The organism is Pseudomonas sp. SWRI18, from assembly GCF_014268345.1.
In the GTDB taxonomy this organism is placed as follows: domain Bacteria; phylum Pseudomonadota; class Gammaproteobacteria; order Pseudomonadales; family Pseudomonadaceae; genus Aquipseudomonas; species Aquipseudomonas cedrina.
The window spans coordinates 1-56,264 of record NZ_JACCQQ010000014.1; the positions used below are offsets into that span (position 1 = coordinate 1).

At 60.5% G+C, this 56,264-nt stretch carries 54 protein-coding genes; 25 read left to right on the forward strand and 29 right to left on the reverse strand.

Features of this window, described 5'->3' with window-relative positions:
* Window positions 1–313: 313 nt before the first annotated feature.
* The 8 genes from H0Z09_RS16310 to H0Z09_RS16345 all read right to left on the reverse strand — a co-directional run bounded on the left by H0Z09_RS16310 (window position 314) and on the right by H0Z09_RS16345 (window position 9,775).
* Window positions 314–1,315: a PleD family two-component system response regulator gene (locus H0Z09_RS16310; RefSeq protein ID WP_186691453.1), complete on the reverse strand. Its 1,002-nt coding sequence runs from the start codon at window positions 1,313–1,315 to the stop codon at window positions 314–316.
* Window positions 1,316–1,366: 51 nt separating this feature from the next.
* Window positions 1,367–2,377 (reverse strand): chemotaxis response regulator protein-glutamate methylesterase, encoded by a 1,011-nt coding sequence (locus H0Z09_RS16315; protein WP_186691454.1) that lies wholly within the window; start codon window positions 2,375–2,377, stop codon window positions 1,367–1,369.
* Window positions 2,374–4,650, reverse strand: coding sequence for a hybrid sensor histidine kinase/response regulator (locus H0Z09_RS16320; protein ID WP_186691455.1), 2,277 nt, complete (start codon window positions 4,648–4,650; stop codon window positions 2,374–2,376). The genes H0Z09_RS16315 and H0Z09_RS16320 overlap by 4 nt, the downstream gene beginning before the upstream one ends.
* Complete coding sequence (locus H0Z09_RS16325; protein WP_186691456.1) at window positions 4,647–5,348, reverse strand: chemotaxis protein CheW; 702 nt, start codon at window positions 5,346–5,348, stop codon at window positions 4,647–4,649. Before H0Z09_RS16325 ends, H0Z09_RS16320 begins: the two co-directional genes overlap by 4 nt.
* Window positions 5,345–6,622, reverse strand: coding sequence for a protein-glutamate O-methyltransferase CheR (locus H0Z09_RS16330; protein WP_186691457.1), 1,278 nt, complete (start codon window positions 6,620–6,622; stop codon window positions 5,345–5,347). The genes H0Z09_RS16325 and H0Z09_RS16330 overlap by 4 nt, the downstream gene beginning before the upstream one ends.
* Window positions 6,619–7,131, reverse strand: coding sequence for a chemotaxis protein CheW (locus tag H0Z09_RS16335; protein WP_186691458.1), 513 nt, complete (start codon window positions 7,129–7,131; stop codon window positions 6,619–6,621). Before H0Z09_RS16335 ends, H0Z09_RS16330 begins: the two co-directional genes overlap by 4 nt.
* A complete protein-coding gene (locus tag H0Z09_RS16340; RefSeq protein WP_186691459.1) occupies window positions 7,131–8,753 on the reverse strand; it encodes a methyl-accepting chemotaxis protein in 1,623 nt (540 codons plus the stop codon). Before H0Z09_RS16340 ends, H0Z09_RS16335 begins: the two co-directional genes overlap by 1 nt.
* Before the next feature lie 317 nt (window positions 8,754–9,070).
* Complete coding sequence (locus H0Z09_RS16345) at window positions 9,071–9,775, reverse strand: tellurite resistance TerB family protein (protein WP_186691460.1); 705 nt, start codon at window positions 9,773–9,775, stop codon at window positions 9,071–9,073.
* Window positions 9,776–9,943: 168 nt separating this feature from the next.
* On the opposite strand from H0Z09_RS16345, the gene H0Z09_RS16350 reads away from it, so the two are divergent.
* The 9 genes from H0Z09_RS16350 (at window position 9,944) to H0Z09_RS16390 (ending at window position 21,971) form a co-directional block, all read left to right on the forward strand.
* Entirely contained in the window at window positions 9,944–10,855 is a 912-nt protein-coding gene (locus tag H0Z09_RS16350; RefSeq protein WP_076951449.1) for a LysR family transcriptional regulator, read from the forward strand.
* 134 nt (window positions 10,856–10,989) lie between these two features.
* Window positions 10,990–12,447, forward strand: coding sequence for a gamma-aminobutyraldehyde dehydrogenase (locus tag H0Z09_RS16355; RefSeq protein WP_186691461.1), 1,458 nt, complete (start codon window positions 10,990–10,992; stop codon window positions 12,445–12,447).
* 70 nt (window positions 12,448–12,517) lie between these two features.
* A complete protein-coding gene (ydcS, locus tag H0Z09_RS16360) occupies window positions 12,518–13,669 on the forward strand; it encodes a putative ABC transporter substrate-binding protein YdcS (RefSeq protein ID WP_186691462.1) in 1,152 nt (383 codons plus the stop codon).
* 217 nt (window positions 13,670–13,886) lie between these two features.
* Complete coding sequence (locus tag H0Z09_RS16365; RefSeq protein WP_186691463.1) at window positions 13,887–14,921, forward strand: ABC transporter ATP-binding protein; 1,035 nt, start codon at window positions 13,887–13,889, stop codon at window positions 14,919–14,921.
* A gap of 1 nt (window position 14,922) precedes the next feature.
* Window positions 14,923–15,852: an ABC transporter permease gene (locus tag H0Z09_RS16370; RefSeq protein ID WP_076951445.1), complete on the forward strand. Its 930-nt coding sequence runs from the start codon at window positions 14,923–14,925 to the stop codon at window positions 15,850–15,852.
* On the forward strand, window positions 15,842–16,651 hold the full coding sequence (locus tag H0Z09_RS16375) for an ABC transporter permease (protein WP_076951444.1): 810 nt from the start codon (window positions 15,842–15,844) through the stop codon (window positions 16,649–16,651). Before H0Z09_RS16370 ends, H0Z09_RS16375 begins: the two co-directional genes overlap by 11 nt.
* 76 nt (window positions 16,652–16,727) lie before the next feature.
* Entirely contained in the window at window positions 16,728–18,152 is a 1,425-nt protein-coding gene (locus H0Z09_RS16380) for a gamma-aminobutyraldehyde dehydrogenase (protein ID WP_076951443.1), read from the forward strand.
* A gap of 77 nt (window positions 18,153–18,229) precedes the next feature.
* Window positions 18,230–20,092, forward strand: coding sequence for an FAD/NAD(P)-binding protein (locus H0Z09_RS16385; RefSeq protein ID WP_186691464.1), 1,863 nt, complete (start codon window positions 18,230–18,232; stop codon window positions 20,090–20,092).
* 253 nt (window positions 20,093–20,345) lie between these two features.
* Complete coding sequence (locus tag H0Z09_RS16390; RefSeq protein ID WP_186691465.1) at window positions 20,346–21,971, forward strand: glucan biosynthesis protein D; 1,626 nt, start codon at window positions 20,346–20,348, stop codon at window positions 21,969–21,971.
* 62 nt (window positions 21,972–22,033) lie between these two features.
* Here the strand turns inward: H0Z09_RS16390 and H0Z09_RS16395 are convergent, their stop codons facing one another.
* From H0Z09_RS16395 to H0Z09_RS16405, 3 genes are all read right to left on the reverse strand, one after another.
* Window positions 22,034–22,219: a hypothetical protein gene (locus H0Z09_RS16395; RefSeq protein ID WP_186691466.1), complete on the reverse strand. Its 186-nt coding sequence runs from the start codon at window positions 22,217–22,219 to the stop codon at window positions 22,034–22,036.
* 275 nt (window positions 22,220–22,494) lie between these two features.
* Entirely contained in the window at window positions 22,495–23,601 is a 1,107-nt protein-coding gene (locus H0Z09_RS16400) for an NADH:flavin oxidoreductase/NADH oxidase (protein ID WP_076951439.1), read from the reverse strand.
* 203 nt (window positions 23,602–23,804) lie between these two features.
* Window positions 23,805–25,706 (reverse strand): potassium transporter Kup, encoded by a 1,902-nt coding sequence (locus tag H0Z09_RS16405; RefSeq protein WP_186691467.1) that lies wholly within the window; start codon window positions 25,704–25,706, stop codon window positions 23,805–23,807.
* Window positions 25,707–26,069: 363 nt separating this feature from the next.
* Here H0Z09_RS16405 and H0Z09_RS16410 point away from each other — a divergent pair, with 363 nt between their 5' ends.
* From H0Z09_RS16410 to tsaA, 7 genes are all read left to right on the forward strand, one after another.
* A complete protein-coding gene (locus H0Z09_RS16410; RefSeq protein WP_186691468.1) occupies window positions 26,070–26,393 on the forward strand; it encodes a type II toxin-antitoxin system RelE/ParE family toxin in 324 nt (107 codons plus the stop codon).
* Window positions 26,390–26,725 carry an addiction module antidote protein gene (locus tag H0Z09_RS16415; protein WP_186691469.1) on the forward strand — a complete coding sequence of 112 codons (336 nt, stop codon included), beginning with the start codon at window positions 26,390–26,392 and terminating at the stop codon, window positions 26,723–26,725. The genes H0Z09_RS16410 and H0Z09_RS16415 overlap by 4 nt, the downstream gene beginning before the upstream one ends.
* Window positions 26,726–26,905: 180 nt before the next feature.
* Window positions 26,906–28,246 carry a 30S ribosomal protein S12 methylthiotransferase RimO gene (gene rimO / locus H0Z09_RS16420; RefSeq protein ID WP_186691470.1) on the forward strand — a complete coding sequence of 447 codons (1,341 nt, stop codon included), beginning with the start codon at window positions 26,906–26,908 and terminating at the stop codon, window positions 28,244–28,246.
* Window positions 28,247–28,343: 97 nt separating this feature from the next.
* Window positions 28,344–28,811 (forward strand): GNAT family N-acetyltransferase, encoded by a 468-nt coding sequence (locus H0Z09_RS16425; RefSeq protein ID WP_186691471.1) that lies wholly within the window; start codon window positions 28,344–28,346, stop codon window positions 28,809–28,811.
* A gap of 185 nt (window positions 28,812–28,996) precedes the next feature.
* Entirely contained in the window at window positions 28,997–29,707 is a 711-nt protein-coding gene (locus H0Z09_RS16430) for an rRNA pseudouridine synthase (protein ID WP_186691472.1), read from the forward strand.
* Between the two features lie 68 nt (window positions 29,708–29,775).
* Window positions 29,776–30,237 (forward strand): DUF1456 family protein, encoded by a 462-nt coding sequence (locus H0Z09_RS16435; protein WP_076951431.1) that lies wholly within the window; start codon window positions 29,776–29,778, stop codon window positions 30,235–30,237.
* A gap of 3 nt (window positions 30,238–30,240) precedes the next feature.
* Complete coding sequence (gene tsaA, locus H0Z09_RS16440) at window positions 30,241–30,936, forward strand: tRNA (N6-threonylcarbamoyladenosine(37)-N6)-methyltransferase TrmO (RefSeq protein WP_186691473.1); 696 nt, start codon at window positions 30,241–30,243, stop codon at window positions 30,934–30,936.
* A 144-nt stretch (window positions 30,937–31,080) separates the two neighbouring features.
* Here the strand turns inward: tsaA and fpr are convergent, their stop codons facing one another.
* The gene (gene fpr / locus H0Z09_RS16445) at window positions 31,081–31,860 is read right to left on the reverse strand and encodes a ferredoxin-NADP reductase (protein ID WP_003172178.1); all 780 of its coding nucleotides are present in this window, start codon (window positions 31,858–31,860) and stop codon (window positions 31,081–31,083) included.
* 123 nt (window positions 31,861–31,983) lie between these two features.
* Between fpr and H0Z09_RS16450 the strand changes: the two genes are divergently transcribed.
* The gene (locus H0Z09_RS16450; protein ID WP_048720074.1) at window positions 31,984–32,910 is read left to right on the forward strand and encodes a LysR family transcriptional regulator; all 927 of its coding nucleotides are present in this window, start codon (window positions 31,984–31,986) and stop codon (window positions 32,908–32,910) included.
* A gap of 3 nt (window positions 32,911–32,913) precedes the next feature.
* Here H0Z09_RS16450 and H0Z09_RS16455 read toward each other — a convergent pair whose 3' ends face one another.
* The 3 genes from H0Z09_RS16455 to H0Z09_RS16465 form a co-directional block, all read right to left on the reverse strand.
* Complete coding sequence (locus tag H0Z09_RS16455; protein ID WP_186691474.1) at window positions 32,914–33,276, reverse strand: diacylglycerol kinase; 363 nt, start codon at window positions 33,274–33,276, stop codon at window positions 32,914–32,916.
* Between the two features lie 75 nt (window positions 33,277–33,351).
* Window positions 33,352–34,002, reverse strand: a complete 651-nt coding sequence (erdR, locus tag H0Z09_RS16460; protein ID WP_003189050.1) for a response regulator transcription factor ErdR — start codon at window positions 34,000–34,002, stop codon at window positions 33,352–33,354.
* Window positions 34,003–34,121: 119 nt separating this feature from the next.
* Window positions 34,122–34,859: a tRNA-uridine aminocarboxypropyltransferase gene (locus H0Z09_RS16465; protein ID WP_186691475.1), complete on the reverse strand. Its 738-nt coding sequence runs from the start codon at window positions 34,857–34,859 to the stop codon at window positions 34,122–34,124.
* Window positions 34,860–35,038: 179 nt separating this feature from the next.
* Here H0Z09_RS16465 and H0Z09_RS16470 point away from each other — a divergent pair, with 179 nt between their 5' ends.
* Window positions 35,039–35,473, forward strand: a complete 435-nt coding sequence (locus H0Z09_RS16470; protein ID WP_169376687.1) for a PA3611 family quorum-sensing-regulated virulence factor — start codon at window positions 35,039–35,041, stop codon at window positions 35,471–35,473.
* Between the two features lie 286 nt (window positions 35,474–35,759).
* Window positions 35,760–36,872, forward strand: coding sequence for a TIGR00730 family Rossman fold protein (locus tag H0Z09_RS16475; protein WP_186691476.1), 1,113 nt, complete (start codon window positions 35,760–35,762; stop codon window positions 36,870–36,872).
* Window positions 36,873–37,038: 166 nt separating this feature from the next.
* Here H0Z09_RS16475 and recX read toward each other — a convergent pair whose 3' ends face one another.
* The 10 genes from recX to H0Z09_RS16525 all read right to left on the reverse strand — a co-directional run bounded on the left by recX (window position 37,039) and on the right by H0Z09_RS16525 (window position 43,509).
* Entirely contained in the window at window positions 37,039–37,506 is a 468-nt protein-coding gene (recX, locus tag H0Z09_RS16480; RefSeq protein WP_186691477.1) for a recombination regulator RecX, read from the reverse strand.
* Window positions 37,507–37,514: 8 nt separating this feature from the next.
* Entirely contained in the window at window positions 37,515–38,573 is a 1,059-nt protein-coding gene (gene recA, locus H0Z09_RS16485) for a recombinase RecA (RefSeq protein ID WP_048720087.1), read from the reverse strand.
* Window positions 38,574–38,658: 85 nt separating this feature from the next.
* Window positions 38,659–39,159, reverse strand: a complete 501-nt coding sequence (locus H0Z09_RS16490; protein WP_186691478.1) for a nicotinamide-nucleotide amidohydrolase family protein — start codon at window positions 39,157–39,159, stop codon at window positions 38,659–38,661.
* An 81-nt stretch (window positions 39,160–39,240) separates the two neighbouring features.
* On the reverse strand, window positions 39,241–39,711 hold the full coding sequence (locus tag H0Z09_RS16495; RefSeq protein ID WP_186691479.1) for a lysis system i-spanin subunit Rz: 471 nt from the start codon (window positions 39,709–39,711) through the stop codon (window positions 39,241–39,243).
* Window positions 39,699–40,256 (reverse strand): glycoside hydrolase family 19 protein, encoded by a 558-nt coding sequence (locus H0Z09_RS16500; protein WP_186691480.1) that lies wholly within the window; start codon window positions 40,254–40,256, stop codon window positions 39,699–39,701. The genes H0Z09_RS16495 and H0Z09_RS16500 overlap by 13 nt, the downstream gene beginning before the upstream one ends.
* 385 nt (window positions 40,257–40,641) lie before the next feature.
* On the reverse strand, window positions 40,642–40,977 hold the full coding sequence (locus tag H0Z09_RS16505) for a 3-methyladenine DNA glycosylase (RefSeq protein ID WP_186691481.1): 336 nt from the start codon (window positions 40,975–40,977) through the stop codon (window positions 40,642–40,644).
* An 8-nt stretch (window positions 40,978–40,985) separates the two neighbouring features.
* Window positions 40,986–41,177 (reverse strand): Com family DNA-binding transcriptional regulator, encoded by a 192-nt coding sequence (locus tag H0Z09_RS16510; protein WP_186691482.1) that lies wholly within the window; start codon window positions 41,175–41,177, stop codon window positions 40,986–40,988.
* Between the two features lie 128 nt (window positions 41,178–41,305).
* Window positions 41,306–41,821 carry a hypothetical protein gene (locus H0Z09_RS16515; protein ID WP_186691483.1) on the reverse strand — a complete coding sequence of 172 codons (516 nt, stop codon included), beginning with the start codon at window positions 41,819–41,821 and terminating at the stop codon, window positions 41,306–41,308.
* A gap of 21 nt (window positions 41,822–41,842) precedes the next feature.
* Window positions 41,843–42,187 (reverse strand): phage holin family protein, encoded by a 345-nt coding sequence (locus tag H0Z09_RS16520; protein ID WP_186691484.1) that lies wholly within the window; start codon window positions 42,185–42,187, stop codon window positions 41,843–41,845.
* A 587-nt stretch (window positions 42,188–42,774) separates the two neighbouring features.
* Complete coding sequence (locus H0Z09_RS16525) at window positions 42,775–43,509, reverse strand: XRE family transcriptional regulator (RefSeq protein WP_186691485.1); 735 nt, start codon at window positions 43,507–43,509, stop codon at window positions 42,775–42,777.
* A gap of 210 nt (window positions 43,510–43,719) precedes the next feature.
* On the opposite strand from H0Z09_RS16525, the gene mutS reads away from it, so the two are divergent.
* Both mutS and fdxA read left to right on the forward strand, forming a co-directional pair.
* A complete protein-coding gene (gene mutS / locus H0Z09_RS16530) occupies window positions 43,720–46,311 on the forward strand; it encodes a DNA mismatch repair protein MutS (RefSeq protein ID WP_186691486.1) in 2,592 nt (863 codons plus the stop codon).
* Between the two features lie 142 nt (window positions 46,312–46,453).
* Window positions 46,454–46,777, forward strand: coding sequence for a ferredoxin FdxA (gene fdxA / locus H0Z09_RS16535; protein WP_169376662.1), 324 nt, complete (start codon window positions 46,454–46,456; stop codon window positions 46,775–46,777).
* A 494-nt stretch (window positions 46,778–47,271) separates the two neighbouring features.
* On the opposite strand, the gene apbC is transcribed toward fdxA, so the two are convergent.
* Complete coding sequence (gene apbC, locus H0Z09_RS16540) at window positions 47,272–48,366, reverse strand: iron-sulfur cluster carrier protein ApbC (protein ID WP_076951416.1); 1,095 nt, start codon at window positions 48,364–48,366, stop codon at window positions 47,272–47,274.
* A gap of 171 nt (window positions 48,367–48,537) precedes the next feature.
* On the opposite strand from apbC, the gene metG reads away from it, so the two are divergent.
* The 4 genes from metG (at window position 48,538) to H0Z09_RS16560 (ending at window position 52,664) form a co-directional block, all read left to right on the forward strand.
* Window positions 48,538–50,589 (forward strand): methionine--tRNA ligase, encoded by a 2,052-nt coding sequence (gene metG / locus H0Z09_RS16545; RefSeq protein WP_186691487.1) that lies wholly within the window; start codon window positions 48,538–48,540, stop codon window positions 50,587–50,589.
* Between the two features lie 121 nt (window positions 50,590–50,710).
* The gene (rsxB, locus tag H0Z09_RS16550) at window positions 50,711–51,691 is read left to right on the forward strand and encodes an electron transport complex subunit RsxB (protein WP_186691488.1); all 981 of its coding nucleotides are present in this window, start codon (window positions 50,711–50,713) and stop codon (window positions 51,689–51,691) included.
* A 44-nt stretch (window positions 51,692–51,735) separates the two neighbouring features.
* The gene (nth, locus tag H0Z09_RS16555; protein ID WP_186691489.1) at window positions 51,736–52,374 is read left to right on the forward strand and encodes an endonuclease III; all 639 of its coding nucleotides are present in this window, start codon (window positions 51,736–51,738) and stop codon (window positions 52,372–52,374) included.
* 107 nt (window positions 52,375–52,481) lie between these two features.
* Window positions 52,482–52,664: a hypothetical protein gene (locus tag H0Z09_RS16560; RefSeq protein ID WP_076951412.1), complete on the forward strand. Its 183-nt coding sequence runs from the start codon at window positions 52,482–52,484 to the stop codon at window positions 52,662–52,664.
* 85 nt (window positions 52,665–52,749) lie between these two features.
* Here the strand turns inward: H0Z09_RS16560 and H0Z09_RS16565 are convergent, their stop codons facing one another.
* From H0Z09_RS16565 to H0Z09_RS16575, 3 genes are all read right to left on the reverse strand, one after another.
* Window positions 52,750–53,382 carry a response regulator transcription factor gene (locus tag H0Z09_RS16565; RefSeq protein ID WP_010212736.1) on the reverse strand — a complete coding sequence of 211 codons (633 nt, stop codon included), beginning with the start codon at window positions 53,380–53,382 and terminating at the stop codon, window positions 52,750–52,752.
* A 617-nt stretch (window positions 53,383–53,999) separates the two neighbouring features.
* Complete coding sequence (locus H0Z09_RS16570) at window positions 54,000–55,217, reverse strand: argininosuccinate synthase (protein WP_012722490.1); 1,218 nt, start codon at window positions 55,215–55,217, stop codon at window positions 54,000–54,002.
* Between the two features lie 129 nt (window positions 55,218–55,346).
* Window positions 55,347–56,255 carry an OmpA family protein gene (locus H0Z09_RS16575; protein WP_186691490.1) on the reverse strand — a complete coding sequence of 303 codons (909 nt, stop codon included), beginning with the start codon at window positions 56,253–56,255 and terminating at the stop codon, window positions 55,347–55,349.
* Window positions 56,256–56,264: the final 9 nt, after the last annotated feature.

Here is a 56,264-nt window from a genome sequence, read left to right on the forward strand (position 1 = left end):
GTGATCGTTTACGGTACGCGGCCGTAGGATGCTTGCTGCCTTTCAATAACATTCAAATTAAAAGCCTTCAAGACAGTTGCTCCCACATTTGATCTTCGTTGCTTTAAGCATTGCGTTCGCTTAACTGATCGGCATTAGGGCTTGCCCCGCGCTGGGCTGCGAAGCAGCCCCAATAAAGACACCGCGCAGTTCCAGATAAAACCAGGTCGCCTGGGTTGGGGCGGCTTCGCCACCCAGCGCGGGACAAGCCCGCTCACTACAGACCGCTATCGCAGGCAAGCCAGCTCCCACATGAGATCCGCGTTGTTCTGGATTACTCGATCCCGACTTGATTGCGCCCATTATGCTTGGCCGTATACAACCCCTTGTCCGCCGCCATGATCAACTGCCGGCAATCGGTGCCCTGCACCGGGGTCATCGTCGACAGGCCGATGCTGATGGTCAGGCTTGCGCCCTCGGCGGGGGCGATGTGCGGGATTTTCAGTGCCGCCACCGCCATGCGCAGTTTCTCGGCCACCAGCCGCGCGCCCCCCGGCGAGGTATTGGGCAGTACCAGGGCAAACTCTTCACCGCCATAACGCGCCGGCAGGTCGGAAGGACGACTGCTGGCTTCACGGATGGTGTCGGCGACTTTGCGCAAGGCTTCGTCACCCTCGACGTGGCCAAAGCTGTCGTTGTAGGTCTTGAAGAAGTCCACGTCGATCATCAACAGCGACAGCTGGGTCTGGTCGCGCATGGCACGGCGCCATTCCAGCTCCAGGTACTCATCGAAGTGCCGACGGTTCGACAGGCCGGTAAGCCCGTCGGAATTCATTAGCCGTTGCAGCACGAGATTGGTGTCCAGCAGTTGCTGCTGGCTGACGCGCAACGCGCGATAAGCCGCATCCCGTTGCAGCAAGGTCATGTAGGAGCGCGAGTGATAGCGAATGCGCGCCACCAGTTCGATGTTGTCCGGCAGCTTGACCAGGTAATCGTTGGCTCCCGCCGAGAACGCCGCGCTTTTGATCAGCGGGTCTTCCTTGGTCGACAGCACGATAATCGGGATATTCGCGGTCGCCGGGTGGTTGCGGTATTCGCGCACCAGGGTCAGGCCGTCAAGACCGGGCATCACCAGGTCTTGCAGAATAACGGTCGGCTTGATGCGGATCGCCTGGGCAATCGCCTGGTGCGGGTCGGCGCAGAAATGAAAGTCGATGTTTTCTTCATGGGCCAGGCCACGCCGCACGGCTTCACCGATCATGGCCTGGTCGTCGACCAGCAACACCATGGCGGCGTTCTCGTCGGTCTTGATGTCGTCGATCTGTAAATCATTCATGTGCAGTCACCTGAATTACTTCCTGCTGGCCAGCACTGCGCAGGGGAGTGATCATATTGCAAACACCTCCAGCAATCGGGGCGCAATCCTGTCCAGTGGGCGAATTTCAACAGCGGCATCAATTGCCGCCGCCGCTTTGGGCATGCCATACACCGCCGAGCTTTGCTGATCCTGGGCGATGGTCAAATAACCTTGTTCACGCAGTAACTTGAGGCCCTGGGCCCCGTCGCGCCCCATGCCGGTCAACAGAACGCCGACGGCATCGCCATTCCAGTGGCTGGCCACGCTTTCGAAAAAAACATCGATCGAAGGCCGGTAGATCTCGTTCACCGGCTCTGCGGTATAGGCTAGCGTGCCATTCTTCAATAGACGAATGTGATGGTTGGTGCCGGCCAGCAGCACCACGCCACTTTGCGGTGGCTCGCCTTCGCGGGCCAGGCGCACCGGCAGGCCAGAGGCGCTGCTCAGCCACTCGGCCATGCCGGCGGCGAACACTTGGTCCACGTGCTGCACCAGCACGATGGCGGCCGCAAAATCCCGAGGCAAACCCTTGAGCAGGACTTCCAGCGCAGCCGGACCACCGGCCGAGGAGCCGATGGCCACCAGGCTCTGGCGTTTGCCGGTGATACGCGGCGCAACGCTTTCAGCCCGCACACGGCTGCCGCGCTGGCCGATCAACCAGCCGATATTGAGGATCTTGCGCAGCAGCGGCGCCGCCGCGTCCTTGGGGTTGCCGACGCCCAGGGGCGGCGTGTCCACCACATCCAGGGCGCCGTGCCCCATGGCCTCGAACACGCGGCTGACATTGGCCTGGCGGTCGACCGTCACAATGACGATCGCGCACGGGGTCTCGGCCATGATCCGCCGGGTGGCCTCAACGCCGTCCATCACCGGCATGATCAGGTCCATCAGGATCAGGTCCGGGGTGAGTTCGGCGCAGCGCTGCACCGCTTCCAGGCCATTGCTGGCCACCCACACCACCTGGTGAGCGGGCTCGAAGCTCAAGGCGCGGCGCAAGGCTTCCACCGCCAGGGGCATGTCATTGACGATTGCAATCCTCATGCCCGCGCGCCTCCGATCAGTTCCACCACGGCGTCCAGCAGGGCATCATCATGAAAACTGGCTTTGGCCAAATAATAGTCGGCGCCGGCGTCCAGTCCCCGACGTCGGTCTTCTTCGCGATCTTTGTAGGACACCACCATCACCGGCAATGATTGCAGGCGACTGTCGCGGCGCAAGAGTGTGACCAATTCGATACCGTCCATACGAGGCATATCAATATCTGTGATCAACAGGTCAAAGTCTTCGGAACGCAAGGCGTTCCAGCCGTCCATGCCATCGACCGCCACGGCCACTTCGTAACCACGATTAAGCAATAATTTGCGCTGCAGCTCACGCACGGTCAGCGAGTCGTCGACCACCAGCACCCGCTTGCGCGGCGCCTCAGTGGTTTGTTGGTTGCGCCGGGCAATACGTTCCAATCGGCCGGTATTAAGCAGTTTATCCACCGAGCGCAGCATGTCCTCCACGTCGACGATCAACACCACCGAACCGTCATCCAGCAGGGCGCCGGCGGAGATATCCTGGACCTTGCCCAGGCGATCATCCAGCGGCAGCACCACCAGCGTACGCTCGCCGACAAAGCGTTCCACGGCAATCCCGTACACCGCATCGCGCTCGCGGATAACCACCACTTTGAGCGTTTCGGACTGACCCTGCCCTGCCGGACGCTGCAACAATTGGCTGGCGGCGACCAGCCCTACATGCCGGCCTTCGTGCCAGAAATGCTGGCGGCCTTCCAATTGCACGATATCGTCCGGCGCCAGGTCGCACATGCGCTCGATATGGGCCAGCGGAAACGCGTAGGCTTCTTCGCCGACTTCCACCACCAGGCTGCGCACCACCGACAGGGTCAGCGGCACTTCAAGATGGAAACGACTGCCCTGCCCGGCCGCCTGCTCCAGCACCACGGCACCACGCAACTGGCGGACCATATGCTGCACCGCATCCAGGCCCACCCCTCGCCCGGACACTTCAGTGACCTTGTCGCGCAGGCTGAAACCCGGCAGGAACAGGAATGTCAGCAGCTCTTCTTCGCTCAAGCGCAGCGCGGTTTCAAGCGGTGACAGATGCCTGTCGACGATGGTGCCGCGCAGGCGCTCCAGGTCGACGCCATTGCCGTCATCGCTCAACTCCAGCACCAGCAAACCGGCCTGGTGAGACGCACGCAGGCGGATCAGGCCCTCAGCCGGCTTGCCCGCCAACAAGCGTTGCTCAGGCATTTCGATGCCGTGGTCGACGGCATTACGCAACAGGTGGGTGAGCGGCGCTTCGAGTTTTTCCAGTACATCGCGGTCGACCTGGGTCTTTTCACCCTCGATTTCCAGGCGCACCTGCTTGCCCAGGCTGCGGCCGAGGTCGCGCACCATGCGCGCTTGGCCGGCCAGCACATCGGCAAACGGACGCATGCGGCAGGCCAGCGCGGTGTCGTAGAGCACTTGGGCGCGCTGCCCGGCCTGCCAGCCGAACTCGTCCAGCTCGGCGGTTTTTTCCGCCAGCAAGGCCTGGGCCTCACTGAGCAGGCGGCGCGTGTCGGCCAGGGCCTCCTGGGCTTCAAGACTCAGATGCTGGGTCTTGAGTTGCCCATCCAGGGCATCCATCGCCCGTACGCTCTGGTTTTGAATGCGCTTGAGGCGCTGCAGGCTGGCCAGGTAAGGCTTGAGCCGCTGGGTTTCCACCAGGGATTTGCTCGACAGGTCCAGCAGGCTGTTCAAGCGCTCGGCGGTCACCCGCAGGACGCGCTCGCCGCCTTCGGTCAGGCGTTTGCCCTGGCGTGGCGGCTCGGCGGCAACCGGCGGCGCGGGTTCGGGTTCCGGTGGCGGCTCTTCAACGACGGGCGCGGGGGCCGGTTCAGTCGGCGTCGGCGGCGTTTGGATCGGTGCCTGTGACGGGTCCAGCAGGCGCTCCATCAATGCAACATAGGCTTGGATATCCGCAGGCCCCACGTCATTGCCCGGCGTGGCGATGCGCATCAGCAGGTCGGTGCCCTGCAGCAGCGCGTCGATGTGTTCGGGTTGCAGGCGCAAGCGGCTTTCCTGGGCGCTGACCAGGCAATCCTCCATGACATGGGACACGCTGACCCCGGCGTCCACCCCGACAATGCGCGCGGCGCCCTTGAGCGAGTGCGCCGCGCGCATGCACGCCTCCAACTGGTCGGCCTGGGTCGGGTTGCGCTCCAGGGCCAGCAGGCCCGCGCTCAGTACCTGGGTCTGCGCATCGGCTTCCAGGCTGAACAGTTCCAGCAGCGAGGCATCGCGCATCTGGTCGGGGGTCATGTGAGGCTCCGGGTCACGGCGGTCAGCAATTGCGCCTCGTCCAGCCACCGCAGGCTGCGGCCTTTCCACTGAAACACGCCCTGGGTGAAGCGCCCGCTGGCCTGGGTACCCGAGGCAGATGCCGCCTTCAAGGTGCGCTCGTCGATGGCATGGATACCGTCGACTTCATCCACCGGCACCACCACCGGGCCATCCTGCGCGGCGATGATCAGCATGCGCGGCATGATGCGCCCACCGCTGGCGCCACGGGTCGTGTCATCCAGCCCCAGCAGGTCCACCAGCGACAGGCACGCCACCAGCGCGCCACGCACATTGGCCACGCCGAGCAAGGCGCGGGAGCGCTGATGCGGCAGGGAATGAATCGGTTGCAGCGGCGCCACTTCCACCAGGCACCGGGTGGCAATGCCCAGCCATTCTTCGCCGAGACGAAACATCAGCAGGGAACGGGTAATCACGTCTTCACCCCGCTCCATGGCGGCGTGCGGGCGATGGGCGTCCTGCTGCAAGGCGTAACGGTCGAGCAAGCGCGTGGCGGCTGCCGAGTACACCGAGCAGTTGCGGCAATGGATATGGTCAGCCAGCAGCGGGCAGGACTTGTCGCCATGGATACCGATGCGGTTCCAGCAGTCGTCGATGGCTTGGGCATCGGCCAGGGTCAAGTCCAGGCCTGCGGTGTCGAGCGCCTCGGTGTTATTCATCGTTTGGACTCACTGTCAGCTCGCTCGCTACGGGCGGCCCGCGCCTGCAAGCGGCGCGCCCCCGCATTGTCGCCCTGGGCCTCAAGCAATGCGGCCAGGTGCATCAAGGCCTGCGGGTGCTGGGGGTCCAGGTACAAGGCTTTTCGATAATAGCCCTGGGCTTCCAGGGCATTGCCGGCCACGTCGCTGAGCAGCCCCAGCCAGTAAAACACCTGGGCGGCCGGCGGATGGTGGTTCAGATAATGCTCGCAAGCGGCGCGGGCATCAAAGCTTTTGCCTTCGTTGGCCAGGGTGGCGATGCGGCTGAGCAGGTCGGCCGCGTCGGAGTGCGGCGCTTTGGCCGGCAGTATTGGGGCGCTGAGCGTGCTGAACGGCCGTGGCCTGGTCGAAATCGACGCTGCGCTGCGCTGCGGCATAGGCGCCGGGATCGGCACCGACATGGACATGAATACCGGCCGTGGTTCCGGCTTGACCGGCTCGGCCTGCCGACTGAACGCGAAGGACTGCGGCACCCCAATCGAACGCATGCCATGGCGCCCCAGCAGACCGCCCTCGGCCGGGCCGATAAACAGCACGCCGTCCATATGCGTCAGGCCCTTGAGCACCTCGAACACCTGCTGTTGGGTCGGCTGGTCGAAGTAGATCAGCAGGTTGCGGCAGAAAACAAAGTCATAGCTCGCCTCATTGACCAACAGCGCAGGATCGAGCAGGTTGCCGACTTGCAGGCGCACTTGTTCGCGCACGCGGTCGGCGATGTGGTAGCCGTCGCCATGCTCGATGAAATGCCGGTCGCGAAAAGCCAGGTCACCGCCGCGAAACGAGTTACGGCCATACACCCCGCGTCGCGCGCGCTCCACCGACAACGGGCTGACATCCAGGCCCTGCACCTTGAACTGATGCGGCGCCAGGCCGGCATCCAGCAGCGCCATGGCAATCGAATAGGGCTCTTCACCCGTAGAACACGGCAAACTGAGGATGCGCAGTGCACGCATCTGCTTGATCTCGGCCAAGCGCGCGACAGCCAGGCGGGCCAAGGTCGCAAAGGATTCGGGGTATCGAAAAAACCAGGTTTCGGGGACGATCACCGCTTCGATCAGCGCTTGCTGTTCATTCTCGGAGCTCTGCAGATGCTGCCAATATTCGCCGGGCGTTTGCGCATTGACCGCCTGGGTACGCTGGCGCACAGCGCGCTCGATGATTGCTTCGCCGACCGACGCAACGTCCAGGCCGATGCGCTCTTTGAGGAAAGCAAAGAAACGCGGGTCGTCGCTCATACGCTCAGCTCGGTAGAAAACAGCACGGCGCGCACATCATCGGTGAGCAATTCATTGACGCTGATCCACTGCATCAAGCCCAGGGCGTCCTCACGCACCGGCCCCAGGTAAGGCGCCTCGCGGTTGTCCAGGCCATAAGGCTTGAACTCGCCAAGGTCGCATCGCAGGGTGTCGGTGGCTTGTTCCAGGATCAGCCCCAGCCAGCGTGGCTGGGCCCAAGGCTGCGGCTGGTAATTGACCAGTACCAGGCGCGTGCTGGTACGGGCCTGGGCCGGTTTGCCGAAGGTCAGGGCGCTGAGGTCGATCACCGGCACCAACGCGCCGCGATGGGCGAAGATGCCCGCCACCCATGCCGGCGCATGGGCGATCGGCTTCAAATGCAGGCGCGGCAGCACCTCGGCCACTTCGGTGGCCTTGAGGGCATAACGCTCGCTGCCGATGTTAAACACCAGGAACAACGCTTTTTTCGCTGCCGGGACGGCGCCGCGTTTAGCCGCGAGGTCGCTCATCAGACTTTGAAACGCGACACGCCGCTGCGCAGACCGACCGCAACCTGGCTCAGTTCATCGATGGCAAAGCTGGCCTGGCGCAGAGACTCTACCGTCTGGCTGCTGGCATCGCCCAGTTGCACCAGCGCGTGGTTGATCTGCTCGGCGCCGGTGGCCTGGGCCTGCATGCCTTCGTTGACCATCAACACCCGCGGCGCCAAGGCTTGGACCTGATGGATGATCTGCGACAGTTGCTCGCCGACTTGCTGCACTTCAAACATGCCGCGACGCACTTCTTCGGAAAACTTGTCCATGCCCATCACGCCGGCGGAAACGGCCGATTGGATCTCTCGCACCATCTGCTCGATATCGTAGGTCGCCACGGCGGTCTGGTCGGCGAGACGGCGTACTTCGGTGGCGACCACGGCAAAACCACGGCCGTACTCACCGGCCTTCTCGGCCTCGATAGCGGCGTTGAGCGACAGCAGGTTGGTCTGGTCGGCGACCTTGACGATGGTGACCACCACCTGGTTGATGTTGCTGGCCTTCTCATTGAGGATCGCCAGCTTGGCGTTGACCAGGTCGGCGGCGCCCATTACCGAGTGCATGGTTTCTTCCATGCGCGCCAGGCCTTGCTGACCGGAACCGGCGGCGACCGAAGCCTGGTCGGCGGCGGTGGAGACCTCGGTCATGGTGCGCACCAGGTCCTTGGACGTGGCCGCGATTTCGCGGGACGTGGCGCCGATCTCGGTGGTGGTCGCGGCCGTTTCAGTCGCGGTCGCCTGTTGCTGCTTGGAGGTGGCGGCAATCTCGGTCACCGAGGTCGTCACCTGCACCGACGAGCGCTGCGCCTGGGACACCAGGGCCGTGAGCTCGGTCATCATGTCGTTGAAGCCGGTTTCCACCGCGTTGAATTCGTCCTTGCGCGCAAGGTTCAAGCGCTTGCTCAGGTCGCCGTCGCGCATGGTTTCGAGGATATCGACGATGCGCTGCATCGGCGCCATGATCGCGCGCATCAGCAGCAGCCCGCACAGGCCGGCGGCGAGGATGGCGATGACCAGCGACACGGCCATGCTGATCTTGGCCGACAGGACTGACTCGTCGATCGCCGCCGTGGCGCGATCAGACACATTCTTGTTCTCAGTGATGATGTCGTTGAGCTTCATGCGCCCTTCGATCCAGATCGGCGTCAACTGCTCCTCGAGCAGCACGTTCGCCGCCGCCAGATCGTTGGCTTCCACCCGTTCCAGCACTTGGGCCAAAACCTTGTTGTAGTTGATATGCGCGGCCTTGAAGTTGTCGAACTCCATGCGGTCGGCCTGGCTATGAACGGTTTTTTCGTAATTGGCCATCTGCTGTTCGATACGCGCTTCGAAGGACTTGTAGTCCGCCCTGTCGGCGCTGGTGAACGCTTTGTCGTCCCGCAGACCGATGATATCGATGGTTTCGAGGTAGCTGTCGACCCACGCGCTGCGGATCATCGAACTGAGATAAACCCCCGGCACCGCGTCGTCGCGTACCGATTCCTGGCTGGTTTCGATCTGCAGCAACCGTGAGTAGGACACCACGACCATCAGCAGCATGATCGCGATAATGACCGCAAAGCTCGCCAGAATCCGTTGGCGCAAGGTCCAATTCTTCACAGTGTTTCCTCGAAGTGCAGATCAAATGCGGGGGAGTATAGCCGAGCATTGGTTGTATTAAATCAATGGTTTCGCGCGTCAATAACGTTCACGCAAAACAAATGTGGGAGCGGGCTTGCTCGCGGCCTGTAGTGAGCGGGCTTGCCCCGCGCTGGGCGGCGAAGCCGCCCCAAACCAGGCGACTCGGTTCTACCTGGAGAGGTCGGCGGTGTTTTTATTGGGGCGGCTTCGCCACCCAGCGCGGGGCAAGCCCGCTCACTACAGGCCGCTTTCGCGAGCAAGCCCGCTCCCACATTTTTATCGGTGTAGGACAGGTATTAACTTAGCCGCACTTGCTTTTCCAGTTCAGCCTTCAACCCTGGCTCGAGTTTCAGTTGGCGGGCCAGTTCGTCCAGGTAGGCCTTCTCCATGAAGTTTTCCTCATCCACCAGCATCACGCTGGCGATGTACATCTCGGCGGCCATTTCAGGCGTGCCCGCGGCCCGCGCGACGTCCGCCGGGTCCAGGGGTTTGTTCAGCTCGGCGTGCAGCCAGCTTTGCAACTCGCGGTCGTTATCCAGCTTGGTGAATTCGCCTTCGATCAGCGCGCGTTCGCGCTCATCCACATGGCCGTCGGCCTTGGCTGCGGCGACCAGCGCCTTGAGGATGCCCTGGCTATGCTGCTCGACCTGGGCCGGCGGCAGGCGGTCGATGGTCTGCGGCTCGCCCTGAGGCGCGCCGGCCTGCTGCGCCTGCCAATTGCCGTAGGCCTTGTAGGTGATGACGCCCAAGGCCGCCAGACCGCCGTAAGTCAGGGCCTTGCCGCCGAATTTGCGCGCTTTTTTATTGCCCATCAGCAAGCCCATGGCGCCGGCCGCCAGGGCGCCACCGCCCGCGCCACCGAGCAAACTGCCCAGGCCTCCGCCACCGAGCAGACCGCCCAGTGCGCCTTTGTCGTCCTGCTTACGTTGGCCGCCAGCCTTGTTTTGCAACATGTCCTGGCCGGACTTGAGCAACTGATCGAGCAATCCACGGGTATTCATTCGCAGCCTCCAGACACTTGGGTTCATAGGACCAATAGGCCGCCAGCGTAAAACTAAGTGCCAAAAAGGCCTTATCTAGAGTGCTTCCAGATGTAACGCGGCTACCCCTCGCTTAAATCGATATACACTCAAGCGCATCTATAAAAACACCTCACTGGTGATTCCAGCATGATGACCTTGCGTCAAATCAGGCACTTTATCGCCGTGGCCGAAACGGGTTCGATCTCCGCCGCCGCGCAAACCGCTTTCATTTCCCAGTCCACCTTGACCCTGGCGATCCAGCAACTGGAACAGGAAATCGGCGTCAACCTGTTCAACCGCCATGCCAAGGGCATGACCCTCACGCATCAGGGCCATCAATTCCTGCGCCAGGCGCACCTGATTCTCGCCACCGTCGACAACGCCAAGCGCAGCCTGCAACAGAGCACCGACCAGGTCGCCGGCCAGTTGATCGTCGGCGTGACCAGCCTGGTCGCCGGCTATTACCTCGCAGACCTGCTGACTCGCTTCCAGCGCGCTTACCCCAACGTCGAAATCCGCGTGATGGAGGATGAACGCCCGTATATCGAGCATCTGCTGGTCAGCGGCGAAATCGACGTGGGCGTGCTGATCCTTTCCAACCTGGAAGACCGCCACGCCCTGCAGACCGAAGTCCTCACTCATTCGCCGCACCGCTTGTGGCTACCGGCGCAGCATCCGTTGCTGGAGCACGACAGCATCAACCTGGCCGATGTGGCGCGCGAGCCGTTGATTCAGTTGAACGTCGACGAAATGGGCCACAACGCCCAGCGCATGTGGACCGGTGCAGGCCTGCAACCGCGCGTAAGCCTGCGTACCGCCTCCACCGAAGCGGTGCGCAGCCTGGTGGCGGCGGGCCTTGGCGTGTCGATCCAGCCGGACATGACCTACCGGCCCTGGTCGCTGGAGGGCGACATCATCGAAGCGCGGCCGATTGCCGACCTCAGCCAGACCCTCGACATCGGCCTGGCGTGGCGTCGGGGCACGGCACGTCCGGCGCTGGTGGATCCGTTCCTGACCGTCGCCCGTGAACAACCGCACCCACGCAAGCCATCTATTTAATCGAATGCTGCTTTCAGTATTTAGTATTTGTTGACCTCGCGTCTGGCCTCTAGTCTCTCTACATCCATAAGAGAGAGGTCGGGGCGACTTGTAAGAGAACGCTCATGGCCCCACAAGAAAAGAGATCGCGAAAAATGTCCGGCGCGCCCACCCCGCTGCTCACCGCGTTGCTGATCGACGGCGAACTGGTCCAGGGCCAGGGCTTCGTCGAGCCGATTCTCAACCCGGCCACCGGCGAAGTGCTCACCCAGATCGCCGAAGCCAGCACCGAGCAAGTGGAAGCCGCGATCCTTGCCGCCCACCGCGCCTTTGCAGGCTGGTCGCGCACCACGCCGCAGCAACGCTCCAATACCCTGCTGGGCATCGCCGACGCCATCGAGAAACAAGCCGACTACCTGGCCCGCCTGGAATCGCTGAACTGCGGCAAGCCGTTGCACCTGGCGCGCCAGGACGACTTGAGCGCCACCGTCGATGTGTTCCGCTTTTTCGCCGGGGCCGTGCGCTGCCAGACCGGGCAACTGAGCGGCGAGTACCTGCCGGGCTACACCAGCATGGTGCGCCGCGATCCCATCGGGGTCGTGGCTTCGATTGCGCCGTGGAATTACCCGCTGATGATGGCCGCCTGGAAGATCGCCCCGGCCCTGGCCGCCGGTAATACGTTGGTGTTCAAGCCGTCGGAACACACGCCGCTGTCGATCCTCGCCCTGGCGCCTGCGCTCAACCAGTTACTGCCGCGCGGCGTGATCAACATTGTGTGTGGCGGCGGCGAAGGCGTCGGCAGCCATCTGGTCAGCCACCCCAAGGTGCGCATGGTTTCGCTGACCGGCGATATCGTCACGGGGCAGAAAATCCTGCAGGCCGCCTCCAAAACCCTCAAGCGCACCCACCTGGAACTGGGCGGCAAAGCCCCGGTGATCGTGTGCGACGACGCCGATCTGGCAGCCGTGGTCGAGGGCGTGCGCGCCTATGGTTACTACAACGCAGGCCAGGACTGCACCGCCGCATGCCGCATCTACGCCCAGGCCGGCATCCACGACAAGCTGGTTGCCGAACTGGGCGCGGCGGTCAGCAGCCTGCGGTTTGCCGGTAAACGCGACGCCGACAATGAACTGGGCCCGCTGATCAGCACGCGCCAGCGCGACCGTGTGGCCAGCTTTGTCGAACGCGCCCTCGGCCAACCGCACATCGAACGCATCACCGGCGCCGCCGTGCATTCCGGGGCGGGCTTCTATTACCAGCCCACCCTGCTCGCCGGCTGTAAACAAAATGATGAAATCGTGCAGCGAGAAGTGTTCGGCCCGGTGGTCACCGTGACCCGCTTCGACACGCTGGAACAGGCGGTGGATTGGGCCAACGACTCCGAATACGGCCTGGCCTCGTCGGTGTGGACCCAGAACCTGGACAAGGCGATGCAGGTGGCGGCGCGCCTGCAATATGGCTGCACCTGGATCAACAGCCATTTCATGCTGGTCAGCGAAATGCCCCATGGCGGCTTGAAGCGCTCGGGGTATGGCAAAGATCTGTCCAGCGATTCGCTACAGGACTACAGCGTGGTGCGCCATATCATGGCGCGCCACGGCCAGCATCTTTAAAACAACAACTAAGCTCATGCATCACCGTTGCACACACTGCCCCGACCATAATTAAAGAAGAGGGAACCCCATGTCCGCGCATAAGACCGCACTGCTCAGTGCCTTGACCACCGCGCTGCTGGCCAGCGCCAGCCTCCAGGCCGCCGAACCGCTCAAGGTGGTTGGCCCTGGCGAAGGCCAGCTGGATATCGTCGCCTGGCCCGGTTATATCGAACGTGGCGAAAGCGACAAGGCCTACGACTGGGTCAGCGGTTTCGAGAAGGAAACCGGCTGCAAGGTCAACGTGAAAACCGCTGCCACCTCTGACGAAATGGTCAGCCTGATGGCCAAGGGTGGGTACGACCTGGTCACCGCGTCGGGCGATGCGTCGCTGCGCTTGATCGTCGGCAAACGCGTGCAACCGATCAATACCGCGCTGATTCCCAACTGGAAGAACATCGACCCGCGTCTCAAGGATGCGCCCTGGTACGTGGTCGGCCAGCAAACCTTTGGCACCCCGTACCAATGGGGCCCGAACGTATTGATGTACAACACCAACGTGTTCAAGACCGCGCCCACCAGTTGGAGCGTGTTGTTCGACACGCAAACCCTGCCGGACGGCAAGCCCAACAAAGGCCGCGTGCAGGCCTACGACGGCCCGATCTACATTGCCGATGCGGCGTTGTACCTCAAGTCGACCAAACCCGAGCTGGGCATCCAGAGCCCTTACGAACTGACCGAAACCCAGTACAAGGCCGTGCTCGAGCTGTTGCGCGCCCAGCAGCCGCTGATCCACCGTTACTGGCACGACACCACTGTGCAAATGAGTGACTTCAAGAACGAAGGCGTGGTGGCCTCCAGCGCCTGGCCATACCAGGTCAACGGCCTGCAGAACGAGAAGCAGCCGATTGCCTCGACCATCCCGAAAGAAGGCGCTACCGGCTGGGCCGACACCACCATGTTGCACACCGAGGCCAAGCACCCGAACTGCGCCTACAAGTGGATGGACTGGTCGCTGCAACCCAAGGTCCAGGGCGATGTCGCCGCCTGGTTCGGCTCGCTGCCGGCCGTGCCTGCGGCCTGCAAGGAAAGTGAACTGCTCGGCGCCGAAGGCTGCAAGACCAACGGGTTCGACCAATTCGAGAAGATCGCTTTCTGGAAAACCCCACAGGCTGAAGGCGGCAAGTTCGTGCCGTACAGCCGCTGGACCCAGGATTACATTGCAATCATGGGCGGGCGCTAAGGCACCCAGTTATGGGGATCTCTTGTGGGAGCCGGGCTTGCCCGCGATAGCGGTGTATCAGTCAGAGATGTGCAAACTGACACACCGCTTTCGCAGGCAAGCCAGCTCCCACATTGGACCGCGCCAGACCTTACGACTGCGCACACCGACTCCTTTGTTTTCCAGAAGTCCAAACCGGGCCGCTGCGACGGCCCATGCTTTTTCGGAGCACCGCACCATGACGCTTGCAGTCCAATTCACCCATGTTTCCCGTCAGTTCGGCGAAGTGAAAGCCGTCGACCGGGTTTCCATCGATATCCAGGACGGCGAGTTCTTTTCCATGCTCGGGCCTTCCGGTTCCGGCAAGACCACTTGCCTGCGCCTGATTGCCGGGTTTGAGCAGCCGAGCGCGGGCTCGATTCGTATCCACGGCGAGGAAGCTGCCGGCTTGCCGCCGTATCAACGCGATGTCAACACCGTGTTCCAGGATTACGCGCTGTTCCCCCATATGAATGTGCGCGACAACGTGGCCTATGGCCTCAAGGTCAAGGGCGTGGGCAAGGCCGAGCGCCTCACGCGTGCCGAGGAGGCATTGGCCATGGTGGCGCTTGGCGGTTATGGCGAGCGCAAACCGGTGCAGCTGTCCGGCGGCCAGCGCCAGCGCGTCGCCCTGGCCCGCGCATTGGTCAATCGCCCGCGCGTACTGCTGCTGGATGAGCCGCTGGGCGCCCTCGACCTCAAGCTGCGCGAACAGATGCAGAGCGAGCTGAAAAAGCTGCAACGCCAACTGGGCATCACCTTTATTTTCGTGACCCATGACCAGACCGAAGCGCTGTCGATGTCTGACCGCGTGGCAGTGTTCAACAAGGGCCGCATCGAACAGGTCGACACCCCGCGCAACCTGTATATGAAGCCGGCCACTGCCTTTGTCGCCGAATTCGTCGGCACCTCCAACGTGATTCGCGGCGAGCTGGCCCAGCGCCTCGGCGGCAGTGCGCAGCCGTTCTCGATTCGTCCGGAACATGTGCGTTTTGCCGAGGGCCCGTTGGGCGCCGGCGAAGTGGAAGTCAGCGGCCTGCTGCATGACATCCAGTACCAGGGCAGCGCCACGCGCTATGAACTGAAACTGGAAAACGGCCAGGCGCTGAATATCAGCCAGGCCAACAACCAGTGGCTGGATATCAGCAGCGGCCATCAGGTCGGCCAGTCCATCACCGCCCGCTGGGCGCGGGAAGCCATGACGCCGCTGACCGACAGCACAGGCGAGGTGTGACATGAGCCTGGCCGTTTCCCATCCACCGATGCGCAGGTTTTCCAACCTGCTGTACCGCAAGCCCAACCTGTACCTGGCGATGCTGCTGATACCGCCGTTGATCTGGTTCGGCGCGATCTACCTGGGGTCGTTGCTGACCTTGCTGTGGCAAGGCTTTTATACCTTCGACGACTTCACCATGGCGGTCACGCCGGATCTGACCCTGGCCAACTTCGCCGCGCTGTTCCAGCCGTCGAACTTCGACATCATCCTGCGCACCCTGAGCATGGCGATCGTAGTGTCGATCGCCAGCGCGGTGGTCGCGTTCCCGATTGCCTACTACATGGCGCGCTACACCACGGGCAAGACCAAGGCGTTTTTCTACATCGCCGTAATGATGCCGATGTGGGCCAGCTATATCGTCAAGGCTTATGCCTGGACGCTGCTGCTGGCCAAGGGCGGCGTGGCGCAATGGTTCGTGCAGCACCTGGGGCTGGAGCCGGTGTTGCAGTTCGTGCTGGGCATTCCCGGGGTGGGCGGCAGCACCTTGAGCACCTCTCACCTGGGGCGGTTCATGGTGTTTGTGTATATCTGGCTGCCGTTCATGATCCTGCCGATCCAGGCGTCGCTCGAGCGCCTGCCGCCGTCGCTGCTGCAGGCGTCGGCCGACCTTGGCGCCAAGCCGCGCCAGACCTTCATGCAGGTGATCCTGCCGCTGTCGGTCCCGGGGATTGCCGCAGGTTCCATCTTCACGTTCTCGCTGACCCTGGGCGATTTCATCGTGCCGCAGCTGGTGGGCCCGCCGGGTTACTTCGTCGGCGGCATGGTCTACGCGCAGCAAGGCGCCATCGGCAACATGCCCATGGCCGCGGCGTTCACCCTGGTGCCCATCGTGCTGATCGCGGTTTACCTGTCCATCGTCAAACGCCTGGGGGCCTTCGATGCACTCTGACAAATCATCACTGGGTTTGAAGATCGCAGCCTGGGGCGGCCTGGTGTTTTTGCACTTCCCGATCCTGATCATCTTTCTCTACGCCTTCAACACCGAGGAAGCCGCGTTCAGCTTTCCGCCCCAGGGCTTTACCCTGAAGTGGTTCAGCGTGGCCTTCGCGCGGCCGGATGTGCTGGAGTCGATCAAGCTGTCCTTGCAGATCGCGGCCATCGCCACCCTGATCGCCATGGTGCTTGGCACCCTCGCGTCGGCGGCGTTGTATCGCCGTGAGTTTTTCGGCAAGCAGGGTGTGTCGCTGATGCTGATCCTGCCGATCGCACTGCCGGGGATCATTACCGGCATTGCGCTGCTGGCGACGTTCAAGACGTTGGGCATCGAGCCGGGGATGTTCACCATCATTGTCGGCCACGCGACCTTTTGCGTGGTGATCGTCTACAACAACGTCATCGCACGGTTGCGCCGTACGTCCCACAGCCTGATCGAAGCCTCGATGGACCTGGGCGCCGACGGTTGGCAGACCTTTCGCTACATCATCATGCCCAATCTGGGCTCGGCCTTGCTGGCGGGGGGCATGCTTGCCTTTGCGCTGTCGTTCGACGAAATCATCGTCACCACCTTCACCGCCGGCCACGAACGCACCTTGCCGCTGTGGCTGCTCAACCAACTGAGCCGCCCGCGCGATGTGCCGGTGACCAACGTGGTGGCGATGCTGGTGATGCTGGTGACGATGTTCCCGATTCTCGGGGCCTATTACTTGACGCGTGGTGGTGAAAGCGTGGCGGGTAGTGGCGGTAAATAACTTTGCGATTGGAGGAACGCGGTTCAAATGAGCCGGTTCCTTCAGGGAAATAACAGTCGTTTTGGAGGATTGAACCATGCAAACCAAACTCTTGATCAACGGCCAACTGGTACAAGGCGAAGGCCCGGCCCAGGCCGTATTCAACCCGTCGCTGGGCCGTGTGCTGGTGGAAATCAACGAAGCCAGCGAAGCCCAGGTCGACGCCGCCGTGCGCGCCGCCGACGCGGCCTTCGACGGCTGGTCGCAAACCGCGCCCAAGGACCGCTCGCTGTTACTGCTGAAACTGGCTGACGCGATCGAAGCCCACGGCGAAGAACTGGCCAAGCTGGAATCGGACAACTGTGGCAAGCCCTACAGTGCCGCGCTGAACGACGAAATCCCGGCGATTGCCGACGTGTTCCGTTTCTTTGCCGGCGCCAGCCGTTGCATGAGCGGTTCAGCGGCGGGCGAATACCTGCCCGGCCACACCTCGATGATCCGCCGCGACCCGGTGGGCGTGGTTGCCTCCATCGCGCCGTGGAACTACCCCTTGATGATGGTCGCCTGGAAAATCGCCCCGGCCCTCGCCGCCGGTAATACGGTGGTGCTCAAGCCGTCGGAACAAACCCCGCTGACCGCCCTGCGCATGGTCGAACTGGCCGCTGACATCTTCCCGGCCGGTGTGCTCAACCTGGTGTTCGGCCGTGGGCCGACCGTCGGTAGCCCGCTGGTGACTCACCCCAAAGTGCGCATGGTGTCGCTGACCGGTTCCATCGCCACGGGCGCGAATATCATCGCAAGCACCGCCGACAGCGTTAAGCGCATGCACATGGAGCTGGGCGGCAAGGCGCCGGTGATCATCTTCAATGACGCGGATATCGACGCCGCCGTGGAAGGCATTCGTACCTTCGGCTTCTACAACGCCGGTCAGGATTGCACCGCGGCGTGCCGGATTTATGCCCAGGCGGATATCTACGATGCGTTTGTCGAAAAGCTCGGCGCGGCGGTCGCCAGCATCAAATACGGCTTGCAGGATGATCCGGCCACCGAGTTGGGCCCGTTGATTACCGCACAGCACCGCGACCGTGTCGTCGGGTTCGTCGAGCGTGCGGTGGCGCAGTCGCACATCCGTCTGGTCACCGGTGGCAAGGCGGTGGAAGGCAACGGCTTCTTTTTTGAGCCGACGGTGCTGGCCGACGCGCAACAGGACGACGAGATCGTGCGCCGCGAGGTGTTCGGGCCGGTGGTGTCGGTGACCAAGTTCACCGATGAAGCGCAGGTGCTGGCCTGGGCCAACGATTCGGACTACGGCCTGGCGTCGTCGGTGTGGACCGCCGATGTAGGACGCGCCCATCGCCTGGCCGCACGCTTGCAGTACGGCTGCACCTGGGTGAATACCCACTTCATGCTGGTCAGTGAAATGCCCCACGGTGGTCAGAAACTGTCCGGCTACGGCAAGGATATGTCCATGTATGGGCTGGAGGACTACACCACTGTGCGCCATGTGATGTTCAAGCATTGACCCGTAACCCCTGTGGGCTGGGCTTGCGCCCTCACCACAGGGAAACTCCTATAACAATAAATATGCGCAGGTCCCCCATGGATATCACCCGCCGCGACTTCCTCAACGGCGTCGCTGTCACGATTGCCGCCGGCATGACCCCACTGCAATTGCTGCAGGCCGCTCCCGATGGTCGCTACTACCCACCAGCGCTCACCGGCCTGCGCGGCAGCCATGTCGGCTCATTCGAAGTGGCACATCAGATGGGCTGGGAAAAGAAAGCGTTCGACACCGACAAACTGCCGATCGCCGAAGACTATGACCTGGTGGTGGTCGGGGGTGGCTTGAGTGGTTTGTCGGCGGCGTGGTTCTACCGCGAGAAGCACCCCAAGGCGAAGATCCTGATCCTGGAAAACCACGACGACTTCGGCGGTCACGCCAAGCGCAATGAATTCCAGGCCGGTGGCCGCATGATCATTGGCTACGGTGGCAGCGAGGCGTTCCAGTCGCCCAACCACCTGTACAGCAAGGAAGTGAACGGGCTGTTGAAAAAGCTCGGGGTGAATATCAAGCGCTTCGAGACCGCCTTCGATCGCCAGTTCTACCCGAACCTCGGCCTGTCGCGCGGGGTGTTTTTCGACAGGGAAAACTTCGGCGAAGACAAGCTGGTCACCGGCGACCCCACGCCGATGGTGGCCGACGACATCGCGCCGGATCAGTTGAACGCGCGCGCCATCGGCGATTTCATCAATGACTTTCCGCTGCCGCAGGCAGACCGCCAGGCCCTGATCGAACTGCACACGGTGCCCAGGGACTACCTGCCGGGCAAGACCGACGAGGAAAAAGCCGACTACCTGGCCGCCACCAGCTACCGCGATTTCTTGCTCAAGGATGTAGGCCTATCGGAAGGCGCGGTGAAGTACTTCCAAAGCCGGACCAACGACTTCATGGCCCTGAGCATCGATGCAGTGGCCTCGGCCGACGCCTATAGCGTGGGTTTCCCAGGTTTTGCCGGGATGAACCTGGCGCCGATCAGCGAAGAAGCCGCAGCGGAAATGGAAGAGCCCTACATCTACCACTTCCCGGATGGCAATGCTTCGGTGGCGCGGTTGCTGGTGCGCGGTTTGATCCCTGGCGTGGCGCCGGGGCACACCATGGACGATATCGTGTTGGCGGCGTTTGACTACGCCAAGCTCGATCAGCCCAAGGCTGCGGTGCGATTGCGCCTCAACAGTACCGCGGTCAGCGTGCGTAACGTCGGCAACCATGTGCATATCGGCTACAGCCGTGGCGGACAACTCGCACAAGTGCGCGGCAAGCGCTGCATCCTGGCCTGCTACAACATGATGATCCCGTACCTGTTGAAGGATCTGCCGGCGCCTCAAGCCAATGCCCTGAGTCAGAATGTGAAATACCCGCTGGTGTACACCAAAGTGGTGATCCGCAACTGGCAGTCATTCCAGAAGCTGGGCGTGCATGAAATTTACGCGGCGACCCAGCCCTACAGCCGGATCAAGCTGGATTACCCAGTCAGCATGGGCGGATACGACCACCCGCGCGACCCGACGCAGCCCATTGGCTTGCACATGGTCTACGTGCCCACCAGCCCCAACAGCGGCATGAACGCCCGTGACCAGGCGCGCGCCGGGCGGGGCAAGTTGTATGGGCAGACATTCGAGCAACTGGAAGCGCAGTTGCGCGACCAATTGCAACGCATGCTCGGCCCTGGTGGGTTCAACCATCAGACCGATATCCTGGCGATCACTGTCAACCGCTGGTCACATGGTTATGCGAGCTTTTCCAACAGTCTGTTTGATGACGCCGATGAGAGCGAAGCGTGGATGAACCTGGCGAAGAAGCCGGTGGGCCACGTGAGCATCGCCAACTCGGATGCGGCGTGGAGTGCGTATGCGCATGCGGCGATAGATGAGGCGTTCAGGGCGGTGGGAGAAGTAGCCTGAAATAGGATCTGATGTCTAATACTGAACCCACATTTGATCTGCGTCGCCAGGAAGCTCGTGCCGGAAATGTCTTGTCGCATTTGCAATGCCATCACCCCGCTATCAATCAATTTTCCTACGTCATCGAACCGCTTAAGCTATCCGGCGTCTGTTTAATGTCCGTTGTGTTTGGCCGAAGGCATGTCCGAACCGTAATTTCTGATCCGCTACGTGCCAGGAACGGCGCGGGATTTGCTCACGACAGGTTGTCTCTATGCACCGCAGGAATTTGCTCAAAGCGTCCATGGCCATTGCGGCCTACACCGGTTTGTCGGCCAGTGGCCTGCTTGCCGCCCAGGCCTGGGCCGGGAACCGTGCCGCCGACGGCAAGGCCGTGGCGTTCGATTTCGAAGCGCTCAAGGCCCAGGCCAAACAGCTGGCCGGGACCGCTTACAAAGACACCAAACAGGTGCTGCCGCCTACGTTGGCGACCATGACACCGCAGAATTTCAACGCCATCGGTTACGACGGCAAGCATTCGCTGTGGAAGGAATTGAACGGCCAACTGGACGTGCAGTTCTTCCACGTCGGCATGGGCTTCAAGACGCCCGTGCGCATGCACAGCGTCGACCCCAAGACCCGCGAAGCGCGCGAGGTGCATTTCCGCCCTTCGTTGTTCAATTATGAAAAAACCACGGTGGACACCAAACAACTGACCGGGGATTTGGGTTTTTCCGGCTTCAAGCTGTTCAAGGCCCCGGAACTGGACCGTCATGACGTGCTGTCGTTTCTCGGTGCCAGCTACTTCCGCGCGGTGGACTCCACCGGCCAGTACGGCCTCTCCGCCCGTGGCCTGGCCATCGACACCTACGCGAAAAGACGCGAAGAATTCCCTGACTTCACACAGTTCTGGTTTGAAACCCCGGACAAGAACGCCACCCGCTTCGTGGTCTACGCCCTGCTTGATTCGCCGAGCGCCACCGGCGCCTACCGCTTCGATATCGACTGCCAGGCCAATCAGGTGGTGATGGCCATCGACGCGCACATCAATGCGCGTACTACCATTGAGCAACTGGGCATCGCGCCGATGACCAGCATGTTCAGCTGCGGCACCCATGAGCGCCGGATGTGCGACACCATCCATCCGCAAATCCACGATTCAGACCGCCTGGCCATGTGGCGTGGCAACGGCGAGTGGATCTGCCGCCCGTTGAACAACCCGGCCAAGCTGCAGTTCAACGCGTTTGCCGACAAAGACCCGAAAGGCTTCGGCCTGGTGCAGACCGACCATGAATTTGCCAGTTACCAGGACACGGTGGACTGGTACAGCAAGCGCCCGAGCCTGTGGGTCGAACCCACCACCGCCTGGGGCGAAGGCTCGATCGACCTGCTGGAAATCCCCACCACCGGCGAGACCCTCGACAACATCGTGGCCTTCTGGACCCCAAAAAACCCCGTGGCGGCCGGCGACTCGCTGAACTATGGCTACAAGCTGTACTGGAGCGCCCTGCCACCGGTGAGTACGCCTTTGGCACAAGTCGACGCGACCCGCTCAGGCATGGGTGGCTTTACCGAAGGCTGGGCACCGGGCGAACACTATCCCGAGGTGTGGGCACGCCGCTTTGCGGTGGACTTCAAGGGGGGCGGCCTGGATCGCCTGCCACCAGGCACCGGGATCGAGCCGGTGGTGACCTGCTCCCATGGCGAAGTCAAAGACTTCAGCGTGCTGGTGCTGGACAACATCAAGGGCTACCGCATCCTGTTCGATTGGTACCCGACCAGCGACAGCGTGGAGCCGGTGGAACTGCGCCTGTTTATTCGTACCCAGGACCGCACCTTGAGCGAAACCTGGTTGTATCAGTACTTCCCGCCGGCACCGGAGCAGCGCAAGTACACCTGATCAGGATGTTCCTCCTCTATGGGAGCCGGCCTGAACGGCTCCCACAGGGTTCAATACAATGCTCAGAACCGCGACACACTTTTCATCGCCCCCATCAAATAGCGCATCGCCACCTGATCGCTCTCGGTCAAGGCGCGGTAATGCGCCAGCAATTGGGCTTCGTCCGAGTTCAATTTTCGTCCGCGCAGACACACCCTGCGCGTCAGAAAAGACACCACCACACCCGCTACACCATAGGACTTGGCCATGGACTGTTTCTCCTGATATCCATCAAAAACTCCTGTTGCCCATCACCCGCCTCGCATGAAGCGCAATGCCTGGGTGAACACACCGGCTGACTTCCTGGGCCAGAACTCAGGCTTATCCTTAGGGTAGAAAAAATCTCGTCTCGTGTGGGATTTTTTTAGAGTATTCACTTAAATAAATGGCTTTGGTAACAAATACCTACAGACCTTTCCCACGCTTACAATAAGAAAAAAACCCACCGGATCAAGGTGGGTTTCTTTGAACACTAAACGACTTATCAGTCGCGTAAATCGGACTCATGAATCGGCTGGTCACGGTGCGTGGCGCGCTGATACTGCGCCGGCCAGATTGCCTTGCGCCCGCCCAGATCGTCGTCGGCATGTAACGGCCAGTAAGGATCACGCAGCAGTTCCCTGGCCAGAAAAATGATATCGGCCTGGCAAGTGCGCAGGATGTGCTCGGCCTGGGCCGGCTCGGTGATCATGCCGACGGTGCCGGTGGCGATGCCCGATTCCTTGCGTACGCGCTCGGCAAAGCGCGTCTGGTAGCCCGGACCGGTGGGGATCTCGGCGTTCGCGGCGGTGCCACCGGAGGAGACGTCGATCAGGTCGACCCCCAAGTCCTTGAGGCGGCGCGCCAGTTCGACGGTTTCATCGGGGTTCCAGCCATCTTCCACCCAGTCGGTGGCCGAGACCCGCACAAACAGCGGCAGCTCCTGGGGCCAGACCTCGCGCACGGCCCTGGTCACTTCAAGCACCAGGCGGATACGGTTTTCGAAGGAGCCACCGTACTGGTCCTGACGTTGATTGCTGATGGGCGAGAGAAATTGGTGCAGCAGGTAACCGTGGGCGGCGTGGATTTCCACCACCTCGAAACCCGCAGTCAAGGCGCGCTTGGCGGCGGCGACAAAGTCGGCGGTTACTTGCCGGATCTGCTCTTCATCCAACGGTTTGGGCTGGGTATGTTGCGGGTCGAAGGCAATCGGCGACGGACCTACCGGCACCCACCCGCCCTCGTCCGGCTTGACGCTGCCATGCTTGCCGATCCATGGCCGATGGGTGCTGGCCTTGCGCCCCGCGTGGGCCAGTTGGATGCCGGCCACCGCGCCCTGGGCCGCGATAAAACGCGTGATCCGTTGCAGCGGTTCGATCTGTTGGTCGTTCCACAGGCCCAGGTCCTGGGCGGTGATGCGGCCATCCGCGGTCACGGCGGTGGCTTCGGTGAAAATCAGCCCGGCGCCACCGACGGCCCGGCTGCCGAGGTGCACCAGGTGCCAGTCATTGGCCAGGCCATCCTCACTGGAGTACTGGCACATCGGCGAGACCGCGATACGGTTGAGCAGGGTCAATTGGCGCAGGGTGTAGGGTTCGAGCAGCTGACTCATGGCGCACCTCTTCTGGGTTCTATGGGCACTCCTGTAGGAGCGAGCTTGCTCGCGAAGATCGCTAACGATAACGCGGGAAGCCTGATTCAGCGCGACGCTCTCGTGTTCTTCGCGAGCAAGCTCGCTCCTACAGAGCCTAGTCGACAACGCTGGATTGCACAGGGTTCACGGAAGCCGATTGCCGGCTCCCGCGCTGCAAACGCTTACATTTCGACCTGAGTGCCCAGCTCGATCACCCGGTTGACCGGGAGTTTGAAGAAGCGCAGGTTGCCGTTGGCGTTCTTCAACATGAAGGCGAACAACCCTTCACGCCAGCGCGCCATGCCTTCGAGTTTCGAGGCAATCACCGTTTCGCGGCTGAGGAAGTAGGTGGTGCGCATCGGGCTGAAATCCAGGTCTTCCAGGTGGCACAGCTTCAATGCTTCGGGCACATCCGGCTCATCGGTAAAGCCAAAGTGCAGGATCACGCGGAAGAAGCCTTCACCGTAGGCGTCCACCTCGAAGCGCCGCGCAGCCGGCACGCGAGGAATGTCTTCGTAGACCACCGTCAGCAACACCACTTGCTCATGCAGCACCTGGTTATGCAGCAGGTTGTGCAACAGCGCATGGGGCACGGCGTCCGGACGCGCCGTGAGGAACACGGCGGTGCCCTGCACCCGATGGGGCGGCTGCACGCGGATACTGCTGATAAAGATAGGCAGCGGCAGCCCGCCTTCGTCGAGGCGCTCCACCAGCAATTGCTTGCCACGCTTCCAGGTGGTCATCAGCACGAACAGCACGATCCCCGCCAATACCGGGAAGGCGCCGCCCTGGATGATCTTCGGCACGTTGGCGGCAAAGTAGAGCCCGTCGACCAACAGGCAGCAGACCAGCACCGGCACAGCCAGTATCGGCGGCCATTTCCACAGCAGCAGCATCACCGCCGACACCAGGATGGTGGTCATCAGCATGGTGCCGGTCACCGCCACGCCGTAGGCCGATGCCAGTGCATTGGACGATTCGAAGCCCAGCACCAGCAGGATGACGCCGACCATCAGCGACCAGTTCACCGCGCCGATGTATATCTGGCCCTGCTCGGCACTGGAGGTGTGCTGGATATGCATGCGCGGGATGTAGCCCAACTGGATTGCCTGGCGCGTCAAGGAGAACGCACCGGAGATGACCGCCTGGGAAGCAATCACCGTGGCCAGGGTGGACAACACCACCAGCGGGATCAGCGCCCAGCTCGGGGCCAACAGGTAGAACGGGTTGCGCGCGGCTTCCGGGTCGCCCAGCAGCATGGCGCCCTGGCCGAAATAATTGAGCACCAACGCCGGCAGCACCAGGATGAACCAGGCGCGGGCGATGGGTTTGCGGCCGAAGTGGCCCATGTCGGCATACAGCGCTTCGGCACCGGTCAGTGCCAGTACCACCGCGCCGAGGATTGCCACACCAATGCCGGGATGCGCCTCGAAGAAACGCACGGCCCACATCGGATTCACGGCGCTCAGCACTTCAGGGTGCAGAGTAATGCCATACACACCGAGGCCGCCGAGCACCAGGAACCAGGTGACCATCACCGGCCCGAACAGCTTGCCGATGCGGTCGGTACCATGCTTCTGGATCAGGAACAAAGCCACCAGCACCACCAGGGCGATGGGCACGACCCATTGTTCCAGGCCGTCGAATGCCAGCTCCAGGCCTTCGACCGCCGACAGCACGGAGATCGCCGGGGTGATCATGCTGTCGCCATAGAACAGCGCAGCGCCGCACAGGCCACAGACCACCAGGAAGCTGCGCAGCTTCCTGCGCTCCCCCGCCGCCCGTCGCGCCAGTGCCGTGAGCGCCATGATGCCGCCCTCGCCCTGGTTGTCGGCGCGCAGGACGAACAGCATGTACTTGATCGAGACGACCCAGATCAGCGACCAGAAGATCAGCGCCAGGATCCCCAGCACACCGTCATGGTTGACCTGCACCCCATAACCGCCGTTGAACACCTCTTTAAGGGTGTAGAGCGGGCTGGTGCCGATATCGCCGTAAACCACCCCGACCGCTGCCACCAGCATGCCAATCGGCTTGGTATTTGACTGTTCGGCACCTGCTGCCTGATTACTCGCGTGACCCATCAACCACTCCTGCCCTTTGACCTGCGGTCTTATTAACAACGCTTCTAAGCGACCCCTAGCATGCGCTGTTTTACTTCTCGTAACAGACGTTTTGTTGACCTTAGGATTTTACCTACACGCAACGGCGCGAAGCATAGCGCAGCAGGCTTTGCATTTCCTTGCATAACGCAGGCGTCTTTTTGCCTGCATTGATCACATTGACTGACAACCTTATATTTCGGTCCGAATCGGTGGTACTGCCTTAACGACGTAGCCGGGAAATCCTTGGCGGTCTGTTCGTTCAATCACCCGCGCCCCTGCACGGCGCTCGCAGTCGATATAAAAACTCAATCGTCGACATGTCTCTTTTAAGGTACATTCCTCATGTACACAGTGAAACACGTGCTGTCCGCCAATGGCGTGGATATCTACCAGGCTTGGCTGGACACCGTGCAAGACAATCGTTCAAAAGCAAGGATCACCACCAGAGTCGACCGGGCATCCCTGGGTCATTTTGGAATAACCGAGCCGGTGGGCGATGGGGTCTTTGAAATGAAGCTCGACTTCGGGCCTGGGTTTCGTGTGTATTACGCAACACAGGATCGAAATATTATTTTCCTGTTGGGCGGTGGCTCAAAGGCCAAGCAGCAGAACGATATCGATCAGGCCAAGGCTCTCTGGAAATCTTACAAGGTGCAGCAAAAATGACCGTGCGTACTCGCTCCCATGAAGATAGTGTTCTTGAAATGCTTCGAAACGACGAAGCATTCGCCCTCGAATATCTATCTGTCGCGCTTGAGGAAATCGACGAAGCGGGTGGTGAAGACGCGTTCCTGGTTGCGATCCGCCGAGTGGCGGAAGCGCGTGGCGGAATGCTCAGCTTGTCGCAGAACACCGGCCTTAATAGGGCTAACCTCTACAGATCCATCGCCGTCGGCGGCGACCCTAAGCTCTCCACCCTCCTCAAAGTGCTTCAGGCATTAGGCGTGGGCATGTCGAAAGTCGTATCACATCGTACAGAGCAAGACCTCCGCGTTTAAAAGCGTGGTAAGGGCCTGCAGATTATCCGGCGCAGCACTCGTCGCATTTCCCCGCATAAAGCTGGTCAAGTGCGCTGCCCGTCGCTAGAATTGCGCACTTTTTGATCAGAGGCACACCAAGTGCCCATCCGCCGCCCTGTCGTGCCCGACTGGCCGCGTCATTCAATACCGAGGTTAGACATGTCCACCACCGTCGCAAAAGCCAACCCCAAGGTTGGCTTTGTTTCCCTGGGTTGCCCGAAGGCTCTGGTCGACTCCGAGCGCATCCTCACGCAACTGCGCATGGAAGGCTATGACGTTGTGTCCACTTACCAGGACGCTGACGTGGTGGTGGTTAACACCTGCGGCTTCATTGACTCGGCCAAGGCTGAGTCGCTGGAAGTGATCGGCGAAGCCATCAAGGAAAACGGCAAGGTCATCGTGACCGGCTGCATGGGCGTGGAAGAAGGCAATATCCGCAATGTGCACCCAAGCGTGCTGGCGGTGACCGGGCCGCAGCAGTACGAGCAGGTGGTCAATGCCGTGCACGCCGTGGTGCCACCGCGCCAGGACCACAACCCGCTGATCGACCTGGTGCCGCCGCAAGGCATCAAGCTGACCCCACGCCACTACGCGTACCTGAAGATTTCCGAAGGCTGCAACCACAGCTGCAGTTTCTGCATCATCCCCTCGATGCGCGGCAAGCTGGTCAGCCGCCCGGTGGGTGACGTCCTGGACGAGGCCCAGCGCCTGGTCAAATCCGGCGTGAAAGAGCTGTTGGTAATCTCCCAGGACACCAGCGCCTATGGCGTCGACGTGAAATACCGCACCGGTTTCTGGAACGGCGCGCCGGTGAAAACCCGCATGACCGAACTCTGCGAAGCCTTGAGCAGCCTGGGTGTGTGGGTGCGCCTGCACTACGTTTACCCGTACCCACACGTGGATGAACTGATCCCGCTGATGGCCGCCGGCAAGATCCTGCCTTACCTGGACATCCCGTTCCAGCACGCCAGCCCGAAAGTGCTCAAGGCCATGAAGCGCCCGGCGTTCGAAGACAAGACCCTGGTACGCATCAAGAACTGGCGCGAGATCTGCCCGGACCTAATCATCCGCTCGACCTTCATCGTCGGCTTCCCCGGCGAAACCGAAGAAGACTTCCAGTACCTGCTGGACTGGCTGACCGAAGCGCAGCTGGACCGCGTTGGCTGCTTCCAGTACTCGCCGGTTGAAGGTGCCCCGGCCAACCTCCTGGACCTGGCCGTGGTACCGGACGAGGTCAAGCAGGACCGTTGGGAGCGCTTCATGGCGCACCAGCAAGCCATCAGCTCGGCGCGCCTGCAACTGCGCATCGGCAAGGAAATCGAAGTGCTGATCGACGAAGTCGACGAACAAGGCGCGGTCGGCCGTTGCTTCTTCGATGCGCCGGAAATCGACGGTAACGTGTTTATCGACGATGCCAGCGGTTTGAAGCCGGGCGACAAGGTCTGGTGCACCGTGACCGATGCCGACGAATACGACCTGTGGGCGCAAAAGCGCGACTGATCACCAGCTGTGTAAAAAGCCCTGCATCTGATCAAGATGCGGGGCTTTTTTAGGTCTATCGTTTGCCTATTACCCATTCTCGGCAGGGGCAGAGCACATGCGTCGGCATTCAATCATCCACACACCCAAAACCAGCGACTATCAAACACTGACAGACATCTGGGAAGATTCAGTGCGGGCCACCCATGATTTCTTGCCGGATAGCTACATCGAACGGCTGAGGAGTCTGGTGCTGACGCACTATCTGGACACGGTGATGCTGATCTGCACCAGGGACGCGCACCAGCACATTACCGGATTTGCCGGTGTGGCCGCAGGCAAGATCGAAATGCTGTTTATCGACCCCAAGCACCATGGTCAGGGCCTGGGCAGCCAATTGCTGCGCTATGCGGTCGAGCATATGAATGCCGATGAGCTGGAAGTGAACGAGCAGAACCCCCTGGCGCTGGGCTTTTACCTCAAACAGGGGTTCGAGGTGATCGGACGCACCGAGCACGATGGCCTGGGCCAGCCGTATCCACTGTTGCGTATGCGTTTGCGCCAGCAACAATCATGCAGTGGCTGACGAAACGCAGAACAAGGTGGGAGCTGGCTTGCCTGCGATGGCATCACTGTGGTCTTCCAGATAGACCGCAGTGTCTGCATCGCAGGCAAACCAGCTCCCACAAAAAACACCGAGCTGAAATGGAGCCGGGATTAACCGGCTCCAGGCAGGTACAATAGCCGCCCCCTTTTGTTACGGCCCTTGTTATGACTGACCCCATACGCCTCTCCAAACGCCTTATCGAACTGGTCGGTTGCTCCCGTCGGGAGGCTGAGCTGTTCATTGAAGGCGGCTGGGTCTCGGTGGACGGTGAAGTGATCGACGAGCCGCAGTTCAAGGTCACCACCCAAAAGGTCGAACTCGACCCGCAGGCCAAGGCCACCGCGCCGGAGCCGGTGACCATCCTGATGCACGCCCCTGCGGGCGTAGATGCCGAAACGGCCATGGCGTCGATCAGCGCCGAAACACTCTCGCCGGAGCACCGCTTCGGCAAGCGCCCGCTCAAGGGCCACTTCCTGCGCCTGACCGCCAGTGCCGACCTGCAAGCCAAGGCCAGCGGCCTGCTGGTGTTTACCCAGGATTGGAAGATCCTGCGCAAGTTGACCGCCGATGCCGCCAAGATCGAGCAGGAATACGTGGTGGAAGTCGAAGGTGACATGGTTGCCCACGGCCTCAACCGCCTCAACCACGGCCTGACCTACAAAGGCAAAGAGTTGCCGGCCGTCAAGGTCAGCTGGCAGAACGAAAACCGCCTGCGTTTTGCACTGAAAAACCCGCAACCAGGCGTGATCGCGCTGTTCTGCGAAGCGGTCGGCCTCAAAGTCATCGCCATCCGCCGTATCCGCATCGGCGGCGTGTCCATCGGCAAAGTGCCCGTTGGCCAATGGCGTTACCTGTCCGGCAAAGAGAAGTTCTAAGCCGCTCCCCTTTTCGCGACACCGCCCATTGCGGCGGTGTCCTCAGTTGAATATCAGGATTGCCCACCATGATTCACAACGACGTACTACGCAGCGTGCGCTACATGCTCGACATCAGCGACAACAAGATGGTCGAGATCATCAAGCTCGGCGGCATGGACGTGACCAAGGACGACCTGCTGACCTACCTCAAAAAGGACGAGGAAGAAGGCTTCGTGTTTTGCCCGGATGACGTGATGGCGCACTTCCTCGATGGCTTGGTGGTCTTCAAGCGTGGCAAGGACGAGAGCCGCCCGCCTCAGCCGATCGAGACCCCGGTGACCAATAACATCATCCTCAAGAAACTGCGCGTGGCCTTCGAGCTGAAGGAAGATGACATGCACGCAATCCTCAAGGCAGCCGAATTCCCGGTGTCCAAGCCTGAGCTGAGCGCGCTGTTCCGCAAATTCGGTCATACCAACTACCGCACGTGCGGCGACCAGTTGCTGCGTAATTTCCTCAAAGGCCTCACCCTGCGGGTGCGTGCCTGAGCCATGAGCTACAGCGTCTCGCCCGTCGGCTTCGTGCGCTCCTGCTTCAAGGAGAAGTTCGCCATCCCACGCCAACCGCAGCTGGCGCCGGCCGCCCGCGGCGTGCTGGAGCTGGTGGCGCCGTTCGACGGCGGCGAAGCGGTGCAGGGCCTGGAACAGGTGAGCCATGTGTGGCTGCTGTTCCTGTTTCACCAGGCGCTGGAAGACAAACCGCGCCTGAAAGTTCGCCCACCGCGCCTGGGCGGCAATACGTCCATGGGCGTGTTTGCCACCCGTGCGACTCACCGGCCCAATGGCATTGGACAGTCGGTGGTTAAGCTGGACAAGGTCGAGCCGGGCCGTTTGTGGATTTCCGGGATTGATCTGCTGGATGGCACGCCGGTGCTGGATATCAAACCGTATGTGCCCTATGCCGACATTGTCCATGGGGCCACCAACGACATGGCCAGTGGCGCGCCGCAGTTGATACCGGTGCAGTGGCTGAAAACGGCCCTGCATCAGGCACAGAGCCATGCCCAGCGTCTGGGCGAGCCATTGGTGGAGTTGATTGATCAATGTCTGGCACAGGATCCACGGCCGGCGTATCAGATGCCCGGGCCTGAACGTGAGTATGGCGCACAGTTCTGGGATGTGGATGTGCGTTGGCACTATCCCGAGACGGGCGTCATCTGCGTGCTTGAAGTGGTTCCAGCTGAATAAACCCGAAACTAATGTGGGAGCCGCTCATGTGGGAGCTGGCTTGCCTGCGATGGCCTCACCTCGGTTCAACTGAATGACCGAGGCCTCTGCATCGCAGGCAAGCCAGCTCCCACAAAAACCAGCTCCCACATTTTTTGATGTTGCTTACTTCTCGACGAACGCGCGCTCGATCAAGTAATCACCCGGCTCACGCATGCGCGGCGAGACTTTCAGGCCAAAGCTGTTCAGTACTTCGCTGGTTTCGTCCAACATGCTTGGGCTGCCGCACAGCATGGCGCGGTCGTCCTCCGGGTTGATCGGTGGCAGGCCGATGTCACTGAACAGCTTGCCGCTGCGCATCAGGTCGGTCAGGCGGCCTTCGTTTTCGAACGGCTCGCGGGTCACGGTTGGGTAATAAATCAGCTTTTCACGCAGGGCCTCGCCGAAGAATTCATTCTGCGGCAGGTGCTCGGTGATGAATTCGCGGTAAGCAACTTCGTTGACGTAACGCACGCCGTGGCACAGGATCACTTTTTCGAAACGCTCGTAGGTTTCCGGGTCCTGGATCACGCTCATGAACGGCGCAAGGCCCGTACCGGTGCTGAGCAGGTACAGGTGTTTGCCCGGCTTCAAATCGTCAAGCACCAGGGTGCCTGTCGGTTTTTTACTGATGATGATCTCGTCGCCTTCCTTCAAATGCTGCAACTGGGAAGTCAGCGGGCCATCCGGCACCTTGATGCTGAAGAACTCCAGATGCTCTTCCCAGTTCGGGCTGGCGATGGAGTAGGCGCGCATGAGCGGGCGGCCGTTGGGCTGCTGCAGGCCGATCATCACGAACTGACCGTTCTCGAAGCGCAGGCCCGGGTCACGGGTGCACTTGAAGCTGAACAGAGTGTCGTTCCAGTGATGAACACTGAGGACACGCTCGTGGTTCATGTTGCTCATGTACGGGAAACTCCTGGAAATAGGTCTGCGCTGTATTCAGGCGCGTAATTGCACCGCATTCTAATCGCGGCGACAATATCTGTTAACTGGATTATTAAGATAAGGGTTATCGGTTATATCGATATGCGATTTACTCTCCGTCAACTGCAAGTATTCGTCGCCGTCGCCCAGCAGGAAAGCGTTTCCCGCGCTGCTGGCCTTTTGGCCTTATCTCAATCCGCCGCCAGCACCTCGATCACCGAGCTGGAGCGCCAATCCAGCTGCCAATTGTTCGACCGCGCCGGCAAACGCCTGAGCCTTAACGCCCTCGGCCGTCAACTGTTGCCCCAGGCGGTAGCGCTGTTGGACCAGGCCAAGGAAATCGAGGACCTGCTCAACGGCAAGTCTGGCTTTGGCTCGCTGGCGGTGGGCGCCACCCTCACCATCGGCAATTACCTGGCGACGCTGTTGATCGGCAGCTTCATGCAGCAACACCCAGAGAGCCAGGTAAAGCTGCATGTGCAGAACACTGCCCATATCGTGCACCAGGTTGCGCATTATGAAATTGACCTGGGTCTAATCGAAGGTGACTGCAGCCACCCGGATATCGAAGTGCAAACCTGGGTTGAGGATGAGCTGGTGGTGTTTTGCGCGCCGCAGCATCATCTGGCCAAGCGTGGCGTGGCAACGATGGACGAGCTGACCCATGAGGCGTGGATCCTGCGGGAACAAGGTTCGGGCACGCGCCTGACCTTCGACCAAGCCATGCGCCATCACCGTAGCGCGCTGAATATCCGCCTGGAGTTGGAACATACCGAAGCCATCAAGCGCGCGGTGGAGTCGGGGCTGGGGATTGGCTGCATTTCGCGGTTGGCGCTGCGCGACGCGTTCCGCCGCGGCAGCCTGGTGCCGGTGGAAACGCCGGATCTGGACCTGGCCCGGCAGTTCTACTTCATCTGGCACAAACAGAAGTACCAGACTTCGGCCATGCGCGAATTCCTCGAACTGTGCCGCGCTTTCACCGCCGGGGTGCAGCGCAGCGACGAGATCGTACTGCCGAGCATTGCCTGAGCCTTAGATCAGGATCACGGCCCACACCAGGGTGATCATGGTCAGCGCGACGGCCTGCGCGGCGCTGCCCATGTCCTTGGCGTTTTTCGACAGAGGGTGGCGATCCAGGGAGATGCGGTCGATCGCCGCCTCCACCGCCGAGTTGAGCAACTCGACGATCAGTGCCAGCAGGCACACGGCGATCAGCAAGGCACGCTCGACTCGGCTGACGTTCAGGAAGAAGCTCAGCGGGATCAAAATCACATTCAGCATCACCAGTTGGCGAAAAGCCGCCTCGCCGGTGAATGCCGCGCGCAGGCCATCCAGGGAATAACCCCCAGCATTGAAGATACGTTTGATACCGGTTTGACCCTTGAAAGGCGACATAGACGTAGGCAACTGAACCAAAGGAGTGGGGAAACTAGATCACGCACGGTCAAAAAAGCGTGAATCGATGACAGCTTAATGCTGCGAAATTGACTCAAGTTGTTGCAACAGCAGCGCCGCCTGGGTACGCGTACGCACGCCCAGCTTGCGGAAGATCGCTGTCACGTGGGCCTTGATCGTCGCTTCAGACACGCTCAGCTCGTAGGCTATCTGCTTGTTCAACAGACCTTCGCAGACCATGGTCAGCACCCGGAACTGCTGCGGTGTCAGGCTGGCCAGGCCATCACGGGCGGCCTTGGCTTCGTCGGACACGTTGATTTCTTCAAAGGCCTGCGGTGGCCAGGACACATCGCCGTCCAGCACAGTGCGCACGGCTTTCTGGATGTCTTCCATGGCGCTGGACTTGGGAATGAAACCGCTGGCGCCAAACTCCTTGGAGCGCACCACTACATCGGCTTCTTCCTGGGCCGAGACCATCACCACCGGAATTTGCGGATATTGCCCGCGCAACAGTACCAGCCCGGAAAAACCGTAGGCGCCGGGCATGTTCAGGTCGAGCAGCACCAGGTCCCAGTCGGATTTTTCGGTGAGGCGGGCTTCCAGCTCGGCAATGCTGGCCACTTCGACGAGGCGCACGTCCGGGCCGAGGCCCAGGGTCACGGCCTGGTGCAACGCACTGCGAAACAGCGGATGGTCATCGGCTATCAGGATTTCGTATGTGGCCATTGATTAAATGATCCTGTTTTTCAGGGGGCCCTGAGCGGCGCCCAGCATGCCCAGCGTAGCCTGGAGGGTCAAGCGCTACGCCCGTGGGCATTTTAGCGGGTTACGGGTTCATCGTGCCATCATGCAGACGTCGGCTGGCCAGATCCCTGGATATAAGGCACAAGACGCGTATGAACAGGGTCCGTCAGGTCCAGCTGCATCTGGAATTTGGCGGCCAAGTAGTGGGTGCTGAATACATCAAGGTAGGCATCCAGCACTTCGCTGGCAGCCAGGTCACCGGCCAATTCAAGGCACAGGGCGGCGACCTCGGCCGTGCAGAAGTGATCATCACGCTTGGATCGGCGCAGTTTGTAACGCGACAGCTGTTCCGGCGCCAGGCTGAGTACCGGCAAATGCTCCAGATAGGGGCTTTTGCGAAACATCTTGCGCGCTTCACTCCAGGTGCCATCCAGCAAGATGAACAATGGACGCTTGCGCTCTTGCACCTTCACTTCGCTGACGACGCGCTCGGGCGCGACGAATTCGCCGGGGAACACGATATAGGGTTGCCATTGCGGGTCGGCCAACACGTTGAGCAGTTCTGGATCAACCTCGGTGCGCGACCAGGCAAACGCCGTGGTGTCGTCAATCACATCGGCGATCAGCCAGCCGGTGTTGCTGGGTTTCATCGGTTCCACGTCATGCATCAGCAGACACATGGCCGATGTTGCGGCGACCTTGGGCCGCCAGGCACACAGGCAGTACTCGGGAATCACCCGGCAGCCGGGGCAGCGCTCGGCACGCGAACCACGATTAAGGAACGGCCGCACGGCGCGGGCCAGACGCTGGGTGCGCAAGCGGGAAACGGCGTGGCTCATCGGATGCGCCGGTGGGACGGGTAAATCGACACGGTGAAAACTCGTGGAAGGCTGAAGTGGCTGCAGTTTACCAGCGATACGCCTGGCTGTAGTGGCCAGGGCTCACCTATAATTGCGCGCCACTGAACGCACAGCGCAGTGGCTGGTCTATGCACCAGTAACCGAATCAGGAGAGTTTCATGCTGCGTTCCATGCTGCGTCTTGTCGCCCCATCCGTCGCCCTCGCGCTGGTATTGCCCGTGTGCGCCCAGGCGGCCTCGCTGCTGGAGGCCCAAATGAACAGGAAGTTGCAAAGCGTCGCGGCGGAGAGCAACAAGGACCTGCCCCGGGAAATCGATGAAAAGACCCTGGAAGTGGCCTACACCGTCGAGGGCATGCAACTGATCGATCACCTGAGCGTGCTGCCCGACCGCGCCGAACAAATGCGCGCCAATCCGAAGGCTGTCTACTTCCAGCTGGGCCGCAGCGTATGCACCAACCCGGGCTATCGCGAGCTGATGGCCAAGGGCGCCGTCATGCGTTACGAAATCACCGAAAACAAGACCAACCGCCCTGTGGCCTCGGTGAAGTTCGTGGAAGCGGATTGCCCAGCTCCGGTGAAAAAGAAAAAGTAATAGGTTGACCTTCACGCGCTACTGTCCTGTGGCGCGCACTCCCTCGCTTCAACGTCCAGCCGCGGCTAAGCTCCTTGATGAACGACCAATAAGCGGTTGCCAGCCAAGGGTTTTTCGGCCCATCATCCAGTTATCCCAACCCTTCATTCCCAGCGCTTTTTACGCTGTTCTGTAACATTTCCAGGGCAAAAGAAGGTGCCCCTGCGGCAAGCAGCGACACATGCAGTGTCGTAGCCTCCGGCGAACCTCTGGCCGGCCACCCGGGCCCTGCAAGAAGGAGAAGTGAATGCCTTACGAACCGAATGACCACCTGCTTCGACATTTTGAAGAAAACGGCGCCGACCTCACACAGCAGGTCGAAGCGCAACTCCAACTGATCGCGCCCAACAGCCCGAATATCCCCTTGTATCGCGACATGATCCTCACCGTGTTCCGCATGGCGCAGGACGACCGCGACCGCTGGAACGCCAAGATTACCCTGCGAGCCATCCGCGAACTGGACCACGCCTTCCGCGTGCTCGAACAATTCAAGGGCCGCCGCAAAGTGACGGTGTTCGGCTCTGCACGCACCCCGATGGAAAGCCCGCTGTACTCACTGGCCCGTGAAGTCGGCGCGGCGCTGGCACGCTCGGACCTGATGGTGATCACCGGCGGTGGTGGCGGCATCATGGCCGCGGCCCACGAAGGCGCCGGCCTGGAACACAGCCTGGGGTTCAACATCACCCTGCCATTTGAACAGCACGCCAACCCGACCATCGATGGTACCGAGAACCTGCTGTCCTTCCATTTCTTCTTTACCCGCAAGTTGTTCTTCGTCAAGGAAGCCGACGCGCTGGTGCTGTGCCCAGGCGGTTTCGGTACCCTTGATGAGGCACTGGAAGTGCTGACCCTGATCCAGACCGGCAAGAGCCCGCTGGTGCCAGTGGTACTGCTGGATGCACCCGGCGGCGGATTCTGGCAAGGCGCCCTGGACTTTATCCGCAGCCAATTGGAAGCCAATCGCTACATCTTGCCCACCGACCTCAAGCTGGTACGCCTGGTCTATAGCGCCGAAGAAGCGGTGGAGGAGATCAACCAGTTTTATGCCAATTTCCACTCTACCCGCTGGTTGAAGCGTGAGTTTGTGGTGCGCATGAATCATCCGCTCAGTGATCGAGCGCTGGCCCATTTACAGGATGAGTTTGCCAGCCTGCGCTTGAGTGGCGAGTTCCAGCAGCTTGCCTATACCGGCGAAGAACATGACGAGCCGAGGTTCAGCCATTTGACGCGGCTGGTGTTCAATTTCAATGGGCGCGATCAGGGCCGTCTGCGGGAGTTGGTGGACTACATCAACTTGCCGGAGAACTGGGCGCAGGCTCAGGGGAAGGCGCAGCAGCGGGTGGCGCAGGAGCCGGCGTGAAACCATAAAACGCAAAAAGGGCCCGCTATTTTCATAGCGGGCCCTTTTTTGGTGGTGTGCCAGGTGGGGATTCAATTGGGGCTGCTGCGCAGCCCAGCGCGGGGCAAGCCCGCTCACTACAGCAGCCCAACGCGAGGCAAGCCGCTCATACAACCGGTAAGTGCGCTCAGTCGTCCATATCTCGGCCGCTCAACAAGCGGCTGATCATCTCCATTGAAAACCCGCGATAACTCAGGAAACGCCCCTGCTTTGCACGCTCCCTGGCATCAATCGGAAGATGGCCGGAAAACTTGCGCCGCCAGGTGTCTTCCAACTGCGCCTGCCAGCTGATACCGCACTCACGCAAAGCAAGGTCGATGTCAGCACGCTGCAGGCCGCGCTGGTTCAACTCCTCACGAATGCGCGCAGGGCCGTAGCCGGAACGTGCTCGGTAGGAGACAAAACTTTCGAGGTAGCGCGATTCGGAGAGCAACCCCTCTTCCGTCAAACGGTTGAGGGCAGCTTCAATCATCTCGGGCTCCGCGCCGCGCTGACGCAGTTTACGCGTCAGCTCGACTCGACCATGCTCGCGGCGAGCGAGCAGGTCCATTGCAGTGCGCCGAACGGCGACGAGTGTATCGAGTACAACTGTCATCGTTTGCTTCAGATGTCAGTGTCGGCTTCTTCCACTTCTTCAACCGGCTCGCGGTTAGCGGCAGCTTTTACGTCTGGCGCTGGGGTCAGCAGCTTGTCGCGAATCTGCTTTTCAAGCGTGGCAGCGATGTCAGGGTTGTCCGCCAGGAACTTGGCCGAGTTGGCCTTGCCTTGACCGATCTTGCTACCGTTATAGGCATACCAGGCACCGGATTTCTCGACGAAACCGTGCAAAACACCCAAGTCGATCATCTCTCCGTTCAGGTAGATACCCTTGCCGTAGAGAATCTGGAACTCGGCCTGACGGAAAGGCGGGGCCACTTTGTTCTTCACGACTTTGACGCGGGTTTCGCTACCCACAACCTCGTCACCTTCCTTCACCGCGCCGGTACGGCGGATATCCAGACGGACCGAAGCGTAGAACTTGAGCGCGTTACCACCGGTGGTGGTCTCCGGGCTGCCGAACATCACGCCGATCTTCATACGGATCTGGTTGATGAAGATCACCAGGCAGTTGGCGTTCTTGATGTTACCGGTGATTTTACGCAGCGCCTGGGACATCAGACGGGCTTGCAGGCCAACGTGCATGTCGCCCATTTCGCCTTCGATTTCAGCCTTGGGTACCAGGGCTGCCACGGAGTCGACCACGATCACGTCGATGGCGTTGGAGCGCACCAGCATGTCGGTGATTTCCAGGGCTTGCTCGCCGGTGTCCGGCTGGGAAACCAGCAGGTCGTCAACGTTGACGCCCAGTTTGCCGGCGTACTCAGGGTCCAGGGCGTGCTCGGCGTCGACGAAGGCGCAGGTGGCGCCCATTTTTTGCGCCTGGGCGATCACCGACAGGGTCAGGGTGGTTTTACCGGAAGATTCAGGACCGTAGATTTCAACGATACGGCCTTTTGGCAGGCCACCAATGCCGAGCGCGATGTCCAGACCCAGAGAGCCAGTGGAAATAGCCGGGATCGCCTGACGGTCATGATCGCCCATACGCATTACGGCACCCTTGCCGAATTGACGTTCGATCTGACCCAGGGCCGCAGCCAAGGCTTTCTTCTTGTTGTCGTCCATTAAAGTCCTCACGTAATCAATAAGGCCGGGGGCGGCCAACACCTGTATAAGTAGACAGTATTGTTCCACAAAGAACGCAGATCGCCTACCCCTGATTGTCTATTTCTGCTGCAGCTCGTCGCAACAAGCCCTCCAGCGCGGCCTTTACCGTTTGTCGGCGGACCTCGTCGCGGTTGCCGGGAAAGTGCGCAAGCTCGGCAGTGACCTCATCGCCCACGCCAAAAGCCAGCCATACGGTGCCCACCGGCTTGTCGGGCGAACCGCCGTCCGGCCCGGCGATACCGCTGACGGCGACGGCAAACCGCGCCAGGCTTTTCTTCTGCGCGCCACGGACCATTGCCTCCACCACTTCACGGCTGACGGCGCCCACCTTTGAAAACAATGTTTCCGGCACATTCAACTGCCAGGTTTTCTGCCGATTGGAATAGGTCACATAGCCCGCCTCGAACCACGCCGAACTCCCTGGAATCTGTGTGATCGCTTCTGCGATACCGCCGCCGGTGCAGGACTCGGCAGTGGTGACATGAGCGTTGAGCACCTGTAGACGGCGGCCCAGGTCAGCGGCCAGTTGAGTGATTTCCTTCACGGTCATCTCCAGAGAGGGGGCGGGTTTTGCCTACCCTACAGGAGCCAATCACACGTGCAAGTGACGGAGTGTCTCAAGAAGCTAGCGGGCGACGGCGTGCACATAGGCCTGGCAGGCGCGCAACGCGATCAAGGCGTTATCACCGTCGTTGGTGATGCGGATAATTCGCTGAGCATGCGCCGGGTCAAGTCGGGCTCGCGGGGCTGCATGAACCACGCTGCCGGCGCCGGTGGCGGCTGGCACTGCACAGCCACTGGAGGCGTCGAGAAGGACTGACAACCGCACATCAGCAGTGGCCAGGCGGTCGCGCAGAGCCGCTTGATGACGTTGGGCATCGCTCAACTCCCGGGCATGTCGTGTGTCGCTGGCAGTGAGCTGTTGCTCAAGGGCCAGCCGTTGGTCTTGCGCGAACTGTTGCTGATGCAGAGCGGCCTGGATCTGAGTTGCCGACAAATGTTCAATCCGCGCCGAGTACCGCCATGCCTGCACCTGCCAGACAACCGTCACCAGCAGGCCTACGCCGATCAGCCGGCACACATTTAGGAAACGCATAACACCGCCTTCGCCCGCGCCCACAGCCGCAGGCGATCCTCCAGCCCATTGAGCCCGCCGTTGATGCGCCGCGTAATGGCAGTGAACTGCCCCTTGTCGGCCAGCTCGTTCAGGCCATTGCTCTGCCAGAACCAGCCGGCCGAGGCGGCGGCCCATTGGGGCAACTCGAGCAGCATCGGCTCGCGCAACAAACGATCATCGCCGAACAGTGCCCGGCTGCAGGCCAGATAATTGTGACTACCGGTAATCTGGATCAGCCCCCTGCCCCGGTATGCCTGGCCGTCGCCATCGGCTTGCGGGGTATTGCCCAGGCGCGCGGCCAACGGGCCGGTGTCGTACTGGCTCAGATACGCATCACTGCCCAGTTCACGCACATGGCGCAACTCGGCGGATTCGTGGCCGACTTGGGCGAGGAAGGCGGCGATGCGTATCGGGCGGTCGATCTCGTAGCGAACGAACGCTGTATTCAGGGCGGTTAAAAAGATGCCCGCGCGCGCGCGGGCGCCAGGCATCACCTGAAGCAGTTGGGGGAGCGTCATGAGCATGAGTTTGACTCTTGGTGATCACGCCATCTTTGTAGGCAATGGTCGTCATTGGCACACCATCTGGTGGGTGTGTGCATCTGCGTGGCCGTGGAGCAACACCAGAGACCACCAAGCAACACAGTGCCGGTACCACCAAGCCACGCGAACACGCCAAGGGCCAGGTCGTTAGGATCCATCGCCACTTCATAGAGAAAAGTGGCCGAGGTACGACCTGTACAAATAAGTCAGCTCCAGCAGAACTCCCAGCTCGGAGCAATGAGTGTGGTGGAGTCGAAAACGAAAAGGCCCCTGCATGTGCAGAGGCCCTGAATAGGTGCGCGACCTAAGCCGCGCGGTATTGCTTGGTAGGCCCCCACTAATGCAGGCCTGCAGTCTTCAGCGTGAGTTAAGCCACAGTGCCGTCGGCGCTGAGGTAGTCCCAGCGCATATACACGGGAATGTTGTAGCTGTCGCTCAACTGCATATATACCCCCAGACCCGCAGGAATAACGATAGGTTGAAAAACCTCACCCCCCGTATAAATGATCGGTAGAGTAAATTGAAAACGGTCTGGTGGCGGGGTCACTCCAACACTTACAGTGTTTTGGGTCCAGGTACGGATGTCATAAAAAATAATGCCATTCACGTTTTGTTGTGGAGTGAACAACGTAGCTACCTCACTGGCGCGGCCACTGAAAGTTAGGTCGTTTTTGAAGTGTTTGCCGAGTACTCGTACAGTCATTTTGTCACCTATTGAGTCGAATGATTTGTCGCGGAGAATTCCGCTTCCATGTCGCTCAAAGGCGATTGCTCGAGGCTCGCGGCCTTCACATGATTCAGCGTCCCGCATCGGGAGCATTTGATCTGGAGCTCTGTAAACCCACCCGTACGGGCGAGAAGTCTTTTGCAGTTACCGCATCTGAATTCTTTCAACATCTGCAAGTCCGTTATTTATCTGCCAAGCTCCCTCCCGCTCGTGGGAGCAGTGGGGCCTTGGCTGGCTTGGAAGCTACTGTTGCGATCTGGCAGTATCGAGACCAGGCCTAGGCTATCCCGTAGCAATGCATGGACTACTCCTGCAACGGGCGGTATTGGTCCGGATCGTCGATATTCGTGACTTCCCAGGTGCGGGCAAACAGTGGTTTGCCGGTGGGATCGTCGAGCAGTGACGGGCCGAGGTAGAGGTTTTGGGTGAAGGAAACGGTCCAGGTGTCGTAGTCCGTTTCCGCGCCGATGAGGCCGGAGGGTGCCGCAACAATCGCGGTGGGCACGTCGCATTGGTCAGGTGGCAGACCCCAGCGGTTATCCAGGGCCAGGTCCATCAATTGGCTGGCCAGGTCGCAGGCGTCAAACGGTGCCGACGCCCTGGCGACCATGGCCCTGAGCGAGACCGACAACGCATGTGCCTTGCGCCCTGCGAGGGAGCGAACGCCCGGACCGTTGCGCTCAACGCTGATCAAAATGCCGGTGTTATCCGCCGTGCTGGAAAAGTCCTGGTGATTGCCCACCCGCAGTTGCGGGAACGCGCTCTTCAGTGCAACCCCAATCGCCATCGGCAGTTGCGAAGGTTTTTCGAGAAGTGTCATTTGCTTGCATCCTTGCAGCGGTTACTGCTGATCCGGGCGGGAGGTTGGGGCCTCATTGACCCCGACGCGCCTGGCCGCCCAGCGCTCATAAAGGCCGATGGCCACGTCCGCGCCGGCCATGGCGGTCAGGCAACCAATGGCGCCAGCGGTCCAGATCGACATGCCGGCGGCGTAACACAGCATCAGGGCCGAAACCCCGCAGACCATGCACGCTCCAGACCGCAGCGCCAGACGCCGAACCAGCGACCAGCCACGGGCCCCCTCCTTGTCGGCGCGCCACATCTCGCCGGAAACTCCGCCGATCAAAGCCAATATGATGACCAGCCAGATAGGCATTTCCGCTAACGCTTGTTGTTCGTTTGTCATGTCACGCCTCCTGGCTGAGCACTGAATAGTCCGTTTTTCAATTACACACACTTCGATAGGTAGGCATTCCAAAAAGCCCGGTAGCCCGGGCTTTTCAGTAATGATGTCCTCGGTCTTTCGGCGCTACTGGCGCGGTACGGACCTTTCCTTGATGTTTTTCCGACCACGATCCCTGTCTGCCGGATAACTGCTTCTGGTGCTTTACGCTGCACACCCGGGTCAGTTGCCAACCCTCTGAACCGTTGAGGCCGGTTCATCGCTGCCTGTTTTTAACGCGGTACAACTAAAGAGCGTCGGCATCCTTGCCGGTGTCGCCTGGCATCCTTGCCATCGCTTCGATGGCGTCCATGCCGATATTGCGTGCCTTCCTTGTCTTCCTTGGCAGCATCCTTGCCGCCTCCACCAGGCCTTGTTGGCCGGCTTGAGATGGAGAATATGACTGTATAAACATACAGTCAATGCATAAATGCATTTATTTCCAGAAAATAAATGCATCTGTGCAATTTTAGCGTTTCAGCCGCGGGATTGAGGTTCTTACAGACGAAAAAAAGCCTGCTCGTTGGCAGGCTTTGTCTTACAGAAAAAGGTTAACGCGCGTACATGCCCCACCAGAACACATGGCCAAGGATGCTGATCTGCTCATCTTGGATATCCTGGAAGCTGTAGTCCTCATCCGGGTGCTCCTCGCGGTTGAAACTGCGCAGGCGAATCCCGGACGGCAAGCGATAGAGCTGTTTCACGCGCAACTGGCCATTGTGATTGATCGCATACAAATCGCCATCAACGATGTCACCGATCGCACTTTTGCCCGCATTCACTCCAACCGTCGCGCCATCGCGCAGCACCGGCAACATGCTATTGCCGCGTACCGTCACACACTTGGCCTGGTCGAACTGCACCCCGTTATGCCGCAGGCTGCGCTTTCCAAAACGCAGGCTGGCCTTCTCGCTTTCCTCGATGACGAATCTTCCTGATCCAGCAGCCAATTCAACCTCGCGCAGAAAGGGGATCGACACCTCGTCATCATTAACGGGCGTGTCGTCGTCCCACAGGCTTATATCCTTGAGTTCCGAATGCATCGGGTCGCGCCCGTCATCGCGCAAAGCCCCCACCGCCGCGCGGCCGCGCAGTTGGTCGGTGCTCACGCGGAAGTACTCGGCAATGCGCGAGATGTGCTTGTCCGACGGATCAACGATCTTGCCGCTGAGGATCCGGGACAACGTGGATTGAGGCACGCCAGTGCGCCGGTGAAGCTCCGTGGGGGAGATCCGGTCGCGGTCCAGCAGTTCTCTTAAGACGATAGAAACGTTGCGTTTTTGCATAACGGGGATAGTGACGAGAGTTTTTGGGGTTGGCAAATGCTAATTTGCATTCTTATGCATAAATCATGCATTTACCGGGCCGACCTACCTATCTTGATGTGGCCTGCGAACCCCCAACCTCGCGTGTTAACCTTGCGCCCATTGCAAAATCAGCTGGGCCGAGTGCCCCACGTTTGCCCCATCACTTTCAACGAATTTGCCTATTACCCAATGAGTAAAAACACCTCCGATCTGTCCTCCCACACCCCGATGATGCAGCAGTACTGGCGCCTCAAAAACCAGCACCCTGATCAGTTGATGTTCTATCGCATGGGCGACTTCTACGAGATCTTCTACGAAGACGCGAAGAAGGCCGCCAAGTTGCTGGACATCACCCTGACAGCGCGGGGGCAGTCGGCGGGGCAGTCGATTCCAATGTGTGGGATTCCTTACCACTCGCTGGAAGGCTATCTGGTCAAGTTGGTAAAGCTGGGCGAGTCGGTGGTGATCTGTGAGCAGATCGGCGATCCGGCGACCAGCAAAGGGCCGGTGGAACGTCAGGTGGTGCGCATCATTACGCCGGGGACGGTGAGTGATGAGGCGCTGCTGGATGAGCGGCGAGATAACCTGATCGCTGCGGTGTTGGGCGATGAGCGTTTGTTCGGGCTTTCGGTGCTGGACATCACCAGTGGCAATTTCAGCGTGCTGGAGATCAAGGGCTGGGAGAATCTGCTGGCGGAGCTGGAGCGCATCAACCCGGTGGAGTTGTTGATCCCGGATGATTGGCCGAAAGACCTGCCAGCAGAGAAGCGTCGTGGGACCAAGCGTCGTGCGCCGTGGGATTTCGAGCGTGACTCGGCGTTGAAAAGTCTGTGCCAGCAGTTCTCGGTGCAAGACCTGAAGGGCTTCGGTTGCGAAACCCTGACCCTGGCCATCGGCGCCGCCGGTTGCCTGCTCGCCTATGCGAAAGAGACCCAGCGCACCGCCCTGCCGCATTTGCGCAGCCTGCGCCATGAACGCCTGGACGATACGGTGGTGCTCGATGGCGCCAGCCGTCGCAACCTGGAGCTGGATACCAACCTGGCGGGCGGGCGTGACAACACCCTGCAGTCGGTGGTCGACCGTTGCCAGACCGCCATGGGCAGCCGCCTGCTGACGCGCTGGCTGAACCGTCCGTTGCGAGACTTGACGGTGCTGCAAGCGCGCCAGACTTCCATTACCTGCCTGCTGGACGGCTATCGCTTTGAAAAGCTGCAGCCACAGTTGAAGGAAATCGGCGATATCGAGCGCATCCTGGCGCGGATCGGCTTGCGTAACGCGCGTCCGCGTGACCTGGCGCGTCTGCGCGATGCCCTTGGCGCCTTGCCGCAGCTGCAAGTAGCGATGACCGAGCTGGACACGCCGCACCTGCAACAGCTCGCTGTCACGGCCGGCACTTACCCGGAACTGGCGGCGCTGCTGGAAAAAGCCATCATCGACAACCCGCCGGCGATCATCCGTGACGGCGGTGTATTAAAGACAGGCTATGACAGTGAGCTTGATGAACTGCAATCGCTGAGCGAAAACGCCGGGCAGTTCCTGATTGACCTGGAAGCCCGCGAAAAAGCCCGTACCGGCCTGGCTAACCTGAAAGTCGGCTACAACCGCGTGCATGGCTACTTTATCGAGTTGCCGAGCAAGCAGGCCGAGTCGGCGCCTGTCGACTATCAACGTCGCCAGACGCTCAAGGGCGCCGAGCGCTTTATCACGCCGGAGCTCAAGGCGTTCGAAGACAAGGCGCTGTCGGCCAAGAGCCGCGCCCTGGCGCGGGAGAAGATGCTCTACGAGGCCTTGCTCGAGGACCTGATCAGCCGCCTGGCGCCGTTGCAGGACACCGCCGCGGCCCTGGCCGAACTGGACGTGCTGAGCAACCTGGCCGAACGCGCGCTGAACCTGGACCTGAACTGCCCACGCTTTGTCAGCGAACCGTGCATGCGTATCGTGCAGGGTCGTCACCCCGTCGTGGAGCAGGTGCTGACCACGCCGTTCGTCGCCAACGACCTGTCGCTGGACGACGATACCCGCATGCTGGTGATCACCGGTCCCAACATGGGCGGTAAATCCACTTACATGCGTCAGACCGCTTTGATTGTGTTGCTGGCGCATATCGGCAGCTTCGTGCCGGCGGCCAGTTGCGAGCTGTCGCTGGTGGACCGCATTTTTACCCGGATCGGCTCCAGCGATGACCTGGCCGGTGGCCGCTCCACCTTTATGGTGGAAATGAGCGAAACCGCCAATATCCTGCACAACGCCACCGAGCGCAGCCTGGTGCTGATGGACGAAGTGGGCCGTGGCACCAGCACCTTCGACGGCCTCTCCCTGGCTTGGGCGGCGGCCGAGCGTCTGGCGCACTTGCGTGCCTATACGCTGTTCGCAACCCACTACTTCGAGCTGACCGTGCTGCCGGAGAGCGAGCCCCTGGTGGCCAACGTGCACCTCAACGCCACCGAGCACAACGAGCGCATCGTGTTCCTGCACCACGTGCTGCCGGGGCCTGCGAGCCAGAGTTACGGTTTGGCCGTGGCGCAACTGGCCGGTGTGCCGAACGACGTGATACTGCGTGCCCGCGAGCACCTGAGCCGCCTGGAAACCACCGCCCTGCCCCACGAAACCGCGGTCGCCAGCCCGAAGAAAGCCAGCAACAAACCCGCCGCGCCGCATCAGAGCGATATGTTCGCCAGCCTGCCCCACCCGGTGCTGGATGAGTTGGCAAAGCTTGACTTGGACGACTTGACACCGCGCAAAGCGCTCGAAATGTTATATGCACTGAAGACTCGGATATAACGCAGACGCTTGCAAGCTGGTAGACTCTCGCGCGGTTTGGGATGCTGCGGGCTTTTAGCCTGGCCTGCAGACTATCGCTCCCGAACCTCGCGAGCCCTGCCACAAAGGGTTTCGCTGCCGCCGCCTGAGGAGAAAATTAGAAATGACCTTCGTCGTCACCGACAACTGCATCAAGTGCAAGTACACCGACTGCGTAGAAGTGTGTCCGGTGGACTGCTTCTACGAAGGCCCGAATTTTTTGGTCATTCACCCGGACGAGTGCATTGACTGCGCCCTGTGTGAACCAGAATGCCCGGCCGTTGCGATTTTTTCCGAGGACGAAGTGCCTGCGGGCATGGAACAGTTCATTCAATTGAACGTCGAGCTGGCGGAAATCTGGCCGAACATCACGGAAAAGAAAGACTCGTTGCCGGATGCGGCAGAGTGGGACGGCAAGCCAGGCAAGATCGCGCACCTCGAGCGCTGACAGCATCGCAGCCCTCAAAAAAGCCCCTTGCGGGCTTTTTTGCATTTCTGGGGCAGGCGTTCACTTTTCTACAGGCAAAAAAAAGGGGCGGTTTGACCCGCCCACATTTTTTCCCTAGTCCCTTTGTTCCTTTTCATCGTCCTGATGAATCGCATCCCGCGACATTCCTTGAACCATCGTTCCGTGATGGCCGTGTCAATCCGTGGACACAGGGCTGATGTTAGAGAGTTCCATGGGAAGTACAACGGGATCCAACTTGGCCACTGACAAGCTTTCCCGCTAAAAGCGCATTAATTAATTGTTATATTTCAATAGGATAGAAAACCCTCCCAATAAATCGGGACGTCCCTGGCGGATAAAAAAACCGATCGCTTACGATAAAGTAAGCGAATGCTTACACGACTAACTGCGCAATCGCGTCACGCCTGCCCTTTGGCCGTATTCCAGGCATGGAAAAGCCCCGACTTAGTCGAGGCGTTTTCCCTGCGCGGCCCTCAGTCGTCGCTGACAGTAATGGTCGGCATTGCCGGGGCGGCAGCTTCCTGAAGTACGATCCGCGCGCCCACGTGGCGAGCCAGTTCCTGGTATACCATGGCGATCTGACCATCGGGCTCTGCCGCCACGGTCGGCTTGCCGCTGTCGGCCTGCTCACGAATCGACATCGACAACGGTAAAGACGCCAACACCTCCACACCGTATTGGGTCGCCAGCTTTTCGCCGCCGCCCTCGCCGAACAGATGCTCGGCATGCCCGCAATTGGAGCAGATGTGCACCGCCATGTTCTCGACCACGCCCAGCACGGGGATGTTGACCTTGCGGAACATCTCCACGCCTTTTTTGGCGTCGAGCAGTGCCAGGTCCTGCGGTGTGGTCACGATCACCGAGCCGGCCACCGGGACTTTCTGCGCCAGGGTCAGCTGGATATCACCGGTGCCCGGCGGCATGTCGATCACCAGGTAATCCAGGTCGCCCCAGGCGGTCTGGGTAACCAGTTGCAGCAAGGCGCCGGAAACCATCGGCCCGCGCCAGACCATCGGCGTGTTTTCATCGGTGAGGAAGGCCATCGACATCACTTCCACGCCCAGGGACTCGATAGGCACGAACCACTTCTGGTCCTTGATCTTCGGCCGTGTGCCTTCGGCGATGCCGAACATCACGCCTTGGCTCGGGCCGTAGATATCGGCGTCAAGAATGCCCACGCGCGCGCCCTCGCGGGCCAGGGCCAGGGCCAGGTTGGCCGCGGTGGTGGACTTGCCGACGCCGCCCTTGCCGGACGCAACCGCCACCACGTTCTTGACGTTGGCCAGGCCAGGGATCTGCGCCTGGGCCTTGTGCGCGGCGATCACGCAGTGGATGTCGACCTTGGCCGCCCCGACGCCGTCGAGGCCTTCGATGGCCATTTGCAGCATCTGCGCCCAACCGTTCTTGAACAGACCGGCGGCGTAGCCCAGCTCCAGCTGGACCGAGACCTGGTCGCCCTGGACTTCGATGGCGCGCACACAGCCGGCACTGACCGGGTCCTGGTTCAAATAAGGGTCGGTGTATTGGCGAAGAACGGCTTCCACCGCTGCGCGAGTGACGGCGCTCATGGGCTACTCCCGAAAAAGACTGACTGAAACAGGCGGCTATCCTAACCGTTCCAGCGGTCCAAAGGCATGCTTTCGCAGGTTCGGAAGATTCGGAAACAGCGCCACGGGGTGAAATATATCCGCTGGCGCTTTATAGTGGCCGACCTCCGTTTCATCAAGTAGCCGAGCCCCATGTCCGAGCCACGCAAGATCCTCGTCACCAGCGCCCTGCCCTATGCCAATGGTTCCATCCATCTTGGCCATATGCTTGAGTACATCCAGACCGATATGTGGGTGCGCTTCCAGAAGCATCGCGGCAATCAATGCATTTATGTCTGCGCGGACGACGCACACGGTTCGGCCATCATGTTGCGCGCCGAAAAGGAAGGCATCACCCCGGAACAACTGATCGCCAATGTGCAGGCTGAACACAGCGCCGACTTTGCCGAGTTCCTGGTGGAGTTCGACAACTTCCACTCCACCCACTCCGACGAAAACCGCGAGCTGTCGAGCCAGATCTACCTGCGGTTGAAAGAAGCCGGGCACATTGACCAGCGTTCGGTCACCCAGTATTTCGACCCGGAAAAGAAGATGTTCCTGGCCGACCGCTTCATCAAGGGCACCTGCCCCAAATGCGGCACCGAAGACCAGTATGGCGACAACTGCGAAAAGTGCGGCGCGACCTACGCACCGACCGACTTGAAGGACCCGAAGTCGGCGATCTCCGGCGCCACTCCGGTGCTCAAGGACTCGCAGCACTTCTTCTTCAAGCTCCCGGATTTCCAGCAGATGCTGCAAACCTGGACGCGCAGCGGCACCTTGCAGGACGCCGTGGCCAACAAACTCGCCGAATGGCTCGACAGTGGCCTGCAGCAGTGGGACATCTCCCGTGATGCGCCATATTTCGGCTTCGAGATTCCGGGCGAGCCTGGCAAGTATTTCTATGTGTGGCTGGATGCGCCGATCGGCTACATGGCCAGCTTCAAGAATCTGTGCGATCGCACGCCGGACCTGGACTTCGACGCGTTCTGGGGCAAAGACTCCAGCGCCGAGCTGTATCACTTCATCGGCAAGGACATCGTCAACTTCCACGCCCTATTCTGGCCGGCGATGCTCGAAGGTTCGGGCTACCGCAAGCCAACCGCCATCGCCGTGCACGGTTACCTGACGGTCAATGGCCAGAAAATGTCCAAGTCCCGTGGCACCTTTATCAAGGCGCGTACTTACCTGGACCACCTGTCGCCGGAATACCTGCGCTATTACTACGCCTCCAAGCTGGGCCGTGGCGTCGACGACCTCGACCTGAACCTGGACGACTTCGTACAGAAGGTCAACTCGGACCTGGTCGGCAAAGTCGTCAACATCGCCAGCCGTTGCGCCGGGTTTATCCACAAGGGCAACGCCGGTGTACTGGTGGCCGAAAACGCCGCGCCGGAACTGACCGACGCTTTCCTGGCCGCCGCGCCAAGCATCGCAGACGCCTATGAAGCCCGCGACTTCGCCCGCGCCATGCGCGAGATCATGGGCCTGGCCGACCGCGCCAACGCCTGGATCGCCGACAAGGCCCCGTGGTCGCTGAACAAGCAGGAAGGCAAGCAGGACGAAGTGCAGGCGATCTGCGCCACGGGTATCAACCTGTTCCGTCAATTGGTGATCTTTCTCAAGCCGGTACTGCCGTTGCTGGCCGCCGATGCCGAGGCATTCCTCAATGTTGCACCGCTGACCTGGAACGATCACACCACCTTGCTCGGCAACCATCAGCTGAACGCGTTCAAGCCGCTGATGACCCGTATCGACCCGGTAAAAGTCCAGGCCATGACCGACGCTTCGAAAGAAGACCTGGTCGCCAGCCAGACCGATACCGGCTCGGCTGCGCCGGCGGGCAATGGTGAGCTGGCCAAGGATCCGATCTCCCCGGAGATCGACTTTGATGCGTTTGCCGCCGTGGACCTGCGCGTGGCGCTGATCGTCAAGGCCGAAGCCGTCGAGGGCGCCGACAAGTTGCTGCGCCTGACACTCGACATCGGTGATGAGCAACGCAACGTGTTCTCCGGGATCAAGAGCGCTTACCCGGACCCGTCCAAGCTCGATGGTCGCCTGACCATGATGATCGCCAACCTCAAGCCACGGAAAATGAAATTCGGTATTTCCGAAGGCATGGTCATGGCGGCCGGGCCGGGCGGCGAAGAGATCTACCTGCTGAGCCCTGACAGCGGCGCCAAGCCGGGTCAACGTATCAAGTAACCTGCAAGGTCTGTGGTTGTGGTTGTGGCGAGCGGGCTTGCCACAGAAGACCGCTTGCCACAAGAACCCCGCTCGCCACCTTTAGGCCCTGTTTATTTAACCGGCATGCCATGATCACTTCATGAACCTGATTCAACGCATCGACGCGCTCCTGCCGCAGACCCAGTGCGGCAAGTGCGGGCACCCGGGCTGCAAGCCATACGCCGAAGGCATTGCCCAAGGCGAGGCCATCAACAAATGCCCGCCCGGCGGGCAGGAAACCATCGCCAGCCTGGCGCAACTGCTGCGCCTGCCGGTGCTTGAGTTGGACACGTCCCGTGGCGAAGCGCCCGCGCAGGTGGCCTATATTCGTGAAGCCGAATGCATCGGCTGCACCAAGTGCATCCAGGCGTGCCCGGTGGATGCCATCGTCGGTGCCGCCAAGTTGATGCACACGGTGATCATCGACGAGTGCACCGGCTGCGACCTGTGCGTAGCGCCCTGCCCGGTGGACTGCATAGAGATGCGCCCACTGGCGACTATTGTCCCGGTCGTCGGCGGCCTGGCGAGCAACGACCGCGAGCGCCATGAGCGTGGCGTCAAGCGCGACCGTGCACGGCGGCGTTTCGAGCAGCGCAACGCGCGCCTGCAGCGTGAAGACGCGCACAAACTCGCCGAACGCCTGGCCCGCGCCAAACGTTCGGTGCCGGCGGCGCCGATGCACCTGGACGCGGCGCAAGCGGACCAGGATGCAGCAGTCAAAAAAGCCAAGGTCACTGTGGCAATGAGCCGTGCGCAATTGCACAAGTCACTGAAAGCGTTTGGGCATCCACCGACTTTCGAGCAACAGTCGCAATTAATCCTACTGCAACAACTATTCGAGGCAGCGGAGCAGGCGCTGGCGGCGCTGGAAGTGAACAGCGCACCGGCAGTACCGCTGTCGCCCGGTACCAGCGCCGACCTCAAGCGCGCAAAAATCCAGTTGGCGATGCGCCGAGCCGAACTGAAAAAAGCCCAGGATCAACAGGCCGCCCCGCAGCAATTGGCGCAAGCGCAACACAGGCTTGACGAAGCCCTGCGCCTGGTCGATGCCCATGACTCCACAACCCTGAATACCCGCTGAATTCGCATTCAAGCTGACCGCTTGTGCAAGGAACCGACCGCCCGATGAACGCCGCAAAACGCCTGGAAATTTTCCGCAGGTTTCACGAAGACAATCCGGAACCCAAGACCGAACTGGCCTATTCCTCGCCGTTCGAGTTGCTGATTGCGGTGATCCTCTCGGCCCAGTCCACAGACGTCGGCGTCAACAAGGCCACGGCGAAGCTGTATCCGGTGGCGAACACGCCCGAGGCAATCTATGCCCTGGGTGTGGAAGGGCTGTCGGAATATATCAAGACCATCGGCCTGTATAACAGCAAGGCCAAGAACGTTATCGAAACCTGTCGTCTGCTGATCGAACTGCATGGCAGCGAGGTGCCGCAAACCCGTGAAGCCCTGGAAGCGCTGCCGGGCGTTGGACGTAAAACCGCCAACGTGGTGCTCAACACCGCGTTCCGGCAATTGACCATGGCCGTGGACACCCACATCTTCCGGGTAAGCAACCGCACCGGCATTGCCCGTGGCAAGAACGTGGTAGAGGTGGAAAAGCAGCTGATGAAGTTCGTACCCAAGCCCTACCTGCTCGATTCCCACCACTGGCTGATTCTTCACGGGCGCTACGTTTGCCAGGCACGCAAGCCGCGTTGCGACAGCTGTCGCATCGAAGATCTGTGCGAATACAAGGACAAGACCTCCGACGATTGAGGAACCATTGGTTTTTTCGATCTACCGATTGAAAAAATCTTTTTTACCAGACCATGGATTATCGTTATAAGGGGCGCCAACGGCAGTCTTAGCCCGGAGTGAACCTTATGAGCACTGGCAAGGAACAACTGGAAGTGGAAGACGACCTCGTCGAGTCGGACGACGATGTGGTCGAGGCCCCCGTGGTAGAGGTCGCCAAGACCAATCTGAGCAAACGCCGCACCATCGACAATCTGCTGGAAGAACGACGCTTGCAAAAACAACTGGCCGATTACGACTTCGATCTCTGATTCGAGTGGTCGACGGCCGGAAGCCTCCCTCACGGAGGCTTTTTTCTGCCGGTCATGCAGGCATTGCGCGGGTGCAGTGCCTCGTCTATACCAAGCCGTTACGCTGGGCCAACTCGATAAGGTCTACGAGAGAGCGGGCGTTGAGCTTGAGCAGCAGGCGCGTCTTGTAGGTACTGACGGTCTTGTTGCTGAGGAACATGCCGTCGGCAATCTCCTTGTTGGTCCTGCCCCGAGCCAATTGCTGCAATACCATCATTTCCCGACCCGATAGACGCTCGACCATATCGGCCTCACTGGCATTGCCCATGGTGGAGCGTACCGAATTGAGCGCCTGGTTCGGGAAGTAGCTGTACCCCGACAGGACGGCCTTGATCGCGCTCAGCAGCTCGGTCAGGTCCTGTTGCTTGCACACGTAGCCCGCCGCGCCCGCCTGCATGCAACGCATGGAAAAATGGCCAGGCGCCTGGGAGGTAAGCACCAGCACCTTGAACGGCGCGGGTTGTTTGGTGGAAGACAGCCGGCAAATAACTTCCAGGCCATCAAGTTTGGGAATCCCGATATCCAGTATGACAATGTCCGGCATATGCTCCCGTGCAAGTTGCAACGCATCGACACCGTTATCGGTCTCGGCAACGACCTCATAACCATGACGTTCCATTAGCATACGCACAGCAAGACGAATGACGGGATGATCATCCACGATCAGCACTTTATTCATGAGAAAGTCCAATTTCGCTGTTCGAATTATTTAGAGCAAGCACAATAGCCTAGTCGTTTCCTAGTTGGCATAGCGTTCCCCCCCAAGCAACAGCAAGCAGAGACCCACCCCACAGCGATAAAGGAAATGCCCTACAAAAAAACGCCATCCCGGAAGTATTCCTTTTTATGGATCCTTTCAGACCTTTCCGGGGGCTTACATATTTTGAGTGAAATATCCCAGGCACAGGAGGGGCTGGGTAAACGTGCCGCACATAACTCTCAGGAAATGCCCCTTGCCTCAGGTGTCCGGCCGAGAAAACCGATAAGGGAAATCCGTTTGTTTCAGTTCCATTAAACATATTCACTTACATCCTTAATTCCTACAGACGGTTCAGCTATTTATATATTCGCTGCACTTGCATGAGTGAATTTTCTGTAAGACCAGTTCCTACATAGATGTAAAAAATTCATTCTCCCTACAAACTTTCATCGACAATTCATTCAAATCCAGCTGTTGATAAGGTCTTGAAAAAACATCAACGCATGTTTAAGCGCAATAAACATCGCTAACCGCTGAAAACCGTGCAAAAAAAAGGCCCCTTCGAAAAGGGGCCATTCTTTGCCGCAGGCTGAAACTTAGAACAACGAACGGCCTTTGTTGGCCGCGATGCGCATGCGCAACGCGTTCAACTTGATAAAGCCTGCTGCGTCCGCCTGGTTGTAGGCGCCGCCGTCTTCTTCGAAGGTGGCGATGTTGGCATCGAACAGCGAGTCATCGGACTTGCGACCGGTCACGATCACATTGCCCTTGTACAGCTTGAGCCGCACAACGCCGTTCACGTGAGCCTGAGAGGCGTCGATCATCTGTTGCAGCATCAGACGCTCAGGGCTCCACCAGTAGCCGGTGTAGATCAGGCTGGCGTACTTGGGCATCAGCTCATCCTTGAGGTGAGCCACTTCGCGGTCCAGGGTGATGGACTCGATTGCGCGGTGGGCGCGCAGCATGATGGTGCCGCCTGGAGTCTCGTAGCAGCCACGGGACTTCATGCCCACGTAACGGTTCTCGACGATGTCGAGACGGCCGATACCGTGTTCGCCACCAATGCGGTTCAGGGTCGCAAGCACGGTGGCCGGGGTCATTTCGACGCCATCCAGCGCGACGATGTCACCGTTGCGGTAGGTCAGTTCAAGGTACTGCGGCTTGTCGGGAGCGTTCTCCGGGGAGACGGTCCATTTCCACATGTCTTCTTCGTGCTCGGTCCAGGTGTCTTCCAGCACGCCGCCTTCATAGGAGATGTGCAGCAAGTTGGCGTCCATCGAGTACGGAGACTTCTTCTTGCCGTGGCGCTCGATCGGGATGGCGTGCTTTTCAGCGTAGTCCATCAGCTTTTCACGGGACAGCAGGTCCCACTCACGCCAGGGGGCAATCACTTTCACGCCCGGTTTGAGCGCGTAGGCACCCAGTTCGAAACGCACCTGGTCGTTGCCCTTGCCGGTGGCGCCATGAGAAATGGCGTCGGCGCCGGTTTCGTTGGCGATTTCGATCAGGCGCTTGGCGATCAGCGGGCGTGCGATGGAGGTACCCAGCAGGTACTCGCCTTCGTAGACGGTGTTGGCGCGAAACATCGGGAAAACGAAATCGCGGACGAATTCTTCGCGCAGGTCGTCAATGTAGATCTCTTTCACGCCCATGGCTTGCGCCTTGGCACGTGCAGGTTCGACCTCTTCGCCCTGACCCAGGTCAGCGGTGAAGGTCACCACTTCACAGTTATAAGTATCCTGCAGCCACTTGAGGATCACCGAAGTGTCCAGGCCGCCGGAATACGCGAGAACGACCTTGTTTACGTCGGCCATGCCATCACTCCACGGGGTTGTACGGAAAGCCGTCGATTCTACCGACCAAAACCGTGAATTTACAGAGGCGCGACAGCAAATGAAGATAAAGCGACAGATTATGTCAAGCGAGCGACCGGTGCGCGCCGGTTATGACGTGTGCGCGGGGTTGCTTGGGCCGGCAGCCTGGGGCGCCGGTTTCTCGGGGGCTGCCACGCGTTCAAGCTGAATGTTGACGCGACGGTTGCGCGCCCGGTTGGCCGCGTTGGTGTTGGGCGCCAGCGGATAGCTCTCGCCATGAAAGCGCAGGGTGACCTGGGATTCCTGGATGCCGTTGGCCTTGAAGTAGTCCATCACCGCCAACGCACGGCGACGCGAGACATCGCGGTTGCTCAGGCGGTTGCCGCTATTGTCTGAATGGCCATTGAGTTCGATATGGTTGACGGTGGGATCGGCTTTCATGAACGCCACGATCACATCCAGTTTCTTCTTGGCTGCGGCGTCCAGCTCGATACCGCCCCCCGGGAAACCGACCTCGGTCTGTTTGACCTGGTCATAATTCATCGGCAGCAGCTTGGTGGTGCACAGTTGGTAGTCGTTGTAAGCCTTGTTGAATTTGACCGGCAACAGGCGGATTTCCGAGTAGCCCCCTTCACGCCCGTAGTGTCGGACGGTTGGGCTACGCCCTTCCAACAGCCCCATGAACAGCCGCCCGGCCTGGGCCTGGGAGCTGTTGAACAAGACGTCGCCACTGCCGGCGCGCACGGCGCCGAGGTTGATATCTCCTCGGCCCGGCTGCCAAGGGGCGGCGGCGGCCAGCAAGGTGGCCGAGCCTGTACCCAGCGAGCCGTTATAGGCTTTGAGACGAAACGTCGCCTGCTCACCGGCCCGGCGCACGAACTCACCCGAACCGAAGTCGGTGATCGGCTGGGTCAGGCGGCACTCGAACTGGTCGCCTTCCACCTTCCACTCAATATTCTCCAGACGTGTCTGGAACGTGAGGGCCATCGCAGGCAGGCTGGCGAACACACTGAGCAGGGCTAGATAATGCTGGCGCACGGGAGGCTC

What these genes read in the sequence shown, in the direction of transcription:
- H0Z09_RS16350 (WP_076951449.1), top strand. Translation starts at nt 9,944, where the DNA reads ATGATGACCTTGCGTCAAATCAGGCACTTTATCGCCGTGGCCGAAACG.
- H0Z09_RS16465 (WP_186691475.1), bottom strand. Translation starts at nt 34,859, where the DNA reads ATGAGCCACGCCGTTTCCCGCTTGCGCACCCAGCGTCTGGCCCGCGCC.
- H0Z09_RS16320 (WP_186691455.1), bottom strand. Translation starts at nt 4,650, where the DNA reads ATGACCCCCGACCAGATGCGCGATGCCTCGCTGCTGGAACTGTTCAGC.
- H0Z09_RS16400 (WP_076951439.1), bottom strand. Translation starts at nt 23,601, where the DNA reads ATGAGTCAGCTGCTCGAACCCTACACCCTGCGCCAATTGACCCTGCTC.
- H0Z09_RS16330 (WP_186691457.1), bottom strand. Translation starts at nt 6,622, where the DNA reads ATGAGCGACGACCCGCGTTTCTTTGCTTTCCTCAAAGAGCGCATCGGC.
- fpr (WP_003172178.1), bottom strand. Translation starts at nt 31,860, where the DNA reads ATGAGCAACATGAACCACGAGCGTGTCCTCAGTGTTCATCACTGGAAC.
- H0Z09_RS16345 (WP_186691460.1), bottom strand. Translation starts at nt 9,775, where the DNA reads ATGAATACCCGTGGATTGCTCGATCAGTTGCTCAAGTCCGGCCAGGAC.
- metG (WP_186691487.1), top strand. Translation starts at nt 48,538, where the DNA reads ATGTCCGAGCCACGCAAGATCCTCGTCACCAGCGCCCTGCCCTATGCC.
- H0Z09_RS16455 (WP_186691474.1), bottom strand. Translation starts at nt 33,276, where the DNA reads ATGTCGCCTTTCAAGGGTCAAACCGGTATCAAACGTATCTTCAATGCT.
- H0Z09_RS16565 (WP_010212736.1), bottom strand. Translation starts at nt 53,382, where the DNA reads ATGAATAAAGTGCTGATCGTGGATGATCATCCCGTCATTCGTCTTGCT.
- recA (WP_048720087.1), bottom strand. Translation starts at nt 38,573, where the DNA reads ATGGACGACAACAAGAAGAAAGCCTTGGCTGCGGCCCTGGGTCAGATC.
- H0Z09_RS16410 (WP_186691468.1), top strand. Translation starts at nt 26,070, where the DNA reads ATGTACACAGTGAAACACGTGCTGTCCGCCAATGGCGTGGATATCTAC.
- rsxB (WP_186691488.1), top strand. Translation starts at nt 50,711, where the DNA reads ATGAACCTGATTCAACGCATCGACGCGCTCCTGCCGCAGACCCAGTGC.
- erdR (WP_003189050.1), bottom strand. Translation starts at nt 34,002, where the DNA reads ATGGCCACATACGAAATCCTGATAGCCGATGACCATCCGCTGTTTCGC.
- H0Z09_RS16560 (WP_076951412.1), top strand. Translation starts at nt 52,482, where the DNA reads ATGAGCACTGGCAAGGAACAACTGGAAGTGGAAGACGACCTCGTCGAG.
- H0Z09_RS16435 (WP_076951431.1), top strand. Translation starts at nt 29,776, where the DNA reads ATGATTCACAACGACGTACTACGCAGCGTGCGCTACATGCTCGACATC.
- H0Z09_RS16525 (WP_186691485.1), bottom strand. Translation starts at nt 43,509, where the DNA reads ATGCAAAAACGCAACGTTTCTATCGTCTTAAGAGAACTGCTGGACCGC.
- H0Z09_RS16520 (WP_186691484.1), bottom strand. Translation starts at nt 42,187, where the DNA reads ATGACAAACGAACAACAAGCGTTAGCGGAAATGCCTATCTGGCTGGTC.
- H0Z09_RS16315 (WP_186691454.1), bottom strand. Translation starts at nt 2,377, where the DNA reads ATGAGGATTGCAATCGTCAATGACATGCCCCTGGCGGTGGAAGCCTTG.
- nth (WP_186691489.1), top strand. Translation starts at nt 51,736, where the DNA reads ATGAACGCCGCAAAACGCCTGGAAATTTTCCGCAGGTTTCACGAAGAC.
- H0Z09_RS16365 (WP_186691463.1), top strand. Translation starts at nt 13,887, where the DNA reads ATGACGCTTGCAGTCCAATTCACCCATGTTTCCCGTCAGTTCGGCGAA.
- tsaA (WP_186691473.1), top strand. Translation starts at nt 30,241, where the DNA reads ATGAGCTACAGCGTCTCGCCCGTCGGCTTCGTGCGCTCCTGCTTCAAG.
- fdxA (WP_169376662.1), top strand. Translation starts at nt 46,454, where the DNA reads ATGACCTTCGTCGTCACCGACAACTGCATCAAGTGCAAGTACACCGAC.
- recX (WP_186691477.1), bottom strand. Translation starts at nt 37,506, where the DNA reads ATGACAGTTGTACTCGATACACTCGTCGCCGTTCGGCGCACTGCAATG.
- H0Z09_RS16515 (WP_186691483.1), bottom strand. Translation starts at nt 41,821, where the DNA reads ATGACACTTCTCGAAAAACCTTCGCAACTGCCGATGGCGATTGGGGTT.
- H0Z09_RS16335 (WP_186691458.1), bottom strand. Translation starts at nt 7,131, where the DNA reads ATGAGCGACCTCGCGGCTAAACGCGGCGCCGTCCCGGCAGCGAAAAAA.
- H0Z09_RS16495 (WP_186691479.1), bottom strand. Translation starts at nt 39,711, where the DNA reads ATGCGTTTCCTAAATGTGTGCCGGCTGATCGGCGTAGGCCTGCTGGTG.
- H0Z09_RS16450 (WP_048720074.1), top strand. Translation starts at nt 31,984, where the DNA reads ATGCGATTTACTCTCCGTCAACTGCAAGTATTCGTCGCCGTCGCCCAG.
- H0Z09_RS16430 (WP_186691472.1), top strand. Translation starts at nt 28,997, where the DNA reads ATGACTGACCCCATACGCCTCTCCAAACGCCTTATCGAACTGGTCGGT.
- H0Z09_RS16405 (WP_186691467.1), bottom strand. Translation starts at nt 25,706, where the DNA reads ATGGGTCACGCGAGTAATCAGGCAGCAGGTGCCGAACAGTCAAATACC.
- H0Z09_RS16375 (WP_076951444.1), top strand. Translation starts at nt 15,842, where the DNA reads ATGCACTCTGACAAATCATCACTGGGTTTGAAGATCGCAGCCTGGGGC.
- rimO (WP_186691470.1), top strand. Translation starts at nt 26,906, where the DNA reads ATGTCCACCACCGTCGCAAAAGCCAACCCCAAGGTTGGCTTTGTTTCC.
- apbC (WP_076951416.1), bottom strand. Translation starts at nt 48,366, where the DNA reads ATGAGCGCCGTCACTCGCGCAGCGGTGGAAGCCGTTCTTCGCCAATAC.
- H0Z09_RS16415 (WP_186691469.1), top strand. Translation starts at nt 26,390, where the DNA reads ATGACCGTGCGTACTCGCTCCCATGAAGATAGTGTTCTTGAAATGCTT.
- ydcS (WP_186691462.1), top strand. Translation starts at nt 12,518, where the DNA reads ATGTCCGCGCATAAGACCGCACTGCTCAGTGCCTTGACCACCGCGCTG.
- H0Z09_RS16505 (WP_186691481.1), bottom strand. Translation starts at nt 40,977, where the DNA reads ATGACTGTACGAGTACTCGGCAAACACTTCAAAAACGACCTAACTTTC.
- H0Z09_RS16390 (WP_186691465.1), top strand. Translation starts at nt 20,346, where the DNA reads ATGCACCGCAGGAATTTGCTCAAAGCGTCCATGGCCATTGCGGCCTAC.
- H0Z09_RS16380 (WP_076951443.1), top strand. Translation starts at nt 16,728, where the DNA reads ATGCAAACCAAACTCTTGATCAACGGCCAACTGGTACAAGGCGAAGGC.
- H0Z09_RS16355 (WP_186691461.1), top strand. Translation starts at nt 10,990, where the DNA reads ATGTCCGGCGCGCCCACCCCGCTGCTCACCGCGTTGCTGATCGACGGC.
- H0Z09_RS16470 (WP_169376687.1), top strand. Translation starts at nt 35,039, where the DNA reads ATGCTGCGTTCCATGCTGCGTCTTGTCGCCCCATCCGTCGCCCTCGCG.
- H0Z09_RS16475 (WP_186691476.1), top strand. Translation starts at nt 35,760, where the DNA reads ATGCCTTACGAACCGAATGACCACCTGCTTCGACATTTTGAAGAAAAC.
- H0Z09_RS16325 (WP_186691456.1), bottom strand. Translation starts at nt 5,348, where the DNA reads ATGAATAACACCGAGGCGCTCGACACCGCAGGCCTGGACTTGACCCTG.
- mutS (WP_186691486.1), top strand. Translation starts at nt 43,720, where the DNA reads ATGAGTAAAAACACCTCCGATCTGTCCTCCCACACCCCGATGATGCAG.
- H0Z09_RS16500 (WP_186691480.1), bottom strand. Translation starts at nt 40,256, where the DNA reads ATGCTCATGACGCTCCCCCAACTGCTTCAGGTGATGCCTGGCGCCCGC.
- H0Z09_RS16370 (WP_076951445.1), top strand. Translation starts at nt 14,923, where the DNA reads ATGAGCCTGGCCGTTTCCCATCCACCGATGCGCAGGTTTTCCAACCTG.
- H0Z09_RS16425 (WP_186691471.1), top strand. Translation starts at nt 28,344, where the DNA reads ATGCGTCGGCATTCAATCATCCACACACCCAAAACCAGCGACTATCAA.
- H0Z09_RS16385 (WP_186691464.1), top strand. Translation starts at nt 18,230, where the DNA reads ATGGATATCACCCGCCGCGACTTCCTCAACGGCGTCGCTGTCACGATT.
- H0Z09_RS16310 (WP_186691453.1), bottom strand. Translation starts at nt 1,315, where the DNA reads ATGAATGATTTACAGATCGACGACATCAAGACCGACGAGAACGCCGCC.
- H0Z09_RS16570 (WP_012722490.1), bottom strand. Translation starts at nt 55,217, where the DNA reads ATGGCCGACGTAAACAAGGTCGTTCTCGCGTATTCCGGCGGCCTGGAC.
- H0Z09_RS16395 (WP_186691466.1), bottom strand. Translation starts at nt 22,219, where the DNA reads ATGGCCAAGTCCTATGGTGTAGCGGGTGTGGTGGTGTCTTTTCTGACG.